Source organism: Geodermatophilus sp. SYSU D01180 (assembly GCF_054050415.1).
This window is the reverse complement of sequence record NZ_JBJGZH010000009.1, coordinates 109900-164813: the sequence shown is the minus strand read 5'-3', so window position 1 is coordinate 164813 and position 54914 is coordinate 109900. Positions and strand designations below refer to the sequence as shown.

Annotated in this window: 64 protein-coding genes and 1 tRNA gene (2 of these 65 only partly in view); 6 read left to right on the top strand and 59 right to left on the bottom strand. The window is 72.1% G+C overall.

Annotated features, from left to right (window positions below; translation table 11 throughout):
• Positions 1-310, bottom strand: partial view of a formate dehydrogenase accessory sulfurtransferase FdhD gene (gene fdhD / locus ACI8AA_RS11100; RefSeq protein ID WP_457044474.1) — the 5' end (the start) only. The gene continues 518 nt to the left of window position 1, outside the view; only the first 310 of its 828 coding nucleotides appear in the window; it begins with the start codon at positions 308-310; its stop codon lies beyond the left edge, outside the window.
• 41 nt (positions 311-351) lie between these two features.
• Between fdhD and mobA the strand changes: the two genes are divergently transcribed.
• Positions 352-942 carry a molybdenum cofactor guanylyltransferase gene (mobA, locus tag ACI8AA_RS11095; RefSeq protein WP_457044473.1) on the top strand — a complete coding sequence of 197 codons (591 nt, stop codon included), beginning with the start codon at positions 352-354 and terminating at the stop codon, positions 940-942.
• Positions 943-974: 32 nt separating this feature from the next.
• Positions 975-1637 (top strand): NAD(P)H-binding protein, encoded by a 663-nt coding sequence (locus tag ACI8AA_RS11090; protein WP_457044472.1) that lies wholly within the window; start codon positions 975-977, stop codon positions 1635-1637.
• A 76-nt stretch (positions 1638-1713) separates the two neighbouring features.
• On the opposite strand, the gene truA is transcribed toward ACI8AA_RS11090, so the two are convergent.
• The 37 genes from truA to rpsL all read right to left on the bottom strand — a co-directional run bounded on the left by truA (position 1714) and on the right by rpsL (position 24854).
• Positions 1714-2496: a tRNA pseudouridine(38-40) synthase TruA gene (truA, locus tag ACI8AA_RS11085; RefSeq protein ID WP_457044485.1), complete on the bottom strand. Its 783-nt coding sequence runs from the start codon at positions 2494-2496 to the stop codon at positions 1714-1716.
• Positions 2497-2569: 73 nt separating this feature from the next.
• Positions 2570-2947 (bottom strand): hypothetical protein, encoded by a 378-nt coding sequence (locus ACI8AA_RS11080; RefSeq protein WP_456929487.1) that lies wholly within the window; start codon positions 2945-2947, stop codon positions 2570-2572.
• Positions 2944-3579, bottom strand: a complete 636-nt coding sequence (gene rplQ, locus ACI8AA_RS11075) for a 50S ribosomal protein L17 (protein ID WP_457044471.1) — start codon at positions 3577-3579, stop codon at positions 2944-2946. Before rplQ ends, ACI8AA_RS11080 begins: the two co-directional genes overlap by 4 nt.
• Positions 3580-3728: 149 nt before the next feature.
• A complete protein-coding gene (locus ACI8AA_RS11070) occupies positions 3729-4805 on the bottom strand; it encodes a DNA-directed RNA polymerase subunit alpha (RefSeq protein WP_457044470.1) in 1077 nt (358 codons plus the stop codon).
• Positions 4806-4925: 120 nt separating this feature from the next.
• On the bottom strand, positions 4926-5552 hold the full coding sequence (gene rpsD, locus ACI8AA_RS11065; RefSeq protein ID WP_456929490.1) for a 30S ribosomal protein S4: 627 nt from the start codon (positions 5550-5552) through the stop codon (positions 4926-4928).
• Between the two features lie 35 nt (positions 5553-5587).
• Complete coding sequence (rpsK, locus tag ACI8AA_RS11060) at positions 5588-5995, bottom strand: 30S ribosomal protein S11 (protein WP_012950456.1); 408 nt, start codon at positions 5993-5995, stop codon at positions 5588-5590.
• 100 nt (positions 5996-6095) lie between these two features.
• Complete coding sequence (rpsM, locus tag ACI8AA_RS11055) at positions 6096-6476, bottom strand: 30S ribosomal protein S13 (RefSeq protein WP_456548794.1); 381 nt, start codon at positions 6474-6476, stop codon at positions 6096-6098.
• Between the two features lie 15 nt (positions 6477-6491).
• Entirely contained in the window at positions 6492-6605 is a 114-nt protein-coding gene (gene rpmJ, locus ACI8AA_RS11050) for a 50S ribosomal protein L36 (RefSeq protein ID WP_012950458.1), read from the bottom strand.
• A gap of 73 nt (positions 6606-6678) precedes the next feature.
• Positions 6679-6900 (bottom strand): translation initiation factor IF-1, encoded by a 222-nt coding sequence (infA, locus tag ACI8AA_RS11045; protein ID WP_012950459.1) that lies wholly within the window; start codon positions 6898-6900, stop codon positions 6679-6681.
• Between the two features lie 306 nt (positions 6901-7206).
• Positions 7207-8010 (bottom strand): type I methionyl aminopeptidase, encoded by an 804-nt coding sequence (gene map, locus ACI8AA_RS11040; RefSeq protein WP_457044469.1) that lies wholly within the window; start codon positions 8008-8010, stop codon positions 7207-7209.
• Positions 8011-8080: 70 nt separating this feature from the next.
• Positions 8081-8689 (bottom strand): adenylate kinase, encoded by a 609-nt coding sequence (locus ACI8AA_RS11035; RefSeq protein WP_457044468.1) that lies wholly within the window; start codon positions 8687-8689, stop codon positions 8081-8083.
• The gene (gene secY, locus ACI8AA_RS11030; RefSeq protein WP_457044467.1) at positions 8689-9999 is read right to left on the bottom strand and encodes a preprotein translocase subunit SecY; all 1311 of its coding nucleotides are present in this window, start codon (positions 9997-9999) and stop codon (positions 8689-8691) included. Before secY ends, ACI8AA_RS11035 begins: the two co-directional genes overlap by 1 nt.
• 194 nt (positions 10000-10193) lie before the next feature.
• Positions 10194-10637, bottom strand: coding sequence for a 50S ribosomal protein L15 (gene rplO / locus ACI8AA_RS11025; protein ID WP_456937828.1), 444 nt, complete (start codon positions 10635-10637; stop codon positions 10194-10196).
• 13 nt (positions 10638-10650) lie between these two features.
• Entirely contained in the window at positions 10651-10830 is a 180-nt protein-coding gene (rpmD, locus tag ACI8AA_RS11020; RefSeq protein ID WP_387987725.1) for a 50S ribosomal protein L30, read from the bottom strand.
• Between the two features lies 1 nt (position 10831).
• Positions 10832-11446 (bottom strand): 30S ribosomal protein S5, encoded by a 615-nt coding sequence (rpsE, locus tag ACI8AA_RS11015; protein ID WP_387987727.1) that lies wholly within the window; start codon positions 11444-11446, stop codon positions 10832-10834.
• Between the two features lie 40 nt (positions 11447-11486).
• The gene (rplR, locus tag ACI8AA_RS11010) at positions 11487-11894 is read right to left on the bottom strand and encodes a 50S ribosomal protein L18 (protein WP_387987729.1); all 408 of its coding nucleotides are present in this window, start codon (positions 11892-11894) and stop codon (positions 11487-11489) included.
• Positions 11894-12433 carry a 50S ribosomal protein L6 gene (gene rplF / locus ACI8AA_RS11005; protein WP_457044466.1) on the bottom strand — a complete coding sequence of 180 codons (540 nt, stop codon included), beginning with the start codon at positions 12431-12433 and terminating at the stop codon, positions 11894-11896. Before rplF ends, rplR begins: the two co-directional genes overlap by 1 nt.
• A gap of 14 nt (positions 12434-12447) precedes the next feature.
• Positions 12448-12852, bottom strand: coding sequence for a 30S ribosomal protein S8 (rpsH, locus tag ACI8AA_RS11000; protein WP_456901390.1), 405 nt, complete (start codon positions 12850-12852; stop codon positions 12448-12450).
• Positions 12853-12974: 122 nt separating this feature from the next.
• Positions 12975-13160 (bottom strand): type Z 30S ribosomal protein S14, encoded by a 186-nt coding sequence (locus tag ACI8AA_RS10995; RefSeq protein ID WP_012950469.1) that lies wholly within the window; start codon positions 13158-13160, stop codon positions 12975-12977.
• 22 nt (positions 13161-13182) lie between these two features.
• The gene (rplE, locus tag ACI8AA_RS10990) at positions 13183-13767 is read right to left on the bottom strand and encodes a 50S ribosomal protein L5 (protein ID WP_387987736.1); all 585 of its coding nucleotides are present in this window, start codon (positions 13765-13767) and stop codon (positions 13183-13185) included.
• A 2-nt stretch (positions 13768-13769) separates the two neighbouring features.
• Positions 13770-14123 (bottom strand): 50S ribosomal protein L24, encoded by a 354-nt coding sequence (gene rplX, locus ACI8AA_RS10985; RefSeq protein WP_457044465.1) that lies wholly within the window; start codon positions 14121-14123, stop codon positions 13770-13772.
• A gap of 2 nt (positions 14124-14125) precedes the next feature.
• A complete protein-coding gene (gene rplN / locus ACI8AA_RS10980; RefSeq protein WP_387987738.1) occupies positions 14126-14494 on the bottom strand; it encodes a 50S ribosomal protein L14 in 369 nt (122 codons plus the stop codon).
• 220 nt (positions 14495-14714) lie between these two features.
• Positions 14715-15014: a 30S ribosomal protein S17 gene (gene rpsQ, locus ACI8AA_RS10975; protein ID WP_369202793.1), complete on the bottom strand. Its 300-nt coding sequence runs from the start codon at positions 15012-15014 to the stop codon at positions 14715-14717.
• A complete protein-coding gene (gene rpmC / locus ACI8AA_RS10970; protein WP_387987741.1) occupies positions 15011-15244 on the bottom strand; it encodes a 50S ribosomal protein L29 in 234 nt (77 codons plus the stop codon). Before rpmC ends, rpsQ begins: the two co-directional genes overlap by 4 nt.
• Complete coding sequence (gene rplP, locus ACI8AA_RS10965) at positions 15244-15660, bottom strand: 50S ribosomal protein L16 (protein ID WP_387987743.1); 417 nt, start codon at positions 15658-15660, stop codon at positions 15244-15246. The genes rpmC and rplP overlap by 1 nt, the downstream gene beginning before the upstream one ends.
• Before the next feature lie 3 nt (positions 15661-15663).
• On the bottom strand, positions 15664-16572 hold the full coding sequence (gene rpsC / locus ACI8AA_RS10960; RefSeq protein ID WP_457044464.1) for a 30S ribosomal protein S3: 909 nt from the start codon (positions 16570-16572) through the stop codon (positions 15664-15666).
• Positions 16572-17051 carry a 50S ribosomal protein L22 gene (rplV, locus tag ACI8AA_RS10955; protein WP_456940081.1) on the bottom strand — a complete coding sequence of 160 codons (480 nt, stop codon included), beginning with the start codon at positions 17049-17051 and terminating at the stop codon, positions 16572-16574. The genes rpsC and rplV overlap by 1 nt, the downstream gene beginning before the upstream one ends.
• Positions 17052-17077: 26 nt before the next feature.
• Positions 17078-17359: a 30S ribosomal protein S19 gene (gene rpsS / locus ACI8AA_RS10950; RefSeq protein WP_073421347.1), complete on the bottom strand. Its 282-nt coding sequence runs from the start codon at positions 17357-17359 to the stop codon at positions 17078-17080.
• A 23-nt stretch (positions 17360-17382) separates the two neighbouring features.
• Positions 17383-18216: a 50S ribosomal protein L2 gene (gene rplB, locus ACI8AA_RS10945; protein ID WP_073421345.1), complete on the bottom strand. Its 834-nt coding sequence runs from the start codon at positions 18214-18216 to the stop codon at positions 17383-17385.
• Positions 18217-18257: 41 nt separating this feature from the next.
• Complete coding sequence (rplW, locus tag ACI8AA_RS10940; protein ID WP_100497379.1) at positions 18258-18560, bottom strand: 50S ribosomal protein L23; 303 nt, start codon at positions 18558-18560, stop codon at positions 18258-18260.
• Positions 18557-19366, bottom strand: coding sequence for a 50S ribosomal protein L4 (rplD, locus tag ACI8AA_RS10935; RefSeq protein WP_457044463.1), 810 nt, complete (start codon positions 19364-19366; stop codon positions 18557-18559). The genes rplW and rplD overlap by 4 nt, the downstream gene beginning before the upstream one ends.
• Complete coding sequence (rplC, locus tag ACI8AA_RS10930) at positions 19363-20028, bottom strand: 50S ribosomal protein L3 (protein WP_456929502.1); 666 nt, start codon at positions 20026-20028, stop codon at positions 19363-19365. The genes rplD and rplC overlap by 4 nt, the downstream gene beginning before the upstream one ends.
• Positions 20029-20044: 16 nt before the next feature.
• Positions 20045-20350, bottom strand: coding sequence for a 30S ribosomal protein S10 (gene rpsJ / locus ACI8AA_RS10925; protein WP_014742859.1), 306 nt, complete (start codon positions 20348-20350; stop codon positions 20045-20047).
• A gap of 169 nt (positions 20351-20519) precedes the next feature.
• On the bottom strand, positions 20520-21713 hold the full coding sequence (tuf, locus tag ACI8AA_RS10920; RefSeq protein ID WP_456893474.1) for an elongation factor Tu: 1194 nt from the start codon (positions 21711-21713) through the stop codon (positions 20520-20522).
• A gap of 90 nt (positions 21714-21803) precedes the next feature.
• Entirely contained in the window at positions 21804-23903 is a 2100-nt protein-coding gene (fusA, locus tag ACI8AA_RS10915; protein ID WP_457044462.1) for an elongation factor G, read from the bottom strand.
• A 104-nt stretch (positions 23904-24007) separates the two neighbouring features.
• Complete coding sequence (rpsG, locus tag ACI8AA_RS10910) at positions 24008-24478, bottom strand: 30S ribosomal protein S7 (RefSeq protein WP_075013303.1); 471 nt, start codon at positions 24476-24478, stop codon at positions 24008-24010.
• Position 24479: 1 nt separating this feature from the next.
• Positions 24480-24854, bottom strand: coding sequence for a 30S ribosomal protein S12 (gene rpsL / locus ACI8AA_RS10905; RefSeq protein ID WP_012950487.1), 375 nt, complete (start codon positions 24852-24854; stop codon positions 24480-24482).
• A 613-nt stretch (positions 24855-25467) separates the two neighbouring features.
• Here rpsL and ACI8AA_RS10900 point away from each other — a divergent pair.
• The 3 genes from ACI8AA_RS10900 (at position 25468) to ACI8AA_RS10890 (ending at position 27931) form a co-directional block, all read left to right on the top strand.
• A complete protein-coding gene (locus tag ACI8AA_RS10900) occupies positions 25468-26433 on the top strand; it encodes a hypothetical protein (RefSeq protein WP_457044461.1) in 966 nt (321 codons plus the stop codon).
• Positions 26434-26579: 146 nt separating this feature from the next.
• Positions 26580-26810, top strand: coding sequence for a hypothetical protein (locus tag ACI8AA_RS10895; protein WP_387987762.1), 231 nt, complete (start codon positions 26580-26582; stop codon positions 26808-26810).
• Between the two features lie 77 nt (positions 26811-26887).
• Complete coding sequence (locus tag ACI8AA_RS10890) at positions 26888-27931, top strand: LLM class F420-dependent oxidoreductase (RefSeq protein ID WP_457044460.1); 1044 nt, start codon at positions 26888-26890, stop codon at positions 27929-27931.
• Positions 27932-28026: 95 nt separating this feature from the next.
• On the opposite strand, the gene ACI8AA_RS10885 is transcribed toward ACI8AA_RS10890, so the two are convergent.
• The 20 genes from ACI8AA_RS10885 to ACI8AA_RS10790 form a co-directional block, all read right to left on the bottom strand.
• On the bottom strand, positions 28027-31932 hold the full coding sequence (locus ACI8AA_RS10885) for a DNA-directed RNA polymerase subunit beta' (RefSeq protein ID WP_457044459.1): 3906 nt from the start codon (positions 31930-31932) through the stop codon (positions 28027-28029).
• A gap of 96 nt (positions 31933-32028) precedes the next feature.
• Positions 32029-35538: a DNA-directed RNA polymerase subunit beta gene (gene rpoB / locus ACI8AA_RS10880; protein ID WP_457044458.1), complete on the bottom strand. Its 3510-nt coding sequence runs from the start codon at positions 35536-35538 to the stop codon at positions 32029-32031.
• A 385-nt stretch (positions 35539-35923) separates the two neighbouring features.
• Complete coding sequence (locus tag ACI8AA_RS10875; protein WP_457044457.1) at positions 35924-36865, bottom strand: hypothetical protein; 942 nt, start codon at positions 36863-36865, stop codon at positions 35924-35926.
• Between the two features lie 4 nt (positions 36866-36869).
• Positions 36870-37565, bottom strand: coding sequence for a hypothetical protein (locus ACI8AA_RS10870; RefSeq protein WP_457044456.1), 696 nt, complete (start codon positions 37563-37565; stop codon positions 36870-36872).
• Between the two features lie 58 nt (positions 37566-37623).
• Entirely contained in the window at positions 37624-38898 is a 1275-nt protein-coding gene (locus ACI8AA_RS10865; RefSeq protein ID WP_457044455.1) for an MCE family protein, read from the bottom strand.
• The gene (locus ACI8AA_RS10860; RefSeq protein WP_457044454.1) at positions 38895-40163 is read right to left on the bottom strand and encodes an MCE family protein; all 1269 of its coding nucleotides are present in this window, start codon (positions 40161-40163) and stop codon (positions 38895-38897) included. Before ACI8AA_RS10860 ends, ACI8AA_RS10865 begins: the two co-directional genes overlap by 4 nt.
• Positions 40160-41401, bottom strand: a complete 1242-nt coding sequence (locus tag ACI8AA_RS10855) for an MCE family protein (RefSeq protein WP_457044453.1) — start codon at positions 41399-41401, stop codon at positions 40160-40162. Before ACI8AA_RS10855 ends, ACI8AA_RS10860 begins: the two co-directional genes overlap by 4 nt.
• Positions 41398-42432 carry an MCE family protein gene (locus ACI8AA_RS10850; protein WP_457044452.1) on the bottom strand — a complete coding sequence of 345 codons (1035 nt, stop codon included), beginning with the start codon at positions 42430-42432 and terminating at the stop codon, positions 41398-41400. Before ACI8AA_RS10850 ends, ACI8AA_RS10855 begins: the two co-directional genes overlap by 4 nt.
• Positions 42432-43469, bottom strand: a complete 1038-nt coding sequence (locus tag ACI8AA_RS10845; RefSeq protein WP_457044451.1) for an MCE family protein — start codon at positions 43467-43469, stop codon at positions 42432-42434. Before ACI8AA_RS10845 ends, ACI8AA_RS10850 begins: the two co-directional genes overlap by 1 nt.
• Positions 43466-44866 (bottom strand): MCE family protein, encoded by a 1401-nt coding sequence (locus ACI8AA_RS10840; RefSeq protein ID WP_457044450.1) that lies wholly within the window; start codon positions 44864-44866, stop codon positions 43466-43468. The genes ACI8AA_RS10845 and ACI8AA_RS10840 overlap by 4 nt, the downstream gene beginning before the upstream one ends.
• Positions 44867-44873: 7 nt before the next feature.
• On the bottom strand, positions 44874-45743 hold the full coding sequence (locus ACI8AA_RS10835; RefSeq protein ID WP_457044449.1) for an MlaE family ABC transporter permease: 870 nt from the start codon (positions 45741-45743) through the stop codon (positions 44874-44876).
• A 4-nt stretch (positions 45744-45747) separates the two neighbouring features.
• Entirely contained in the window at positions 45748-46563 is an 816-nt protein-coding gene (locus ACI8AA_RS10830) for an MlaE family ABC transporter permease (RefSeq protein ID WP_457044448.1), read from the bottom strand.
• Positions 46560-47690 (bottom strand): ABC transporter ATP-binding protein, encoded by a 1131-nt coding sequence (locus tag ACI8AA_RS10825; RefSeq protein WP_457044447.1) that lies wholly within the window; start codon positions 47688-47690, stop codon positions 46560-46562. The genes ACI8AA_RS10830 and ACI8AA_RS10825 overlap by 4 nt, the downstream gene beginning before the upstream one ends.
• Before the next feature lie 280 nt (positions 47691-47970).
• Positions 47971-48366, bottom strand: a complete 396-nt coding sequence (gene rplL, locus ACI8AA_RS10820) for a 50S ribosomal protein L7/L12 (RefSeq protein WP_456929520.1) — start codon at positions 48364-48366, stop codon at positions 47971-47973.
• A 17-nt stretch (positions 48367-48383) separates the two neighbouring features.
• Entirely contained in the window at positions 48384-48986 is a 603-nt protein-coding gene (gene rplJ, locus ACI8AA_RS10815) for a 50S ribosomal protein L10 (protein ID WP_457044446.1), read from the bottom strand.
• 331 nt (positions 48987-49317) lie between these two features.
• Positions 49318-50037: a 50S ribosomal protein L1 gene (gene rplA, locus ACI8AA_RS10810; protein ID WP_457044445.1), complete on the bottom strand. Its 720-nt coding sequence runs from the start codon at positions 50035-50037 to the stop codon at positions 49318-49320.
• A 131-nt stretch (positions 50038-50168) separates the two neighbouring features.
• Positions 50169-50600 carry a 50S ribosomal protein L11 gene (gene rplK, locus ACI8AA_RS10805; RefSeq protein WP_387987792.1) on the bottom strand — a complete coding sequence of 144 codons (432 nt, stop codon included), beginning with the start codon at positions 50598-50600 and terminating at the stop codon, positions 50169-50171.
• Positions 50601-50687: 87 nt separating this feature from the next.
• Complete coding sequence (nusG, locus tag ACI8AA_RS10800) at positions 50688-51593, bottom strand: transcription termination/antitermination protein NusG (protein WP_457044444.1); 906 nt, start codon at positions 51591-51593, stop codon at positions 50688-50690.
• Positions 51594-51635: 42 nt separating this feature from the next.
• A complete protein-coding gene (gene secE / locus ACI8AA_RS10795) occupies positions 51636-52181 on the bottom strand; it encodes a preprotein translocase subunit SecE (RefSeq protein WP_457044443.1) in 546 nt (181 codons plus the stop codon).
• 141 nt (positions 52182-52322) lie between these two features.
• Positions 52323-52395 (bottom strand) — tRNA-Trp (locus tag ACI8AA_RS10790).
• Positions 52396-52674: 279 nt separating this feature from the next.
• Here ACI8AA_RS10790 and ACI8AA_RS10785 point away from each other — a divergent pair.
• Positions 52675-53907, top strand: coding sequence for a pyridoxal phosphate-dependent aminotransferase (locus ACI8AA_RS10785; protein WP_457044442.1), 1233 nt, complete (start codon positions 52675-52677; stop codon positions 53905-53907).
• A 1-nt stretch (position 53908) separates the two neighbouring features.
• Here ACI8AA_RS10785 and ACI8AA_RS10780 read toward each other — a convergent pair whose 3' ends face one another.
• Positions 53909-54914, bottom strand: partial view of a M1 family aminopeptidase gene (locus ACI8AA_RS10780; RefSeq protein ID WP_457044441.1) — the 3' portion only. The gene runs 449 nt beyond the window's last position; only the last 1006 of its 1455 coding nucleotides appear in the window; its start codon lies beyond the right edge, outside the window; the stop codon is at positions 53909-53911.

Sequence of the window (54914 nt, the reverse complement as noted above, 5' to 3'; positions counted from 1 at the left end):
CGGTGTCCGGCGGCTCGACGCCCGGCGCCAGGTCGATGTCGACGACGTTGTAGGTGTTGCGGCCCTCGGCGTCGACCGAGTCGCAGTAGCGCAGCCCGGCGACGTCCTCGACGCCGCCGATGACGCCCTCGGTGGCCAGGAAGCCGTGCACCAGGTCGAAGTCCGCGCCGGGCGTGCGCATGGTGACCGCCAGCGGCGACCCGGCCAGCCGGATCTCCAGGGGCTCCTCGGCGGCCACCGTGTCGGGCCGGGTGGTGCGCACGGGGCCCCGGATGCGCAGCACGGGGGTGCGGCTGGTGACTCGTCCCACGAACGGGGACGGTACCCACGCGCGGCCCCTACGGTCGGACCGTGACCGCGCCGGACCCGCTCCCGCCCTACGCGGCGGTGGTCCTGGCCGGCGGCCGCGCGGCCCGGCTGGGCGGACAGGCCAAGCCGCAGCTCGAGGTGGGCGGCCGCACGATGCTCGAGGCCGTCCTCGCCGCGGTCCCCGACGCCGCGCCGCGTGTCGTCGTCGGGCCGCCGCAGCCGGTCCCCAGGGGCGTCCGCGTGGTCCGGGAGCGCCCGCCCGGGGGTGGACCCGTCGCGGCGGTGCGCGCGGGCCTCGCCGTCGTCGACACCGACGTGGTCGCCGTCCTCGCCGGCGACCTGCCGTTCGTCACCCCGGGGCTGCTCCGCGACCTGCGCTCCCGGCTGACCGCCGACGGCGTCCTGGTCGTCGACGACGCCGGCCGCGACCAGTACCTGCTCGGCGTCTGGCGGACCGCGGCCCTCCGGGCGGCCGTGGCCGGTGCGGACGGGCCGGTGCCGGTCCGCCGGGTGGTCGGGCGGCTGGCGGTCACCCGGTGGTCCCCGCCCCGCGAGCCGGGCAGCCCGCCGCCGTGGACCGACTGCGACACCCCCGCCGACCTCGCCCGGGCCCGCAGGGACGCCGGCGGGTGACCGCCCCGGCCGCCGGGTGGTAGGACGGCGGCATGCGCGTCGTCATCGCCGGTGCCCACGGTCAGGTCGCCCGCCGCCTCGGCCGGCTGCTCTCCGGACGTGGGGACACCGTCGTCGGCATCGTCCGCAACCCCGGGCACACCGCCGACCTCGAGGCCGACGGCGTGACCCCCGCGGTGCTGGACCTGGAGTCCGCCTCGGTCGACGACGTCGCGGCGGTCGTCCGCGGCGCCGACGCCGTCGTGTTCGCGGCGGGCGCCGGCCCGGGCAGCGGCGCGGAGCGCAAGCACACCGTCGACCACGGCGCCGCCGTGCTGCTGGCCGACGCCGCCGAGCGCGCCGGCGTCCGCCCCTACCTGCTGGTGTCCTCGATGGGCGTCGAGCAGGCCCGGCAGGGGACGCCGAAGGGCATGGACCCGGTGTTCGCCGTCTACCTGCAGGCCAAGCTGCGCGCCGAGGACGTCATCCTGCCGCGCACCGCGCTGGACACCGTGATCGTGCGGCCCGGCCGGCTCACCGACGAGCCCGGCACCGGCCGGGTCACCCTCGCCCACGGGGTCGGGTACGGCGAGGTCCCCCGCGACGACGTCGCCGCGGTCCTGCTGGCCTTCCTCGACTCGAGCAAGACGAACGAGGTCGTGGAGCTGGTGTCCGGCGACACCCCGATCGCCGAGGCCGTGGGCGCGTTGCCGTGATCTTCGAGTTCCGGCTCTTCGGCCCCCTCCAGGGCGTCCCCGAGCGTCCGAGGGGACCCAGGAGGGGGTCCTTCCACTAGTCGCGGCGCGCGCGGGTGACGAGTGCCCGGGCGGCGAGGTCGGCGTCGGCCGGGTAGTCCACCCGCACCAGCGTGAGCCCCCCGGGCGGCGCGACGACGACCTCACTCGCGCGCTCCCGGCGGTCGAGCAGGCCGGCGGGCCACTCCGGCGTCCGGCGCCCCTCCCCGACCGCGACCAGCGAGCCGACGAGGCTGCGCACCATCGAGTGGCAGAAGGCGTCCGCGGACGCGCTGACGGTCACCACGTCGCCGTCGCGGGCCACGGCCAGCTCCAGCAGCGTGCGGACGGTCGTGGCGCCCTCCCGGCGGCGGCAGAAGGCGGCGAAGTCGTGCTCACCGGTCATCAGGCGGGCGGCGGCGTCCATCGCGGCGGCGTCGAGCCGGCGGGGCCAGCCGACCGTGTCCGCGCGGCGCAGCGGTGGCGGCCCGGCGTCGCTGTCGGTGAGCCGGTAGACGTAGTGCCGAGCCAGGGCGCCGAAGCGGGCGTCGAACCCGGGCGGCGCCTCCGTCACGGCGGGGACGGCCACGTCCGGCGGGAGGAGGCCGCGCAGCCGGCGGACGAGGCGCTCGCGCTGCTCCTCCCAGGCGGCGCGCGGGGCGTCGGCGTGCGCGACCTGGCCGGTGGCGTGCACGCCGGCGTCGGTGCGGCCGGCCACGGTCAGCTCGACCGGCGCGCGCAGCACGGTGGCCAGCGCGGCCTCCAGTTCGCCCTGCACGGTGCGCCGGCCGGGCTGGCGGGCCCAGCCGGAGAAGTCCGTCCCGTCGTAGGCGACGGACAGCCGGAGACGGACGAGCCCGCCCCCGGGATCGGGAGCGGGCTCGTCGCGGTGGTGCTCGGTGTTCAGCAGCGCGTCACTTCGGGTCGGGCGCGGACTCGCCGCCGGGGGCGTGGGTGCCCGCGGTCGCGGCGTCCCCGATCTCGGCGGCCTCGATCTCGGCGGCCGCCGCGGCGGCCACGTCCGGGGACAGCGCCGGGTCCTCGACCACGGCCAGGTTCTCGGCCTTGGGCTCGGGGGTCACGTCGCCGTCGTCCTGGCGCTCGCCGTCCGGGTTGTAGAGGTCGGTGACGACCTCCTGCGCCTCGGCGTCGACCTCACCGGAGGTCACGGCCGGCGAGGTGTCGCCACCGGGACCGGTGGTCTCCCCCTCGAAGGTCGCGCCCTGGTCGCCGCCGCCGGCGGAGACCCCGGCCGCGCCGGCGTCGCCGCCCTGGCCCGGCTGCTCGGTCACTTGGAGCCGTCCGCGTCCTCGGCCGGGGCCTCGGCGTCAGCGGCCACGGCGGTGTCGTCGGCGTCGGTCGCCTCGGCGTCGGCAGCCTCGACCTCGGTCGCGTCGGCGTCGGTGGCCTCGGCGGTCCCGGCGGCCGCGGTGGTGTCCTCGTCGGCCGCGGCGGTCTCGACGGCGTCCGCGGTGACCTCACCGGAGGCGGCGGCCGCGCCGGCGCCGGCGGCGAAGCGGGTGCCGCGGGCGCGCTCGGCCTCACCGACGGCCTGCTGGGCCACGGTCAGCGCCTCGACGAGCTCGATGACGGCCATGGGGGCGTTGTCGCCCTTGCGGGGACCGACCTTGGTGATGCGGGTGTAGCCGCCGGGCCGGTTCTCGAAGCGCGGGCCGATCTCGGCGAACAGGTGGTGGACGACGTCCTTGTCCCGGATGACCGTCATCACCTGGCGGCGCGCGTGCAGGTCACCGCGCTTGGCGAAGGTGACCAGCTTCTCGGCGAACGGGCGCAGCCGCTTCGCCTTCGCCTCGGTGGTGGTGATCCGCCCGTGCTCGAACAGCGACGTGGCCAGGTTCGCCAGCATCAGCCGCTCGTGGGAGGCGGACCCGCCGAGACGGGGGCCCTTGGTGGGGGTGGGCATGTCGGTCCTTCCTCAGGCGGCCGGGCGGGCGTGTGCCGGCTGCATCCAGGTGGTGCTGTCGTCGCTGTGTCAGTGTGGCGGACCCGCCTCAGCCGGGCCCACGCGGTCCGGCCGGGCGGCGGTCGTCCCGCCGCCCGGCCGGTGCAGCGTCAGAGCTGCTCGGTCTCCTGGTAGGAGCCCTCGTCGTACTGGACCTGCCCGTACTCGGTGCCGTACTCGCCGTGGCCCTGGTAGGCGTCGGTCTCGTAGCCCTCGTCGTAGCTCTCGACCGACGTCGGGATGAACCCGGGCGGGCTGTCCTTGAGCGCCAGGCCCATGGCCGCCAGCTTCATCTTGACCTCGTCGATCGACTTGGCCCCGAAGTTGCGGATGTCGAGCAGGTCGGCCTCCGAGCGGGTGACCAGCTCGCCGACGGTGTGCACGCCCTCGCGCTTGAGGCAGTTGTAGGACCGGACCGTGAGGTCCATGTCCTCGATCGGCATCGAGAAGTTCGCGATGTCGGCGGCCTCGGCCGGGCTGGGCCCGACCTCGATGCCCTCGGCGTCGACGTTCAGCTCGCGCAGCAGGCCGAACAGCTCGACCAGCGTGGAGCCGGCGGAGGCGATGGCGTCGCGCGGCGCGATCGACGGCTTGGTCTCGACGTCGACGACGAGGCGGTCGAAGTCGGTGCGCTGCTCGACGCGGGTGGCCTCGACGGCGTAGGTGACCTTGAGGACCGGCGAGTAGATCGAGTCGACCGGGATGCGGCCGATCTCCTGGCCGGGCTGCTTGTTCTGCGGCGCCGGGACGTACCCGCGGCCCCGCTCGACGACCAGCTCGATCTCGAGGCGGCCCTTGCCGTTGAGGGTGGCGATGTGCAGGTTGGGGTTGTGCACCTCGACACCGGCCGGGGGCGCGATGTCGGCGGCGGTGACCTCACCGGGGCCCTGCTTGCGCAGGTACATGGTCACCGGCTCGTCGGAGTCGGAGCTGACGACCAGGCCCTTGAGGTTGAGGATGATCTCGGTGACGTCCTCCTTGACCCCGGGCACGGTGGTGAACTCGTGCAGGGTGCCCTCGATCCGGATGCTGGTGACGGCAGCGCCGGGGATCGAGGACAGGAGGGTGCGCCGCAGCGAGTTGCCGAGGGTGTAGCCGAAGCCGGGCTCGAGCGGCTCGATGACGAACCGCGAGCGCTGCTCGGTGAGGGTCTCCTCGGTCAGCGTCGGACGCTGTGCGATGAGCATCGTGTGTTCTCCCTTGGGTCCTCCGGCGCCCGCCATATGACGCCGTGAGGGGGTGGTGCGGGCCCCGGCGGACATCGGTCCGCCCGCCGGGGCCGGGTGGTGCTGTGGTGCTGCGAGCCCTTACTTGGAGTAGAGCTCGACGATCAGCTGCTCCTGCACCGGGGTGTCGATCACCTGGCGGGCCGGGACGCTGTGCACGACGGCGCGCAGCTGGCCGCTGATGACCTCCAGCCACGGCGGCACGGGGCGCTCGCCGGCGCGGGCCTGGGCGATCTCGAAGGGCACCATCCGCCGCGACTTCTCGGCGACCTCGATGATGTCGTTCGCGCTGACCCGGTAGGACGGGATGTCGACCTTGCGGCCGTTCACCCGGATGTGGCCGTGCTTGACCAGCTGGCGGGCCATGTCGCGGCTCTCGCCCCAGCCGGCCCGGTACACGACGTTGTCCAGGCGGGACTCCAGGATCTGCAGCAGGACCTCACCGGTCTTGCCGGTCTTGCGGTTGGCCTCCTCGTAGTAGCCGCGGAACTGCTTCTCGAGGACGCCGTAGATGCGGCGGGCCTTCTGCTTCTCGCGCAGCTGCAGGAGGTACTCGCTGTCCTTGCTGCGGCCCCGGCCGTGCTCGCCCGGCGGGTAGGGCCGGATCTCGATCGGGCACTTCGGGGACTCGCACTTGCTGCCCTTGAGGAACAGCTTCATCTTCTCGCGCCGGCAGAGGCGGCAGTCGGCTCCGGCGTAACGGGCCACGTCAGGTACTCCTCGTTCTTCTCGTCAGTGGCCGGTCAGACCCGGCGGCGCTTCTTCGGGCGGCAGCCGTTGTGCGGCTGCGGCGTCACGTCCTGGATTTGCCCCACCTCGAGGCCGGTGGCCTGCAGCGAGCGGATCGCGGTCTCGCGGCCCGAGCCCGGGCCCTTCACGAAGACGTCGACCTTGCGCATGCCGTGCTCCTGGGCCTTGCGCGCGGCGTTCTCGGCGGCCATCTGGGCGGCGAACGGCGTCGACTTGCGCGAGCCCTTGAAGCCGACGTGGCCGGCGGAGGCCCAGCTGATCACGTTGCCGGTCGGGTCGGTGATCGACACGATCGTGTTGTTGAACGTGCTCTTGATGTGAGCGGCGCCGTGGGCGACGTTCTTCTTCTCCTTGCGGCGGACCTTCTTGGCACCAGCCGCGGCGCGAGCCCTGGGAGGCATGTCTCTCCGGTTTCCTTCTGAGCGTTCAGTGGCCAGATGAGCACGAGGGGCGCACCGTCGCTCCCGCCCTCACGGGTCGTGCGACAGCGCGCCTCACGGCTTACTTCTTGCCGGCCTTCTTCTTGCCGGCGATGGTCTTGCGCGGGCCCTTGCTGGAGCGCGCGTTGGTGCGGGTGCGCTGACCGTGCACGGGCAGGCCGCGCCGGTGGCGCAGGCCCTGGTAGCAGCCGATCTCCACCTTGCGGCGGATGTCGGCGGCCACCTCGCGGCGGAGGTCACCCTCGACGCGGAAGTGCTCGTCGATGTAGTCGCGCAGCTTGAGCAGGTCCTCGTCGGAGAGGTCCTTGGCCCGCAGGTCGGGGCTCACGCCGGTCGCCGCGAGGGTCTCCTTGGCGTGGGTCTTGCCGATCCCGTAGATGTAGGTGAGCGCGATCTCCATCCGCTTCTCGCGGGGCAGGTCGACGCCGGCCAGTCGTGCCATGTCTCAGGTACTCCCTCAGCCCTGCCGCTGCTTGTGGCGGGCGTTGTCGCAGATGACCATGACCCGGCCGTGCCGGCGGATCACCTTGCACTTGTCGCAGATCTTCTTCACCGACGGCTGGACCTTCACCGGTGCCGCCCCTCATTCCTGTCGATCGATGGCCGCCCACGCGGCACCCGGAGGTGCCCCGCGCCGGCGGCGGTCACTTGTAGCGGTAGACGATGCGACCGCGGGTCAGGTCGTAGGGCGAGAGCTCCACGACGACGCGGTCCTCGGGCAGGATGCGGATGTAGTGCTGGCGCATCTTGCCGCTGATGTGGGCGAGCACCCGGTGCCCGTTCTGCAGCTCGACCCGGAACATCGCGTTGGGCAGCGGCTCCACGACGCGACCCTCGACCTCGATGGCCCCGTCCTTCTTCGCCATGCCCGACACGGCCTCCCTGACTCGGTGGTGCTGGTTGGTGTGGTGCTGGAGTCGCATGCGACCGCGGCGGATGCCGGCCGGGTCGTACGCGGTGGTTGCAGACCAGGTGGTGCAGGCGCTCCCGCGAGGGCGTCCCGGGTCGTGCGGCCACAGCACGACGACAGGACGGCGCGAACGCCGTCGTTCACTGTACCCCGCTGCAGCGGGGCGCTCCAACCCGGCCTCCGTCACAACGGAACGCCCCGGGTGGCCCCCTCGCACGGCCCGCCACGGGCTCGCGAGTGGTGGGGGCGAGGGGGTCCTCGCTCAGGTGCGCGGGGTGATCCCGAAGGGGGCCAGCCCCGCCACGCCGCCGTCCTCCGCCGTGAGGACCCAGGGCCCCTCCGGGGTGATGGCGACGGTGTGCTCGAAGTGGGCGGCCCGGGAGCCGTCCTTGGTGACCACGGTCCAGCCGTCCTCGAGCTCGGCGGTGGCGGGGTCGCCCACGGTCACCATGGGCTCGATCGCCAGCGCCAGGCCGGGGACCAGCCGCGGGCCGCGGCCGGGCCGGCCGTAGTTGAGGACGTGCGGGTCCTGGTGCATCTCGGTGCCGATGCCGTGCCCGCCGTAGTGGTCGACGATCCCGTACGGGTGCGCCTCGGCGGTGATCGCCTGCTCGACCGCGGCACTGATGTCGGTCAGCCGGCCACCGGCCACGGCCCTCGCGAGGCCGGCCCACATGGACCGCTCGGTGACGGCGATGAGCGCGGCGTCCTCGGCCGACGGCGGCCCGACGGTCACGGTGACCGCCGAGTCGCCGTGCCAGCCGTCGAGGATGGCGCCGCAGTCGATGGAGATGTTGTCGCCCTCGGCGAGGGTGCGCTCCGAGTTCGGGATGCCGTGCACGACCTCGTCGTTGATCGACGCGCAGATGCTGCCGGTGAAGCCGTGGTAGCCCAGGAACGACGGGATCGCCCCGGACGAGCGGATGACGTCCTCGGCGATCGCGTCGAGCTCCGCGGTGGTCACGCCCGGGCGGACGGCCGCGCGGACGGCGGCGATCGCCTTGGCGACGACGAGGCCGGCACCGCGCATCAGCTCGATCTCGTGCGGTGTCTTGATCTGGATCATGCGTCCACTCCACTTCGCCAGCAGCGGGAGGCGGGCCAGGATCCCGGCCGACATCGGCGGCGCCGTCCCCTCAGCTGTCGCTCGGCTGCCCGGGCTGCACGGGCCGGCCCAGGGCGGTCATCACCCGGGCAGTGACCTCCTCGATGGTGCCGATCGCGTCGATCTGCGACAGCAACCCCTCGCCGTCGTAGAACCCGGACAGCGGGGCGGTCTGTTCCCGGTAGACCTCGAGGCGGTGCCGCACGGTCTCGGGCCTGTCGTCGTCGCGCTGCACCCACTCGCCGTCGACGAGCATCCGGCGGCCGGAGAGCCGGCGCACCAGCTCCTCCTCCTCGACGACCAGCTCGACGACGCGGTCCAGCCCGTGCCCGAGCTCCTCGAGGGAGCCGCGCAGCTGCTCCGCCTGGGCGATCGTGCGGGGGAAGCCGTCGAGCAGGAACCCGGCCTTCGCGTCGGGCTCGGCGAGCCGGTCCTTGACCATCGCGACGGTGATCTCGTCGGGGACGAGGTCGCCGGCGTCCATGAAGACCTTGGCCTTGCGGCCGAGCTGCGTCTGACCGCTGACGTTGGCGCGGAAGATGTCGCCCGTCGAGATGGCGGGCACCCCCAGCTGGCCGGCGATGATCTGGGCCTGGGTCCCCTTGCCGGCTCCCGGCGGACCCAGCAGCACGATGCGCACTACTTCAGGAACCCTTCGTAGTTGCGCTGGTTGAGCTGCGTCTCGATCTGCTTCACGGTCTCCAAGCCCACTCCCACCATGATCAGCACTGCGGTCCCGCCGAACGGGAAGTTCTGGTTCGCCCCCTGCTGCGTGATCGACAGGAAGAAGTTCGGCAGCACCGCGACGATCCCGAGGTAGATCGACCCGGGCAGGGTGATCCGGGACAGCACGTACTGCAGGTACTCCGCCGTCGGCCGGCCCGGGCGGATGCCGGGGATGAAGCCGCCGTAGCGCTTCATGTCGTCGGCCCGCTCCTCCGGGTTGAAGGTGATCGACACGTAGAAGTACGTGAAGAACACGATCAGGCCGAAGTACAGCGCGACGTGCACCGGGCTGCTCTGGTCGATGACGTAGTTCTCGAAGAACTGCCGGACCGGCCCGGTCTCGTCGCCCTGGAGCTGGGTGATCAGCTGCGGGAGGTAGAGCAGCGACGAGGCGAAGATGACCGGGATGACGCCGGCCTGGTTCACCTTGAGCGGGAGGTAGGTCGAGGTGCCGCCGTACATGCGGCGGCCGACCATGCGCTTGGCGTACTGGACCGGGATCCGTCGCTGCGCCTGCTCGACGTAGACGACGGCCCCGATGATCAGCAGGGCGAAGGCGCAGACGACGGTGAAGACGACGCCGCCGCGGGTCTGCAGGATCGAGCCGCCCTCGGCGGGGATGCGGGCAGCGATCGAGGTGAAGATCAGCACGGACATGCCGTTGCCGATCCCCTTCTCGGTGAGCAGCTCGCCGAGCCACATGATCACCGCGGTGCCGGCGGTCAGCGCGATCACGAGCACGACCGTCGTCCAGATGCTGTCCGACGGGATGATGTCCTGCTGGCAGCCGGGGAACAGCTGGCCGCTGCGGGCCAGGGCGATGATGCCGGTGCTCTGCAGGACGGCCAGGGCGATCGTCAGGTAGCGGGTGTACTGGGTCAGCTTCTGCTGGCCCGACTGCCCTTCCTTCTTCAGCTGCTCGAACCGCGGGATCACCACGACCAGCAGCTGCACGATGATGCTGGCGGTGATGTACGGCATGATCCCCAGCGCGAAGATCGACAGCCGGAGCAGCGCCCCGCCGGAGAACAGGTTCACCAGCGAGTAGACGTCGCGCTGGCTGCCCGCCTGCGCCTGCTCGAGACAGCTGTTGATCGCCTCGACGGAGACCCCCGGGCCGGGCACCGAGGCGCCCAGCCGGTACACGGCGATGATCGCCAGGGAGAACAGCAACTTGCGCCGGAGGTCTGGCGTCCGGAACGCCGCGGCGAACGCCTGCAGCACGTGCCCTCCCCTTCTCGGTCGGACGAGGTTAGCAACGGTCGGGGTCGCGCCGGTCACAGCCCTCCCCCACCGGGTGTCCCCGGCGCGGCCTCCTGGCCGGCGCGCGGGGCCCGGGCGGGCCCGTCCCTCCGGAGGGCCCGGAACAGCAGACGACCCCCGGGGCTGGTCGTGCGGCCCCGGGGGTCGTCCCCTGCTCAGATGCGGGTGGTGCTGCCCCCGGCCGCGGCGATCTTCTCGGCGGCGGAGGCCGAGAAGGCGTGCGCGTGCACGGTGACCTGGACGCCGCCCAGCTCACCGGTGCCGAGGACCTTCACCGGCTGGCCGCGACGGACCGCGCCGGCGTCGGCGAGCGTGTCGGGGTCGACGTGCCCGCCCTGCGGGAACAGGGACGCGATCCGGTCGAGGTTGACGACCTGGAAGACGACCTTGTTCCGGTTCTTGAAGCCGGACATCTTGGGCAGCCGCATGTGCAGCGGCGTCTGGCCGCCCTCGAAGCGCGCGGAGGTGTTGCCGCGCGCCCCGGTGCCCTTGGTGCCGCGACCGGCGGTCTTGCCCTTGGAGCCCTCACCCCGGCCGACGCGCGTCTTGGGGGTGTGGGCGCCCGGGGCCGGACGCAGGTGGTGGACCTTGAGAGTCATGACGAGTCCCTGCTCAGATCTCTTCGACGGCGACGAGGTGCGTCACCGTGGCGACCATCCCGCGGATCTCGGGACGGTCCTCCTGCACGACCGTGTCGTTGATCCGCTTGAGGCCCAGGGACCGCAGCGTCTGCCGCTGGTTGGGCTTCGTGCCGATCGCCGACCGGACCTGGGTCACCTTCAGCTGCGCCATGTCAGACCCCCTGGCCCGCACGCGCCCGCAGCATGGCGGCCGGGGCGACGTCCTCGAGGGGCAGCCCGCGGCGGGCGGCGATCTCCTCGGGGCGGACGAGCTCCTTCAGCGCCTGCATGGTGGCGTGCACGATGTTGATCGGGTTCGACGAGCCGAGGCTCTTCGAGAGCACGTCGTGGATGCCGGCGCACTCGAGGACGGCGCGCACCGGGCCGCCGGCGATGACACCGGTACCGGGGCTGGCCGGCTTGAGCAGCACGACACCGGCAGCGGCCTCACCCTGCACCGGGTGCGGGATGGTGCTGGCGATGCGCGGCACCTTGTAGAAGTGCTTCTTGGCCTCCTCGACGCCCTTGGCGATCGCCGCGGGCACCTCCTTGGCCTTGCCGTAGCCGACGCCCACGGTGCCGTCACCGTCGCCGACGATCACCAGGGCGGTGAAGCTGAAGCGCCGACCACCCTTGACGACCTTCGACACGCGGTTGATGGCCACCACGCGCTCGATGTAGTTGCTCTTCTCGGCAGGCGCGCCGCCGGGCCCCCGCCCGCCGTCACGACGGTCGCGGCGGTCGTTGCCGCCGCCGGCGCCGCCGCCGCGTCGCTGTGGTCCTGGCATCAGACGTCCCTCTCGATCTGCTTGTTGGCGGTGCTGCTCATCAGAAGTCCAGCCCGCCCTCACGCGCGCCGTCGGCCAGCGCGGCGATGCGGCCCTGGTAGCGGTTGCCCCCGCGGTCGAACACGACCTTGGTGATGCCGGCGGCCTGGGCGCGCTCGGCGACCAGGGCGCCCACCCGGCGGGCCAGGGCGGACTTGTCGCCCTCGGCGCCGCGCAGGCTGGCGTCGAGCGTCGAGGCGCTCACCAGCGTACGGCCGGCGGTGTCGTCCACGACCTGCACGTGGATGTGCCGCGTGCTGCGGTTGACCACCATGCGCGGGCGGTCCGGCGTGCCGGAGACCCGCTTGCGGAGCCGGTTGTGGCGGCGCAACCGCGAGACGCGGCGCGCGGTGCTGATGTCGGTGCCGACGGGCGTGTGCACCCGAGCGGCCTTCTCGGTCTGTGCCATCACTTACCCGTCTTCCCGACCTTGCGCTTGACGACCTCGCCCTGGTAGCGCACGCCCTTGCCCTTGTACGGGTCGGGCTTGCGGAGGCCGCGGATGTTGGCGGCCACCTGGCCGACCTGCTGCTTGTCGATGCCGGTCACCCGCAGGCGGGTGGGCGACTCGACGGTGAAGGTGATGCCCTCCGGGGCACGCACCGGCACCGGGTGGCTGTAGCCGAGCGCGAACTCCAGGTCCGTGCCGCGGGCCTGGACGCGGTAGCCGACGCCGACGATCTCGAGGGTCTTCGTGTAGCCCTCGGTGACGCCGGTGATCATGTTGGCGATCAGGGTGCGGGACAGGCCGTGCAGCGCCCGGCTCTCGCGCTCGTCGTTGGGCCGCTGGACGCTCAGCGTGCCGTCCTCGCCGCGGGCGACCGTGATGGGCGCCGCGACGGTGTGGGACAGGGTGCCCTTGGGGCCCTTCACGCTGACCGTCTGGCCGTCGATGGTGACGTCCACGCCACCGGGCACGGGAACCGGCAGTCGTCCGATCCGTGACATCTCGCTCGCTCCTCTTACCAGACGTAGGCGAGGACTTCCCCGCCCACGCCCTTCTTGGTCGCCTGCCGGTCGGTCAGCAGCCCGGTCGAGGTGGAGATGATGGCCACCCCGAGGCCGCCCAGGACCTTCGGCAGGGCGTTCGACTTCGCGTAGACCCGCAGGCCCGGCTTGGACACCCGGCGCACCCCGGCGATGCTGCGCTCGCGGTTGGGGCCGAACTTCAGGTCGATCACCAGCTCCTTGCGGGTGGCGCCGTCCTTCTCGACGTCCTCCACGCGCCAGCCGGCGATGTAGCCCTCCTGCTGGAGGATCTCGGCGATGTGCGTCTTGAGCTTCGACGACGGCATGCGCGTCGAGTCGTGGTAGGCCGTGTTCGCGTTGCGCAGCCGCGTGAGCATGTCCGCGATCGGGTCGGTCATCGTCATGGGTGTCGTGCCTCTCTCGCCGCGGTTCCTCACGCGTCCCTCGCGTGGGCCTCTCGGCGACCGGTGGTGCTGGGGACCCGCCCCGCGCGGTCAGCGCGCGGGGCGGGGACTGCGGACTACCAGCTGGACTTGCTCACGCCCGGCAGCTCGCCGGCGTGCGCCATCTCCCGCAGGCAGATCCGGCACAGGCCGAACTTGCGGAAGACCGAGTGCGGACGACCGCACCGCTGGCAGCGGGTGTAGCCGCGGACCGCGAACTTGGGCTTGCGGGCCGCCTTGTTGATCAGCGCCTTCTTGGCCATCTGTCTGTCTCCTCGGCCCGGCTCAGCGGATGGTGGTGACGACGGGCTGGCCGGCGAACGGGAAGCCCAGGAGGCGGAGCAGCTCGCGACCCTCCTCGTCGTTCGTGGCGGTGGTGACGAGCGTGATGTCCATGCCGCGCGGACGGTCGATCTTGTCGACGTCGATCTCGCGGAACATCGACTGCTCGGTCAGCCCGAACGTGTAGTTGCCGTGCCCGTCGAACTGCTTGGCGTTCAGGCCGCGGAAGTCGCGGATGCGGGGCAGCGCCAGCGCCAGGAGCCGGTCGAGGAACTCCCACATGCGGTCGCCGCGGAGGGTGACCTTGGCGCCGATGGGCATGCCCTCGCGCAGCTTGAACTGGGCGATGGACTTGCGGGCCCGGACGACGGCCGGACGCTGGCCGGTGATGGCGGTGAGGTCGCGGACCGCGCCGTCCATCAGCTTCGCGTCGCGGGTCGCCTCGCCGACGCCCATGTTGACGACGATCTTCGTCAGCCGCGGGATCTGCATGACGTTCTCGAAGCCGAACTCCTCCTGGAGGGCCGGCACGATCGACTCGCGGTAGTGCGCCAGCAGGCGCGGGAGCTCACGGGTGGGTGCAGTCATCGTCAGAGGTCCTTACCGGTGCGCCGCGACACCCGGATGTTGCGGCCTTCCTCGTCCTGGCGGTAACCGACCCGGGTCGGCGTCCCCTCGGAGTCGATCACCATCACGTTGCTGACGTGGATGGGAGCCTCCTGGGTGACGATGCCGCCCTGCTGCGCGCCCCGCTGGTTCGAGCTGATGCGGGTGTGCTTCTTGACGCGGCCGACGCCCTCGACGAGGACCTTCTGCAGCTTGGGGTAGGCGGCGATCACGCGACCCTTGGCGCCCTTGTCCTTGCCGGACAGGACCACCACGGTGTCGCCCTTCTTCACCTTCATGCCCGGCGTCTTGGCCGGCGTGGTCTTCTTGGCAGCCATGGTCAGAGCACCTCCGGGGCGAGCGAGATGATCCGCATGAAGCGCTTGTCGCGCAGCTCGCGGCCGACGGGACCGAAGATGCGCGTGCCGCGCGGGTCCCCGCTGTCGCGGATGATCACCGCGGCGTTCTCGTCGAAGCGGATGTAGGAGCCGTCGGGACGACGACGCTCCTTCCGCGTGCGGACCACGACGGCCTTGACGACGTCGCCGCGCTTGACGCCGGCACCGGGCAGCGCGTCCTTGACGGTCGCCACGATGACGTCGCCGATGCCGGCGTAGCGCCGCCCGGACCCGCCGAGCACCCGGATGCAGAGGATCTCCTTCGCACCGGTGTTGTCGGCGACCCGGAGCCGCGACTCCTGCTGGATCACGTCCTACTCCCAATCTCAGTGGTGACAGCCGGGCCGGAACGGTGAACCGGCTGTCCGGTACCCACGCGCGGACGCACCGGCGACTGATGCCGCCGGTGCGTCCGACACGGGTACCGGGATGTGGCGCTCACCCGGAGGGGCGCCAGTCGTCCAGGGTACCCGGTCCCGCGACCCGCCCCGGAGGGCGTGGGTCACAGGGCCTGCGGACCCCCGACGGGTGTTACTTGGCCTTCTCGAGGACCTCGACCAGCCGCCACCGCTTGGTGGCCGACAGCGGCCGGGTCTCCATGATCTGCACGCGGTCACCGATGCCGGCGACCCCCTGCTCGTCGTGGGCCTTCAGTTTGCTGGTGCGCCGGAGGACCTTGCCGTAGAGGCCGTGCTTCACGCGGTCCTCGACCTCGACGACGATGGTCTTGTCCATCTTGTCGCTGACCACGAGGCCCTCGCGGACCTTGCGGTAGCCGCGGCCGGCCAGGCCGGGGCCGCTGGCGACAGCGGTGTTCTCGGGCTCGCTCATGCCACACCCTCGTTCGGGGCGACCGAGAGACCCAGCTCGCGCTCGCGCATGATCGTGTAGATCCGGGCGATGTCGCGGCGGACGGTCTGCAGTCGCCGGTTGTTGTCCAGCTGGCCGGTGGCCACCTGGAACCGCAGGTTGAACAGCTCTTCCTTGTGCTCACGCAGCCGCGTGGCGAGCTCCTCGGCCGAGAGCTCGCGCAGCTCCGGGGCGGTCAGACCGGCGGCCATCACACCTCTCCTTCACGCGTGATGAAGCGAGCCTTCATGGGCAGCTTGTGGATGGCGCGGCGCATGGCCTCGCGGGCCACCGACTCCGGGACACCCGACAGCTCGAACATGACGCGGCCCGGCTTGACGTTGGCGACCCACCACTCCGGGGAGCCCTTGCCGGAACCCATGCGGGTCTCGGCCGGCTTCTTGGTGAGCGGGCGGTCCGGGTAGATCGTGATCCAGACCTTGCCGCCACGGCGGATGTGCCGGGTCATGGCGATACGGGCGGACTCGATCTGCCGGTTGGTGACGTACGCCGGCTCGAGGGCCTGGATGGCGTACTCACCGAAGTTGATCGCCGTGCCGCCCTTGGCCCGGCCGGAGCGGTCCGGGTGGTGCTGCTTGCGGTGCTTGACGCGCCGGGGGATCAGCACGTGTCAGCCCTCCGTGTTCTCGGTCGCGGTCGTCTCGGCCGCGGCGGTCGCCTCGGGGCCGGCGGCCTCGGCGACGGTCTGCTCGGGCGCGACCTCACCCGAGGTCACGGCCACGGTGCTGTCGGCGGCGGTGTCCGGACCGGTCGACGTCTCGGCGGCGGCGCGGCCGGCCTCGGTGCCACCGGCGGTGGTGCCGCTGGAGCCCGACCGGCGGGGGCGCTGCGGGCGCTCCCGGCGCTGCTGCCGGGCGGCGAGGGCCTCGAGGGCCTCCCGCTCGGCACGCGAGCCGCTGACGTCGCCCTTGTAGATCCACACCTTCACGCCGATGCGGCCGAAGGTGGTGCGGGCCTCGTACAGGCCGTAGTCGATGTTCGCCCGGAGGGTGTGCAGCGGCACCCGACCCTCGCGGTAGAACTCCGACCGGCTCATCTCGGTGCCGCCCAGGCGCCCGGAGCACTGCACCCGGATGCCCTTGACCTGCGGGCTGCGCTGGGCCGACTGCATGGCCTTGCGCATGGCGCGGCGGAAGCTGACGCGGCTGGACAGCTGCTCGGCCACGGCCTGGGCCACGAGCTGGGCGTCGGCCTCGGGGTTCTTGACCTCGAGGATGTTCAGCTGCACCTGCTTGCCGGTGAGCTTCTCCAGCTCGCCGCGGATGCGGTCGGCCTCGGCGCCGCGGCGGCCGATGACGATGCCCGGCCGGGCGGTGTGGATGTCGACCCGGACCCGGTCGCGGGTGCGCTCGATCTCCACCTTCGAGATGCCGGCGCGCTCCATGCCCTTGGTCATGAGCTTGCGGATGGCCACGTCTTCCTTGACGTAGTCCTTGTACAGCTTGTCGGCGTACCACCGGGACTTGTAGTCGGTGGTGATGCCGAGGCGGAACCCGTGCGGGTTGACCTTCTGACCCACTAGCGGGTCCCTCCCCTCGTGTTGGAGCGCTGCTGCGTGCCCTGCTGCTGCGTCGCCGGGCCGGACTGGCCGGTGCGGCGGCGGGCGGTGCGGGACTTGCCGGCGAGCTCGGCGCTGGAGCCGACCTCGCTCACCTCGACGGTGATGTGGCTGGTCCGCTTGTTGATGCGGTAGGCGCGGCCCTGGGCGCGCGGCCGGATCCGCTTCATGGTCGGGCCCTCGTCGACGTAGGCGGCGCTGACGACGAGCGCGGCCGGGTCCAGCCGCAGGTTGTGCTCGGCGTTGGCGACGGCGCTGGCGACGACCTTGGCCACCGGCTCGCTGGCCGCCTGCGGGGCGAACCGCAGGAGGGCCAGGGCCTCGTCGGTGGGCAGGTAGCGGATGAGGTCCACCACCCGGCGTGCCTTCATGGGGGTGACGCGGACGCCGCGGGCGACGGCCCGGGCGACCTGCGTCTCCTCTCCCAGCTGGGAAGTCATCTCAAGTCTCTCTCTCGGGACCGGGCTCAGCCGCGCCGCGACCGGCGGTCGTCCTTGACGTGACCGCGGAAGGTCCGGGTCGGAGCGAACTCGCCGAGCTTGTGCCCGACCATCGCCTCGGTCACGAAGACCGGGACGTGCTTGCGACCGTCGTGCACGGCGATGGTGTGGCCGAGCATGTCCGGGATGATCGTCGAGCGGCGGGACCAGGTCCGGATGACCGTCTTGGTGCCCTTCTCGTTCTGCACGTCCACCTTCTTGAGCAGGTGGTCGTCGACGAACGGGCCCTTCTTCAGGCTGCGTGGCATGTCTGTCGGACTCCTCTACCCGCTCAGCGCTTCTTGTTGGTGCGCCGGCGGCGCACGATCAGGGCGTCACTGGCCTTGCGCTTGCGCGTGCGGCCCTCCGGCTTGCCCTTCGGGTTCACCGGGTGGCGACCACCGGAGGTCTTGCCCTCACCACCACCGTGCGGGTGGTCCACCGGGTTCATGGCGACACCGCGGACGGTCGGGCGCTTGCCCTTCCACCGCATGCGGCCGGCCTTGCCCCAGTTGATGTTCGACTGCTCGGCGTTGCCCACCTCGCCGACGGTGGCGCGGCAGCGCACGTCGACGTTGCGGATCTCGCCCGAGGGCATGCGCAGCTGGGCGAAGCGGCCCTCGCGCGCGACCAGCTGGACGCTGGTGCCGGCGGAGCGGGCGATCTTCGCGCCGCCGCCCGGCCGCAGCTCGATCGCGTGCACGACCGTGCCGACGGGGATGTTGCGCAGCGGCAGGTTGTTGCCCGGCTTGATGTCGGCCGCGGGGCCGCACTCCACCGTGTCGCCCTGCTTCAGGCGGGCCGGCGCGATGATGTAGCGCTTCTCGCCGTCGGCGAAGTGCAGCAGCGCGATGCGCGAGGTGCGGTTGGGGTCGTACTCGATGTGCGCGACCTTCGCCGGCACGCCGTCCTTGTCCGCCCGACGGAAGTCGATGACGCGGTAGGCGCGCTTGTGGCCGCCGCCCTGGTGGCGGGCGGTGACCTTCCCGTGGACGTTGCGCCCGCCACGACCGTGCAGCGGCCGGACCAGCGACTTCTCGGGGTGGTCGCGGGTGACCTCGGCGAAGTCGGCGACGCTGGAGCCGCGGCGGCCCGGCGTCGTCGGCTTGTACTTGCGGATAGCCATTGCTGACTCAGTCCTCTATCTCTGGTCCGGCAGTCCCGGGCTCAGGCGCCCGGGCCCCCGAAGATCTCGATCCGGTCGCCGGGCGCCAGCGAGACGATGGCCCGCTTGGTGTCCTTGCGCTTGCCGAGCTTGTTGCCCCGGCTGCGCTTGCGCTTGCCCTGGCGGTTGATGGTGTTCACGCCGAGGACCTTCACGTTGAAGACCTGCTCGACCGCGATCTTGATCTGCGTCTTGTTGGCCTCGGGCAGCACCACGAACGTGTACTGGTTCTCGTCCAGCAGCCCGTAGCTCTTCTCCGAGATGACCGGCGACAGCAGGACGTCCCGGGGGTCGCGGACGCTCACGCCTTCTCCTCGGTGGTGTCGGTGGCCTCGTTCTGCTCGAGGTCCAGGTCGGTCGTGCCCTCAGCCGGCTGGATGGACGGGATGGCGCCGGGGATGTCCGGCGTCGTCAGGTCCGGCTTGGTCAGCGAGGTGCCGCCGTTGCCGCCGTGCGGGCCGGCCACGAACTCGGCGAGCGCGGTCTCGGTGAAGACCACCTCGTCGCTGACCAGGACGTCGTAGGTGTTGAGCTGGCCGGCCTCGATCAGGTGCACGCGCGGCTCGTTGCGCAGGCTCACCCAGTTGAGGACGTCGTCGCGGTCGAGGACCACGAGCACCCGCTTGGCGCCGGTGACGGCGTTCAGGGTGGCGATGGCCGCCTTGGTCTTCGGGGCGTCCCCGTCGACGAAGGTGGTGACGACGTGCACGCGGCCGTCGCGCGCCCGGTCGGAGAGGGCGCCGCGCAGGGCGGCGGCCTTCATCTTCTTGGGCGTGCGCTGCGAGTAGTCGCGCGGCTGGGGGCCGTGGACCGTGCCACCGCCGGTGAACTGCGGCGCGCGGATCGAGCCCTGGCGGGCGCGGCCGGTGCCCTTCTGGCGGTAGGGCTTGACGCCACCGCCGCTGACGGCGCCACGCGTCTTCGTCGCGTGGGTGCCCTGGCGGGCCGCGGCCAGCTGGGCGACGACGACCTGGTGCATGAGCGCGACGTTCGCGTTCGCGTCGAACAGGTCACCGGGCAGCGTGACGCTGCCGGAGGTCTCCCCCGCCGGCGTGCGGACGTCGACCTGGCGGTCGGCGCGCGCGGCCTCGGTCGCGGTCGACTGGGTCACTGGTTGTCACTCCCCACGGGACCGCCCTTGACGGCCGAGCGGACGAGCAGGAGCCCGCCCTTCGGGCCGGGGACGGCGCCCTTGATCAGGATGAGGCCGCGCTCGGTGTCGACCTTGTGGACGACGAGCGAGAGGGTCGTGGTCTTCACCGCGCCCATGCGCCCGGCCATCTTCAGGCCCTTGAACACGCGGCCGGGGGTGGAGGCGCCGCCGATGGAGCCGGGCGACCGGTGCTTGCGCTGGGTGCCGTGCGCCGCGCCGAGGCCCTTGAAGCCGTGGCGCTTCATGACGCCGGCGGTGCCCTTGCCCTTGCTGGTGCCGATGACGTCGACCTTGGCCACGCCGTCGAAGACCTCAGCGGTCAGCTCCTGGCCGACCGTGTACTGGCCGGCGTCCTCGGTGCGGAGCTCGACCAGGTGGCGGCGCGGCGTCACGCCGGCCTTGGCAAAGTGGCCACCCTCGGGCTTGTTCACCTTGCGGGGGTCGATCTCGCCGAAGCCGAGCTGGACGGCCGAGTAGCCGTCGACCTCGGGGGTGCGCACCTGCGTCACCACGTTCGGGCCCGCCTTAACGACGGTCACCGGCACGATGCGGTTGTTCTCGTCGAAGACCTGGGTCATCCCCAGCTTCTCGCCGAGGAGCCCGCGGAACGTACTCGCCATGACTGGACTCGGTCCCTTACTGGATGTTCACGTCGACCGAGGCCGGCAGGTCGATGCGCATGAGCGCGTCGACCGTCTTCGGCGTCGGATCGAGGATGTCGATGAGCCGCTTGTGCGTGCGCATCTCGAAGTGCTCGCGCGAGTCCTTGTACTTGTGCGGCGAGCGGATGACGCAGTACACGTTCTTCTCCGTCGGCAGCGGCACCGGGCCGACGACGCGCGCACCGGTCTTGGTGACCGTGTCGACGATGCGCCGCGCCGAGGCGTCGATGGCCTCGTGGTCGTAGGCCTTCAGCCTGATGCGGATCTTCTGTCCCGCCATCGCTGTCTCTCGCTCCTGCCGATCGCTGTTCTGCTAGCTGGGGAACGCCGGGTGCGTCCGGAACTCATCCGGTGCGGCCCCAGCGGGGAGGGTGGCGGTGCACACACGCAGCTCGCCCACCCGGGGACGGGCGGCGGCGCAGGGGTGCGCCGCCGCCCGTCAGGGGGTACTACTTGATGATCTTGGTGACGCGACCGGCGCCGACGGTGCGGCCACCCTCACGGATGGCGAACCGCAGGCCCTCCTCCATGGCGATCGGCTGGATCAGCTCGACCGTCATCTCGGTGTTGTCGCCCGGCATGACCATCTCGGTGCCGGCCGGCAGGGTCACGACGCCGGTGACGTCGGTCGTCCGGAAGTAGAACTGCGGACGGTAGTTGTTGAAGAACGGCGTGTGACGACCACCCTCGTCCTTCGAGAGGATGTAGACCGAACCCTCGAAGTTGGTGTGCGGGGTGATCGAGCCGGGCTTCACGACGACCTGGCCGCGCTCCACGTCCTCGCGCTTGATGCCGCGCAGCAGCAGACCGACGTTGTCGCCGGCCTGGCCCTGGTCGAGCAGCTTGCGGAACATCTCGACGCCGGTGACGGTGGTCTTGGTCGACGACGGACGGATGCCGACGATCTCGACCTCCTCCGACACCTTGACGATGCCGCGCTCCACGCGACCGGTGACGACGGTGCCGCGGCCGGTGATGGTGAAGACGTCCTCGACCGGCATGAGGAAGGGCTTGTCGATCTCACGCTGCGGCTCGGGGATCGCCGTGTCGACGGCGTCCATGAGCTCCATGAGCTTGTTGCCCCACTCGGCGTCGCCCTCGAGGGCCTTCAGCGCCGAGACGCGGACCACGGGGACGTCGTCACCCGGGAACTCGTACTCGGACAGCAGCTCGCGGACCTCCAGCTCGACGAGCTCGAGGATCTCCTCGTCGTCGACCATGTCGGCCTTGTTCAGCGCCACGACGATGTAGGGGACGCCGACCTGGCGGGCCAGGAGGACGTGCTCCTTGGTCTGCGGCATCGGGCCGTCGGTCGCGGCGACCACCAGGATGGCGCCGTCCATCTGCGCCGCACCGGTGATCATGTTCTTGATGTAGTCGGCGTGCCCGGGGCAGTCGACGTGCGCGTAGTGACGGTTCTCCGTCTGGTACTCGACGTGGGCGATCGAGATCGTGATGCCGCGGGCCTTCTCCTCGGGCGCCTTGTCGATCTGGTCGAAGGCCGACGCCTCGTTGAGGTCCGGGTACTTGTCGTGCAGCACCTTGGTGATCGCCGCGGTCAGCGTGGTCTTGCCGTGGTCGATGTGCCCGATGGTGCCGATGTTGACGTGCGGCTTGGTCCGCTCGAACTTGGCCTTGGCCACTGGGTTCCTCTCCTCGTGGTCTCGCGTAGTGCGCGAACTCTGGGGTGGGCTTGCTGGAAGTGCCGGCCGGGACGTGCCCCGGCCGGCGGGTCACTCGCCGGTGGCCTTGGCGATGATCTCCTTGGCCACGTTCTGCGGGACCTCGGCGTACGAGTCGAACACCATGGTGTAGCTCGCCCGCCCCTGGGTGCGGCTGCGCAGGTCGCCCACGTAGCCGAACATCTCCGAGAGCGGGACCAGGGCCCGGACGACGCGGGCGCCGGAGCGCTCCTCCATCGCCTGGATCATCCCGCGCCGGGAGTTCAGGTCGCCGATGACGTCACCCATGTAGTCCTCGGGCGTGACGACCTCGACGGCCATCATCGGCTCGAGCAGGGCCGGGCTGGCCTTGCGGGCGGCCTCCTTGAAGACCATCGAGCCGGCGATCTTGAAGGCCATCTCCGAGGAGTCGACCTCGTGGTACTGGCCGTCGACGAGGATCGCCTTGACCCCGACCATCGGGTAGCCGGCGAGGATGCCGTACTGCATGGCGTCCTGCATGCCCTGGTCGACCGAGGGGATGTACTCCTTCGGGATGCGACCACCGGTGACGGCGTTGACGAACTCGTAGGTCGGGCCGTCGCCGCTGACCTCGAGCGGCTCGATGCTGACCTGCACCTTGGCGAACTGGCCGGACCCACCCGTCTGCTTCTTGTGGGTGTAGTCGACCTTCTCGACCGCCTTGCGGATGGTCTCGCGGTAGGCGACCTGCGGCTTGCCGACGTTGGCCTCGACGCGGAACTCGCGCCGCATGCGGTCGACCAGGATCTCCAGGTGGAGCTCGCCCATGCCGGAGATGACGGTCTGGCCGGTCTCGTCGTCGAGGCGGACCTGGAAGGTCGGGTCCTCCTCGGCCAGCTTCTGGATGGCGGTGCCGAGCTTCTCCTGGTCGCCCTTGGTCTTGGGCTCGATGGCGACCGAGATGACCGGGGCCGGGAAGGTCATCGACTCGAGGATCACCGGGTTCTGCGGGTCGCAGAGGGTGTCACCCGTGGTCGTCTGCTTCAGGCCGACGACGGCGACGATCTGGCCGGCGCCCACGCCCTCGCGCTCCTCGCGCTTGTTGGCGTGCATCTGGTAGATCTTGCCGATCCGCTCCTTGCGGTCCTTGGTGCTGTTGAGCACCGGGGACCCGGAGTTGAGCCGGCCCGAGTAGACCCGGACGTAGGTCAGCTTGCCGAGGTGCTGGTCCGTCTGGATCTTGAAGGCCAGCGCCGAGAACGGCTCGTCCTCGTCGGCGTGCCGCAGGACCTCGGTCTCGCCGTCGAGGGCGGTGCCCACGATGGCCTCGATGTCCAGCGGGCTGGGCAGGTAGTCGACGACGGCGTCGAGCAGGGGCTGCACGCCCTTGTTCTTGAACGCCGTGCCGGTGAGCACCGGGTTGATCTGCGCGGCGATGGTCGCCTTGCGGATGGCGGCCTTGAGCTGGTCGACGGGGATGTCCTCGCCGCCCAGGTAGGCCTCCATGATCGCGTCGTCGGTCTCGGCGATCGTCTCGAGCAGCTTGTCGCGGTACTCGGCGGCCTGGTCGGCGAGCTCGGCGGGGATCTCCTCGACGGCGTAGTCCTCGCCCATCTTGGTCTCACCGCGCCAGGTGAGCGCGCGCATCTGCACCAGGTCGACGACGCCGACGAAGTCGGCCTCGGCGCCGATGGGCAGCTGCAGCACGGCCGGGTTGGCGCCGAGCCGCTCGACCATCATGTCGACGCAGCGGAAGAAGTTCGCGCCGGTCCGGTCGAGCTTGTTGACGAAGCACATGCGCGGGACGCCGTACTTCTCCGCCTGCCGCCAGACCTGCTCGGTCTGCGGCTCCACGCCGGCGACACCGTCGTAGACGGCCACGGCACCGTCGAGCACGCGCAGGGACCGCTCCACCTCGACGGTGAAGTCGACGTGTCCCGGGGTGTCGATGATGTTGATGTCGTGGTCGTTCCAGGAGCACTTCGTCGCGGCGGACGTGATGGTGATGCCGCGCTCCTGCTCCTGCTCCATCCAGTCCATCGTGGCCGCGCCGTCGTGGACCTCACCGATCTTGTAGTTGATACCGGTGTAGAAGAGGATGCGCTCGGTCGTCGTGGTCTTGCCCGCGTCGATGTGCGCCATGATCCCGATGTTGCGGGTCCTGGCGAGCTGGGCCTGGGTGTCGGCCATTCCTCACTCCTCTTTGTCTCTGGTCCGCGTGCGGGTACCGGGGGTGGCCCGGCGTTCCCGCCGGCGGGTGCTGGTGGACGGGGGTGTCACCAGCGGGGGTGCGACTACCAGCGGTAGTGCGCGAAGGCCTTGTTCGACTCGGCCATCTTGTGGGTGTCCTCGCGGCGCTTGACCGCGGCACCGAGGCCGTTGCTGGCGTCGAGCAGCTCGTTCATGAGGCGCTCGGTCATCGTCTTCTCGCGGCGCGCCCGGCTGTACTGGATCAGCCAGCGCAGGCCCAGGGTGGTGCTGCGGGAGGCGCGGACCTCGACCGGGACCTGGTAGGTCGCGCCACCGACTCGGCGGCTGCGGACCTCGAGGGCCGGCTTGACGTTGTCCAGCGCGCGCTTGAGCGTCACCACCGGGTCGGTGTCGGTCTTGGCGCGGCAGCCCTCCAGGGCGCCGTAGACGATCGACTCGGCGACCGAGCGCTTGCCGTCGACGAGGACCTTGTTCACCAGCTGGGTGACCAGCGGCGACTGGTAGACCGGGTCGTTGACCAGCGGACGGCGCGGCGCGGGGCCCTTGCGCGGCATGTCAGCTCTTCTCCTTCTTCGCGCCGTACCGGCTGCGAGCCTGCTTGCGGTTGCGGACACCCTGGGTGTCGAGCGAGCCGCGGATGATCTTGTAACGCACACCCGGGAGGTCCTTCACGCGGCCGCCGCGCACGAGCACCATCGAGTGCTCCTGCAGGTTGTGGCCGACGCCCGGGATGTAGGCGGTCACCTCGATGCCACTGGTGAGGCGGACGCGAGCGACCTTGCGGAGCGCCGAGTTCGGCTTCTTCGGCGTCGTGGTGTACACGCGGGTGCACACGCCTCGACGCTGAGGGGAGCCCTTCAACGCCGGGGTCTTGGTCTTCTCGACCTTGTCCTCGCGGCCCTTGCGGACCAGCTGGTTGATCGTGGGCATGGGTGGCCTGGATCTCCTACCTGCGCTGGGTCGTGCTGTGGACGGTGCTGCTGTCGTGTCGCCGGTGCCGGTCCTGCCGGGGTCGTCCGCCCTGGTCGCGAGCCACTCACCGGTCCCCGCGGTCGGGCGTGTCGCCTTCCCCAGGACCGGCCGGCGGTCGTACCGGACAGGTCGCCCCCCGCGACTCGGCGCCGCCACCTCCGGACACCGTCCTCCGTGGACGGCCCACCGGGGCGGACCCGCGGCCTGGAGGCGGACCTCCGGACACCCAGGCGCACCGCGAACGGGAGCAGGCCCAGGGCACCCTGGGCACGGCTGACCACGATACCCGCGTGCTGGGAGGCGGTCAAAGCCGGGTCCCGGGAGCCGAGCGGGCAGGGTCTGCCTGCCACCCGGGCCCGTTCGACGGGGACAACGACGCGGTGACGCCGGCCATTCCCGGCGGCCGCGGGGACCGTGCCGCACGGCCCCGGGGGAGGTCGCACCATACCGCGACCGGGCTCGCGCACCGGGGGACGTCGACGCGCCTCCCGTCCCGCGGTGGGCGCGCGACTGTCAGCCCCTCCCCCTACCGTCGGTCCCAACGAGACCACTCACCGCTACGGAGGTCCTGGTGCTGATCGACACGGCGCGCGAGCTCAAGGCGCGGCTGTCCGCCCGCCTGGCCGAGGGCTTCCCCCTGGTCCGGGCCAGCGACCTCGGCGGCCGCGTGTGGACGCGGCCGGCCATCGGGCTGGCACCGGTCGCCCCGGGGCGGGTGCACCTCGCGATCCGGGTGGCGGCGGAGGACGACGCCCGGGTGCTGCTCACCGACCTCGACGCCGTGGTGCGCGCGGAGATCGACGTCCGGGTGACCGGGCCGATAGTGCCGCTGTCCTCCCCCACCCCCGCCGAGCTCCAACGGCGCACCCGGCCGCTGCACCCGGGGCTGTCGGTGGCCCACCCCGCCGTGACGGCCGGGACGCTGGGCGGCTTCGTCCGGGTGGACGGCCGGCTGGCGATCCTGTCCAACAACCACGTCCTGGCGGCCAGCGACGCCGGCGAGGTCGGCGACGCCGTGCTGCAGCCGGGGCCGGCCGACGGTGGTGTCCCGGCCGACCGGGTGGCCACGCTGACCGCCTTCGAGCGCTTCACCGAGGGCCGCAACAAGGTCGACGCCGCCGTCGCCGTCCTGGACGCCGGCGTCGAGGCCGAGCCCGGCCGGGTCCCCGGCGGCCCGCTGGCCGCCACCGTGGCCGACGGGCTGGAGGTGGAGCCCGACGAGGAGGTCGAGAAGGTCGGCCGCACCACCGGGCACACCCGCGGGCGGGTCACCGCCGTCGAGGTGGACGGGGTCGCCGTCCAGTACGACGACGGAGTGCACGTCTTCGACGACCAGATCGAGATCGAGGGCCTGTCGGGGCCCTTCTCCGCCGGCGGGGACAGCGGCTCGGTCATCTGGCGCAGCGCCGACCGCGTCCCGCTGGGCCTGCTGTTCGCAGGCAGCGACCAGGGCGGCAGCAACGGCGCCGGGCTGACCTTCGCCAACCCCCTGTCGACCGTGCTGGCCACCCTGGGGGCGGAGTGGGTCGCCTCCTGACCTCCTCCTGAGGCCGTCCCCCAGGTCAGGGGGATGTCGCTCCGGGCGGGAACGAGGCACCATGGGGAGGTGACCGAGCCCGCACGGCCGTCCGGGACCTCCCTCGTCCCGGGCACCCGGCGCGCGGGCGTCAGCGAGGAGACCTCGTGACCGACCGTGCCGCCGCCCGCGCCGCCAAGGGCGTCCTCGCCGACCAGCTCTCCGCCCAGCCGGGGGTCGTCGGCATCGGCCTGGCCCGGCGGGACAGCGGCTACGTCGTGAAGGTCGACGTCGCCGACGCCGACGCGGCGGGCCTGGTCCCCCGCGACGTCGACGGCGTCCGGGTCGTCACCGAGGTCGTCGGGGTGATCCGCCCGCTGCGCAGCCGCACCGCCTGAGCCCCCGGCCCGCCCGCGCGCACCCGCTACGGTCGCCGGAGGCGCCGACGCGGGCGCCGCCGACCAGAGGAGTGCAGGTGCGCATCGGCATCCAGGCCAGTTACGCGGGGGGTTTCCAGGAGACGGCGGCGGAGATCGTCGACCTCGAGGCCGCCGGGCTCGACCTCGCGATGTGCGCGGAGGTCTACACCTTCGACGCCGTCAGCCAGCTCGGGTACCTGGCGGCGGTCACGGAGCGGGTCGAGCTGATGAGCGCGATCCTCCCGGTCTACAGCCGGACGCCGGCCCTGACGGCCATGACCGCCGCTGGGCTGGACTTCGTCTCCGGCGGGCGGTTCACCCTCGGCCTGGGCGCCTCCGGCCCGCAGGTGATCGAGGGCTGGCACGGCGTCCCCTACGACGCTCCGCTGCAGCGCACCCGCGAGGTCGTGGAGATCTGCCGGCAGGTGTGGCGCCGCGAGCGGCTCGTGCACGAGGGGCCCAAGTACACGGTGCCGCTGCCGGCCGAGCAGGGCACCGGCCTGGGCAAGCCGCTGAAGCTGATCAACACCCCGGTGCGCGAGCGCATCCCGGTGATGCTCGCCGCGCTCGGCCCCAAGAACGTGGAGCTCGCCGCCGAGATCGCCGAGGTCTGGGAGCCGATCTGGTTCATGCCCGAGCGCGCTGACGACGTCTGGGGCGACTCGCTGCGTGCCGGGAAGGCCAAGCGGGACGCCGCGCTCGGGGACCTGCAGGTGATCTGCGGCGTCCCGGTGGCGATCGGCGAGGACGTCGACCACCTGCACGACCTGGTGCGGCCGCAGCTGGCCCTCTACGTCGGCGGCATGGGCGCCCGGGGCAAGAACTTCTACAACGACCTCGCCCGCCGCTACGGCTACGAGGAGGCCGCCACCACCGTCCAGGACCTCTACCTGGACGGGAAGAAGGACGAGGCTGCCGCGGCGCTGCCCGAGGAGTTCGTCCGCAAGGTGTCGCTGATCGGGCCGGAGTCGTACGTGGCCGAGCGGGTGGCCGCCTACGCGGAGGCCGGCGTCACCACCATCGCCCTGCAGCCCCTCGACGACAGCCGCGAGGGCCGGCTGCGCACGGTGGAGACCATGCGGAAGCTGGCCGACCGCTAGTCCGGCGTTGCGTCACGTGACGCGGCCGCTCCCCTGACGCGGAGAAGGGCCCCCAGGTCGGTGACCTGGGGGCCCTTCTCATGCACCACCGGGGATCAGCCCCGCCAGTCGTACTCCTCGAGGCGCACGGCCTCACCGGAGCCCGCCCCGAAGACGTCCGGGCTGTAGTACTGCCCGTCGTCGTACCCGGCCATCGTGTAGACGGCGGCGCGGGCCTCCTCGGTCGGCTCGACCGTGATGTTCCGGTAGCGGCTGATGCCCGTACCTGCCGGGATCAGCTTGCCGATGATCACGTTCTCCTTGAGGCCGAGGAGCGAGTCGCTCTTGCCCTGGATCGCGGCGTCGGTGAGCACCTTGGTCGTCTCCTGGAAGGAGGCGGCCGACAGCCACGACTCGGTCGCGAGCGAGGCCTTGGTGATGCCCATGAGCACCGGACGTGCCGAGGCCGGCTCGCCGCCCTCGGCGACGACGCGGCGGTTCTCGGTCTCGAACAGCGTCCGCTCGACCAGCGCACCGGGGAGGAACTCCGTGGCGCCCGAGTCGATGATGGTCACCCGCTTCAGCATCTGGCGGATGATCACCTCGATGTGCTTGTCGTGGATCGACACGCCCTGGCTGCGGTAGACCTCCTGGACCTCGCGGACCAGGTGCAGCTGCACCTCGCGCGGGCCCATGATCCGCAGCACCTCGTGCGGGTCCACCGCACCCTCGGTGAGCTGCTCGCCGACCTCGACGTGGGAGCCGTCCTCGACCCGCAGCCGCGACCGGCGCGACAGCTTGTCGTAGACGACCTCGTCGGAGCCGTCGTCCGGGGTGATCGTGAGCTTGCGGAACTGCTCGCCGTCCTCGATCCGGACGGAGCCGGCCAGCTCGGCGATCGGGGCCTTGCCCTTGGGGACGCGGGCCTCGAAGAGCTCCACGACACGCGGCAGACCGTGGGTGATGTCCTCACCCGCGACACCACCGGTGTGGAAGGTGCGCATCGTCAGCTGGGTGCCGGGCTCACCGATCGACTGGGCGGCGATGATGCCGACCGCCTCGCCGACGTCGACGAGCTTGCCGGTGGCCAGCGACCGGCCGTAGCAGGTCGCGCAGGTGCCCAGCAGGGACTCGCAGGTCAGGACGCAGCGGACCTTGACCTCGGCGACGCCGGCGTCGACCAGCTGGCCGATCAGCACGTCACCCAGGTCCTGGCCGGCCTGCGCGATCAGCGTGCCGTCCTCGGCCACCACGTCGGCGGCCAGGGAGCGGGCGTAGACGCTGGTCTCGACGTGCGCGTCCCGGGTCAGGACACCGTCGACGACGGTCGCGATCGGCATGACCACGCCGCGCTCGGTGCCGCAGTCCTCCTCGCGGATGATGACGTCCTGCGAGACGTCGACCAGCCGGCGGGTGAGGTACCCGGAGTCAGCGGTCCGCAGGGCGGTGTCGGCCAGACCCTTGCGCGCACCGTGGGTGGAGATGAAGTACTCCAGCACGGACAGACCCTCCCGGAAGTTGGCCTTGATCGGCCGCGGGATGATCTCGCCCTTCGGGTTGGCCACCAGGCCGCGCATGCCGGCGATCTGGCTGATCTGCATCATGTTGCCTCGGGCGCCCGAGTTGACCATGACCCAGACCGGGTTGGTGGTCGGGAAGTTGTCCACCATCGCCTGCGAGACCTCGGCCCGCGCGCGGGTCCAGATCTCGATCAGCTCGCCACGGCGCTCGGCGTCGGTGATGACACCGCGCTCGTACTGCCGCTCGATGCCGCGCGCCTCGGCCTCGTGCCGGTCGAGGATCTCCTGCTTGGCCGGCGGGGTGACGACGTCGTCGATGGCGATCGTGACGCCCGAGCGGGTCGCCCAGCGGAAGCCGGCCGACTTGAGGGCGTCCAGCGTCGCCGCGACCTGCACCTTGGGGTAGCGCTCGGCGAGGTCGTTGACGATCGCCCCGAGCTCCTTCTTCGGCACCTGGTAGTTGACGAAGCGGTAGTCCTCGGGCAGGGCCTCGTTGAACAGCACCCGGCCCAGGCTGGTCTCGACCAGCGCCGGGGCACCCGGGGTCCAGTCCTCGGGCTGGGTCCAGGCCTCGTTGACCTTGCCGTTGTCGACGCCGAACACCTCGTCGAGGCGGATCAGCGCGCGCTCCTGCAGGGCCAGGGCGCCCTTGTCGAACGCCATGATCGCCTCGGCCGTCGACCCGAAGGCCGCCGGACGGCCACCGTCGGCCTCGTGCCGGCTCGGCACCAGGGTGGTCAGGTGGTACAGGCCCAGCACCATGTCCTGGGTCGGCGCGGTGATCGGGCGACCGTCGGCCGGGCTCAGGATGTTGTTGCTGGACAGCATGAGGATGCGGGCCTCGGCCTGCGCCTCCGCCGACAGCGGCAGGTGGACCGCCATCTGGTCACCGTCGAAGTCGGCGTTGAAGGCCGTGCAGACCAGCGGGTGGATCTGGATGGCCTTGCCCTCGACCAGCTGCGGCTCGAAGGCCTGGATGCCCAGGCGGTGCAGCGTCGGCGCCCGGTTCAGCAGCACCGGGTGCTCGGTGATGACCTCCTCGAGCACGTCCCAGACGACGGGACGGGCGCGCTCGACCATGCGCTTGGCGGACTTGATGTTCTGCGCGTGGTTGAGGTCGACCAGCCGCTTCATGACGAAGGGCTTGAACAGCTCGAGCGCCATCTGCTTGGGCAGGCCGCACTGGTGCAGCTTCAGCTGCGGGCCGACGACGATGACCGAGCGGCCGGAGTAGTCGACGCGCTTGCCGAGCAGGTTCTGGCGGAACCGGCCCTGCTTGCCCTTGAGCAGGTCGCTCAGGGACTTCAGGGGGCGGTTGCCCGGGCCGGTGACCGGACGGCCGCGGCGGCCGTTGTCGAACAGCGCGTCCACGGACTCCTGGAGCATCCGCTTCTCGTTGTTCACGATGATCTCGGGCGCGCCGAGGTCGAGCAGCCGCTTGAGCCGGTTGTTCCGGTTGATGACCCGGCGGTACAGGTCGTTCATGTCGCTGGTGGCGAAGCGGCCACCGTCGAGCTGCACCATCGGGCGCAGGTCCGGCGGGATGACCGGGACGCAGTCCAGCACCATGCCCATGGGCGAGTTGCGGGTCTGCTGGAACGCCGCGACGACCTTGAGCCGCTTGAGGGCCCGCAGCTTGCGCTGGCCCTTGCCGCTGCGGATGGTCTCGCGCAGCGAGGCGGCCTCGGCGTCGAGGTCGAAGTCGGCCAGCAGCTTCTGCAGGGCCGCGGCACCCATGCCGCCCTCGAAGTACTCGCCGAACCGGTCGCGCAGCTCCCGGTACAGGCCCTCGTCGGCGATGAGCTGCTTGACCTCGAGCTTGCGGAAGGTGTCGAGCACCTCCTCGAGGCGGTCGATCTCCCGCTGGGCGCGGTCGCGCAGCTGGCGCATCTCGCGCTCGCCGCCCTCGCGCACCTTGCGGCGGACGTCGGACTTGGCGCCCTCCGCCTCGAGCTCGGCCAGGTCGGCCTCGAGCTTCTGCTGGCGGGCCTCGACGTCGGCGTCGCGCCGGCTCTCGAGGTTGTGCTTCTCGGCGCTGATCTCGGCCTCGATGGTCGGGAGGTCGCGGTGGCGCGCCTCGTCGTCGACCGAGGTGATCAGGTAGGCGGCGAAGTAGATGATCTTCTCGAGGTCCTTGGGCGCCAGGTCGAGCAGGTAGCCCAGGCGCGAGGGGACGCCCTTGAAGAACCAGATGTGGGTGACCGGCGCGGCCAGCTCGATGTGGCCCATCCGCTCGCGGCGGACCTTGGCCCGGGTCACCTCGACGCCGCAGCGCTCACAGATGATGCCCTTGAAGCGGACGCGCTTGTACTTGCCGCAGTAGCACTCCCAGTCCCGCGTGGGACCGAAGATCTTCTCGCAGAAGAGACCGTCCTTCTCCGGGCGCAGCGTCCGGTAGTTGATGGTCTCGGGCTTCTTCACCTCACCGTGCGACCACTGGCGGATGTCGTCGCCGGTGGCCAGACCGATGCGGAGCTCGTCGAAGAAGTTGACGTCGAGCACTGAGTGGACCCCTTTCCCGGGGCTCGTTACTGCACTTCTAGTCGTTGGCTGGGGACGCCGGCCGGCCCGTCACGCAGAGGGCCGGCCGGCGGCCGATCACACGTCCTCGACGCTGGAGGGCTCGCGGCGGGACAGGTCGATGCCCAGCTCCTCCGCGGCCCGGAACACCTCGTCGTCGGTGTCGCGCAGCTCGATCGCCTGCCCGTCGCCGGACAGCACCTCGACGTTGAGGCACAGCGACTGCAGCTCCTTGAGCAACACCTTGAACGACTCGGGGATGCCCGGCTCGGGGATGTTCTCGCCCTTGACGATGGCCTCGTAGACCTTGACGCGGCCCAGGATGTCGTCGGACTTGATGGTCAGCAGCTCCTGCAGCGCGTAGGCCGCGCCGTAGGCCTGCATCGCCCAGCACTCCATCTCACCGAAGCGCTGGCCACCGAACTGCGCCTTACCACCCAGCGGCTGCTGCGTGATCATCGAGTAGGGGCCGGTCGACCGGGCGTGGATCTTGTCGTCGACCAGGTGCAGCAGCTTCAGGATGTAGACGTAGCCCACCGAGATCGCCTCGGGGAACGGCTCCCCGGAGCGGCCGTCGAACAGCCGCGCCTTGCCGGTCTCCTGCACCATCCGGTTGCCGTCGCGGTTGGGGATCGTCGAGCCGAGCAGGCCGATGATCTCCTCCTCGCGGGCACCGTCGAACACCGGCGTCGCGGTCCGGGTGCCCGGCTCCGCCTGGCGCGCCTGCTCGGGCAGGTTGGCCGCCCACTCCGGGGTGCCCTCGACCTGCCAGCCGGACTTGGCGATCCACCCGAGGTGGGTCTCCAGGACCTGGCCGACGTTCATCCGGCCCGGGACGCCGAGCGGGTTGAGGACGATGTCCACCGGGGTGCCGTCCTCGAGGAACGGCATGTCCTCCTGCGGCAGGATCTTCGCGATGACGCCCTTGTTGCCGTGGCGCCCCGCGAGCTTGTCGCCGTCGGAGATCTTGCGCATCTGGGCGACGTAGACGCGGATCAGCTCGTTGACGCCGGCGGGCAGCTCGTCGCCGTCCTCGCGGGAGAACACGCGGACGCCGATGACCTTGCCGGACTCGCCGTGCTTGACCTTCAGCGACGTGTCGCGGACCTCGCGGGCCTTCTCACCGAAGATCGCCCGCAGCAGCCGCTCCTCGGGGGTCAGCTCGGTCTCGCCCTTGGGCGTGACCTTGCCGACGAGGATGTCGCCGGGGACGACCTCGGCACCGATGCGGATGATGCCGCGCTCGTCGAGGTCGGCGAGGACCTCCTCGGAGACGTTCGGGATGTCCCGGGTGATCTCCTCGGCACCGAGCTTGGTGTCGCGGGCGTCGACCTCGAACTCCTCGATGTGGATCGAGGACAGGACGTCGTCCTGCACGAGGCGCTGCGACAGGATGATCGCGTCCTCGTAGTTGTGGCCCTCCCACGGCATGAAGGCGACGAGCAGGTTCTTGCCCAGCGCCATCTCGCCCTGGTCGGTGCACGGCCCGTCGGCGATGACCTGGCCGACCTCGACCCGCTGGCCCTCGTCGACGACGGGGGTCTGGTTGATCGAGGTGCCCTGGTTCGAGCGGCGGAACTTCAGCAGCCGGTAGGTCTGCCGGGTGCCGTCGTCGGCCATGACGGTGACGTAGTCGGCGGTCGAGTCCTCGACCACACCGGCCTTCTCCGCCACGACGACGTCGCCGGCGTCGACGGCGGCCCGCAGCTCCATGCCGGTGCCGACCAGCGGCGCCTCGCTGCGCAGCAGCGGGACGGCCTGGCGCTGCATGTTCGCGCCCATGAGCGCGCGGTTGGCGTCGTCGTGCTCGAGGAACGGGATCATCGCCGTCGCGACCGAGGTCATCTGCCGCGGCGAGACGTCCATGTAGTCGACCTGCTCGGGCGACAGGTAGTCGACCTCACCGCCCTTGGTGCGGACCAGGACCCGCTCCTCGGCGAACCGGCCCTGGGCGTCCAGCGGCGAGTTGGCCTGGGCGACGACGAAGCGGTCCTCCTCGTCGGCGGTCAGGTAGTCGATGTGGTCGGTGACCACGCCGTTCTCGACCCGGCGGTACGGGGTCTCGATGAAGCCGAACGCGTTGACCCGGCCGTAGGCCGACAGCGAGCCGATCAGGCCGATGTTCGGGCCTTCCGGGGTCTCGATCGGGCACATCCGGCCGTAGTGGCTCGGGTGCACGTCGCGGACCTCCATGCCGGCCCGCTCACGGGACAGACCACCCGGGCCCAGCGCCGACAGGCGGCGCTTGTGGGTCAGGCCCGCGAGCGGGTTGGTCTGGTCCATGAACTGGGACAGCTGGCTGGTGCCGAAGAACTCCTTGATGGAGGCGACGACCGGCCGGATGTTGATCAGGGTCTGCGGCGTGATCGCCTCGACGTCCTGGGTGGTCATCCGCTCGCGGACGACGCGCTCCATGCGGGAGAGGCCGACCCGGATCTGGTTCTGGATCAGCTCGCCGACGGTGCGCAGGCGGCGGTTGCCGAAGTGGTCGATGTCGTCGACGCCGTGGTCGGGCTCGCCGGCGTGCAGCCGCACGACGTACTCGATGGTGGCGACGATGTCGTCCTCGGTCAGCGTCAGGGTGCCCTGCGGGACCTCGACGCCGAGCTTCTTGTTCACCTTGTAGCGGCCGACCTTCGCCAGGTCGTAGCGCTTCGGGTTGAAGAAGAGGTTCTCCAGCAGCGCCTGGGCGCTCTCCCGCGTCGGCGGCTCGCCCGGCCGCAGCTTGCGGTAGATGTCGAGCAGGGCCTCGTCCTGCCCGGCGATGTGGTCCTTCTCCAGGGTGGCGAGGACGGTGGGCGACCACTGGAAGTGCTCGCGGATGCGGTCCTCGGTCCAGCCCAGCGCCTTGAGCAGCACGGTGACCGGCTGGCGGCGCTTGCGGTCGATGCGGACGCCGACGGTGTCGCGCTTGTCGACGTCGAACTCCAGCCACGCACCACGGCTGGGGATGACCTTGGCGCTGAAGACGTCCTTGTCGGAGGTCTTGTCCAGGGTCTTGTCGAAGTAGACCCCGGGGCTGCGCACGAGCTGCGAGACGACCACGCGCTCGGTCCCGTTGATGACGAACGTGCCCTTGTTCGTCATGATCGGGAAGTCGCCCATGAACACCGTCTGGCTCTTGATCTCGCCGGTGGTGTTGTTCATGAACTCGGCGGTGACGAACAGCGGCGCCGCGTAGGTCATGTCCTTGTCCTTGCACTCCTCGAGGGACGCCTTGACGTCCTCGAAGCGCGGGTTGGAGAAGGACAGCGACATCGAGCCGCTGAAGTCCTCGATCGGGGAGATCTCCTCGAGGATCTCGGCCAGGCCGCCGACGGCGGTCGCCTGCTCCTCGGGCGAGAGGGTGGCGCGCCACTCGGGGCTGCCAACCAGCCAGTCGAAGGACGCGGTCTGCAGGGCGAGCAGATCCGGCACCTCGAGGGGCTCGGAGATCTTCGCGAACGAGACGCGCCGCGGCGCGCCGGGGATCTTCTGCTGGTCGGCCTCTCCGGTGCGGGGGCCGGCCTGGGGAGTCTGGTTCTGCTGGCCGAAGCCGCCGGACTCGGTCGTGCTGGGGGAGATGCTGGTGGGGCGAGAGCCTGCCAAGATGCGTCCTTCCAAGGACCTCACGACGTGCGGGCGGTGGGTGCGGGTTCGTCCTGGGTCGTCGTCGGTGATGGCGGGGCTGTCCGCGGCGTCCGGCCCGCTGGGGGAACGGGTGTCGCCCAGGTGCCGGGAGGGGATCCCGGGCAGCCCAGGTGACCCGTCTCGGCGGGCAGGCAGTCAGGGGGCAGCGCAACAGAGAACCCTACCCCTGCTCGCGCACGCTGTCCACGTCGGGGGGTGGGGGGCGAGCCCCGCCACACTCCCGGGAAGGACGGCGTCCGGCAGACCGGGTGGCGTTCCGCGTCGCCATGATGCCAGCCCGGGGGCCCCGTTGTCTCCGCCACGCCGCGCGGAGCGCGGGCCGGCCCGGGCCGGCGGCCCCGTCTCAGCTGGTCGTGAGCAGGGTCAGGTCGCTGATCTTCCAGTCGCCGTCGACCCGCGCCAGCTGCACCTGGACGGTCTGGGTGCACGACTGCGCGCCCTCCGGGGTGACCGTGCACTCCGACCCCTCGGGGGCTGGTTGGGTGCCGCTGTTCACCGACTCGACGACGTACTGGCCGAAGACGACGACGGTCGCGCTGTCCTGGTCGTCGGAGACCTGCTGCAGGCCGACGTCGAGCACCTCGTACCGCGTGGTGGCCGACACCTGCTCGTAGGTGTCGACGATCCCGCCCTGCGAGAGGTCCTGCTCGTACTGGTCGCGCAGGTCGCCGGTCAGGACGTCGAGCTTGCGCTGCACGCTGCCCTCGGAGTCCCGGTAGTCGTAGGCGTAGAGGGCCTGCACGTCCTCGCGCGCCGCGGCGAACACCGACGGCGAGACGGACGCGGGGTCCAGCCGCTGCCAGGCCAGGACGCCGACCAGCCCGGCGGCGAGCACGCACAGCACCGCGAGGACCGCCACCAGCGGCAGCCGGCGACGACGGCGCGGCGCCGGCCCGGCGGCGGCGCGAGTGTGCGCCGGGCGCTCGGCGCGGGCGCGGCGGGAGCCGTGCCGGGCGGGGGTCTCCTCGGCGGCGGTCCCGGTGCTGCCGGTCCCGTCCGGAGCGGGCGCCGGGGCCTCGGCCAGCGAGACGGCCGCGGCGTCGCCGCCCACCTGTCCGGGCCGGGCCCGGCGCCGGCCGGTGGCGGTCTCCGCGGCCGGCGCCGCCTCGGGGACGGGCACCTCGGTGACGGGCACCTCGGTGACGGGGACCTGCGGTGCCGCCTGGGCGCGGGGCTCCTCCCGGTCCCGGCGGCTGCCGGCCACCCGGGGGCGCGGGGACGGGCGGGGGCGGTCCGCGCGCGGGCGGGGCGTGGGGCGGGGGCGCTCCCCCGGGGTCTCGCTCACGCCGTCACCTCCCCGAGATCCCGGACAGCAGCCAGCGGCCGTCCTCGCGCACGAGCTCCACCTGGATGCGGTAGCGCAGCATCTGGGCCTGCGGGCCGGCGGTGCTCCGCTGCGTCGACTGGATGACCAGCAGCACGGTGCCCGAGTCCTCGTCGGCGCTGACCACGCCCGCGCCGACGACCTCGGTCTGCACGACCGCCTGGGCGTCGACCAGCTCCTGCCGCCGGTCCTGCAGCTGGGCGAGCGACTCGTCGCGCAGGTCGCCGGTGGCCACGCGGCGGACCTGCGCGATGTCGTCGTCGATGGTGACCGCGTCGAAGGAGGTCAGGTCGACGATCCCCGAGCGGGCCGCCTGCAGCACCTGCACGTAGCTGTCGGTGCGCACCGGCGACTCGTCCTCGCGGCTCAGCCACAGCCACCCGGCCGCGCCGAGCAGCAGGACCAGCAGCACCGCGAGCACGGGCACCAGCGGGACCGACAGCCGGCGGCGGGCGCGCGGTGCGGCGTCGTCGTCGGCGTCGTCAGCGGCGTCGTCGTCGCCGGGGCCGGCGGTGTCGCCGTCGCCGGCCACCGCGTCCTCGGGAGCGGCGTGGCGGGCCCGCCGTCGGCCGCGGCGGCCGGCCGGCGCGTCCCCGGCGGCGGAGGGATCGGCGGCGGCCTCGTCGGGGGCCGTCCCGGTGTCCTGCCCGGCGCGCGTCACCGCGTCCTCCTCTCGTCCCGTGCTGTGTCGAGTGCTCTGCGTGATGAGCATGACGTACTCAGCCCGCCGTCCGTGCGAAGGGGAGGGCACCGAGCAGGCCGCCGAGCACGTCGTCGACCACCGACGCCACCGGTGCGCCGGCACCGGCCTGACCCTGCGGGCCGGGCGAGCCGACGCCGCCGTCGCGGCCGATGTTCTGCTCGCCGCGGATGTTGGAGCCCGACTCGTCCACCCCGTCGCCCGGGCTCGGGTCGGCGCCGTTGACGACGTCGCAGCCGATCGGGTCGACGTCCAGCCCGGCCACGGACGCGGGGCTCGACAGCTGCCCGGTGGAGACGTAGCCGCTGGTGCAGGCCCGCGGGTCGTTGCTGTTGAGGACGAGGCCGAAGTGGGCGCGCATCGTGCCGCCGTCGTCGCGGACGACGCTGAACCCGCCGCTGACCGCGTCGGGGTAGGTGACGAGCATCTGCTCGACGCCGTCGAGCCGGGGGATGGTGACGCCGTTGAGGACGTCGACGTGGCGCACCAGGGAGCCCAGGCCGGGCCCGGCGTCGTCGACGAGGTCCTGCAGCGCCGCCCCGGCGTCGGGCGCGTTGACGACCAGGCCGCGCAGGTCGGGGTCGATGTCGACCAGCGTGTCGCTGACCGCGCGCAGGTCCTCGGCCCACTGCTCGATCGCCGAGCGGCTCTCGGCCTGCGTCTGCAGCACGGTCTGCCCGTCGGTGATCAGCTGCAGCGTCTGCGGCAGCGACTCCTCGGCGCGGGCCAGCAGCAGGTCGCCGTTGTCGATGAGCCGGGTCAGGTCGTCGCCGGCGCCGGCGAAGGCGCGGCCGAGCTCGTCGACGACGACGCGCAGGTCCTCGGGGTCGATCGAGGTGACCAGCCGGTCCACGTTGAGCAGCAGCTGCTCGACCGGGATCGGGATGGCCGTGCGCGATTGCGGGATGACCGCGCCGTCGGCCAGGTACGGCCCGTCGGCGGTGGCCGGGCGCAGGTCCACGTACTGCTCGCCGACGGCGCTGCGGGTGGCCACGACGGCGTCGGTGTCGGCGGGGATCGGGTCGGCGTCGGGGTCGGGGTCGATGGTCAGCATGACCCGGACGCCGTCGTCGGTGAGCTGCATGTCGGTGACCCGGCCGACGGCGACGCCCCGGTAGGTGACCTCGGCGTTGACGAAGATGCCGCCGGAGTCGGCGAAGTCGGCGGCGACGTCGTAGCCGCTGCCGAGCAGCACCCGGTCCAGGCCCACGTAGTTGAAGCCGACGTAGGAGATGCCCAGCAGCGCGACCGCGGTGAACGCGAGCAGCTGCAGCTTGACCTTGCGGGTGATCACGGCGTTCCTCCCGTCGGGATGCCCGGCATCCCGGGCAGGCCGGCCGGCGCGCCGCCGGTGCCGTCCCCGAGGACGGTGCCGGCCAGCCCGCCCAGCCCGGGGGCGAGCGACTGCGCCGGCGACGACGACCCGGTGCCGGTGCCGCCGGCGTTGCCCGGCGGGGTGCCGGCGGTGCCGCAGGTGCCGCCGACCAGGTCCTGCGGGTCGAGGGTCTCCAGGCCGCCGGTGACCGGGTCGACGACGTAGCGGCACAGCAGCTCGCGCAGGTCGAGGTTCAGGTTGGCGGTCATGTTGGTGAACAGGCCGTAGCCGCCGGTCCGCGCGTCGGGCCGGTACTGCAGCGCCGAGAGCGAGCTGGCCGGGAACGGGTAGGTGAGCAGCAGGTCCAGCGATTCGGCGAGGTCGGGCCCCGCGGCGGCCAGCTGGGTGAGGATCGGCTGCAGCAGCTGCAGGTCGGCCACGGTGTCCGCGCCGGCCTGGTCGATCACGCGGGTGCCGACGTCGCCGAGGCGGGACAGGCTGTCGAGCATCGAGACGAGCAGGTCGCGCTGCTCGGTGACGACGTCGAGGCCCGGGCCGATGGTGTCCAGCGCCGTCTCGATGGTCTCCGTGCGGGCGGCGAGGGACTCGGCCAGCGCGTCCACGCTGTCCAGCGCCCGGCCGATCTCGTCGCGCTGCTGGTCGAGGCTGGCGATGAACGTGTCGAGCTGGGTGAGGGTGGCGCGGACGGCGTCCTCGCGGCCCTCGAGCGCGTCGCCCAGCTCCCGGCTGATCGTCTGCAGCTGCGCCAGCCCGCCGCCGTTGAGCACCAGCGACAGCGCGCCGAGGAGCTCCTCCACCTCGACGTTGCGGTTGGTGCGGTCCAGGCCGATCAGCGCGCCGTCGGTGAGCTCGCCGGTGGGCGTCTCGGTGCCCGGGGCGGCCAGCTCCACGTACTTCTCCCCGAGCAGCGAGGACTGCTGGATCATCGCGACCGCGTTGGCCGGCAGGTCGACGTCGCCGTTGATCTCGACGGTGACCAGGGCGGTCCAGTCCTCTCCCAGCGACACGTCCTCCACCCGGCCGACCGGCACGTCGGCGACGCGGACGCCGGCCTGCGGGACGAGGTCCAGGACGTCGAGGAACTGGATCTGCACCGTGTACGGGTCGTCGCCCACGTCGGCGCCACCGGGCAGGTCGAGGGAGTAGGCGCCGCGGAAGCCGCACCCGGCCAGCAGCAGCACCCCGGCGCCCAGCGCGGCGACCCGCCGGACCGGCCCGGTCACTGCTGCGCCCCCGGCACCGGCGGCAGGCCGACCAGCGGGGTGCCGCCGGCCTGCGGGGCGGCGCTGCGGCCGAACAGCGTGCCGAGCAGCTCCTGCAGGTCGGGCACGCCGTTGCCGTTGAGGTCGTCGAGCTGACCGTCGTTGCCGGGGTCGCCCGACAGCAGCCGCAGGCAGATCTGCTCGGTCGGCGGCAGCTGCAGGAACGCGGTCAGGTCGGTGAGGCTCACCCCGGCGATCTGCAGCCGGCCGGCCTGGGCCAGCAGCTGGCAGACCACGACCTCCGGGTTGGCCGACCCCAGCGAGTTGTCGCGGGTGTCGAGCGTGCCGTAGTCGGGGTTGTAGGCGTGCGCGACGTTGCCCAGCGTCGCGGGGGCGACGTCGAGCACCTCGGCCAGCGCCTGCCGCTGCTGGACCAGGGTGAGGGTGACGTCGGCCAGCCGGTCGACGTTCGTCGTCAGCAGGGCGGTGTTGGTCTGCACGAACGTCGCGATCTCCCCCAGCGCCTGGGACAGCAGCCGCACCGCGGCGGCGAGGTCCTCGCGCTCGCCCTCCAGCTGGGCGGCGACGGCGGCCATGGTGGTGTTGAACTGGCCGACCTGGGTGTCGATCGTGGCCAGCGCCGAGGTGAACGCCTGCAGGTTCTCCACCGACCCGAACAGGTCGTCGCGGTTCTCCGACAGCGTCTGCACCGCGGTCGAGAACCCGGTCAGCGTCCGGTTGAGCGCGTCGCCGTTGCCCTCGAGGTTGTCCGCGCCGGTGGCCAGCAGGTCCTGCAGTGCGCCGTCGGCGTTGGCGCCGGTCGGGCCGAGGGCGGCCGAGAGCTCGTCGAGGGCGCCGTAGACCGCGTCCAGCTCGACCGGCGTGGCCGTGCGCGACAGGTCCAGCTCGGCGCCGTCCTCCATCGTCGGGCCGCCGTCGTAGGCCGGGGAGAACTGCACGTACCGGTCGCTGACCAGCGACGGCGCGAGGATGACCGCGTCGGCGTCGGCCGGGATGTCGTACTCGTCGTCGACGAGCATGTCGACGCGCACCCGGTCGCCCATCGGGACGACGTCGGTGATCTCGCCGACGTCGATGCCGAGGACCCGCACGTCCCCGCCCGGGTACACGCCCACGGCCTGGCCGAAGTACGCGGTGACCCGGATCTGGCCGGCCGGCCGCAGGATCGTCCAGCCCAGGGCGGCCACGAGGACCACCGCGGCTGCCAGCGCCACGCCGCGCTGCAGGGTCCCGCTCACTGCCCCTCCTCGCACGACACCAGGCCGCCGGGGACCTGCGCCGCGCCCCCGCAGAGCACCGACCCGACGGCGCCGGGCAGCAGGTTCTCCACGAAGCTGTCGAACCAGCGGCCGTTGCCCAGGGTGTTGGTGAAGACCCGGACGAAGGGCGCCAGGTTGGCGACGGTCTCCCCGAGGGCCTGGCGGTTGCGCGACAGGATGTCCGTGACGGCCGCCAGCTGCTGCAGCGCCGGGGTGAGGGCCTCGCGGTTGTCCGCCACCAGGCCGGTCAGCTGCTGGGCCAGCGTCTGGGTGTTGGTGAGGATCGAGTCGATCAGCGCCCGGCGCTCCTGCACCTCGGTGAGCAGGGTGTTGGAGTCCAGGATCAGCTGGGTGAACTCGCCGTTGCGATCGGCCAGGACCTGGGTCACGTCCCGGGTGGCCGACAGCAGCTCGCGCAGCTGGGCGTCCCGCGAGGCGATGGTGTCCGACAGCCGGGCCAGCCCGTCCAGGGAGGTGCGGACCTCGTCGGGGGTGTCGGCGAAGGTCTCCGACAGCACCTCGAAGGAGCTCGCCAGCTGGGCGGTGTCGATGTCGTCGACGGTGGTGGACAGGTCCGCGAAGGCCTCGACGACGTCGTAGGGCGAGGCGGTGCGCTGCAGCGGGATGCGCTGGTCGGGGTCCAGCGGCGTCGCGCCGCGCGGGACCAGCGCCAGGTACTTCGCGCCGAGCACCGTCTCGATCTTGATGGCCGCCTCGGACCGGTCCCCGACGAACGCGTCGCGGACGCGGAACTCGACGGTGACCGCGCCGTCCTCCAGCGCCAGGCTCTCGACCTGGCCGACCTTGACGCCGGCGACGCGCACCGGGTCGTCGGGCCGCAGGCCGGCGGCCTCGGAGAACTGGGCGCGGTAGACGGTGCCGCCGCCGATGAGCGGCAGCGACCGGGCGTTGAAGGCCAGCAGCACCAGCAGCGCGATCAGCGAGAGGCTGACCGCCCCGATGACGACCGGGTTCCGGTCGCGGAACGGCTTGGCCGGACGGCGGGCCATCAGCACCCCCTCGCGCCGGAGGACAGCCCGCCTGCGGGGATGGTGCTCGGCTCGCTCGCGCCGGGCAGGGTGACCGTGCCGGACGCCCCGCACATGTAGAAGTTGAACCAGCTGCCGTTGACGGCGGTCCGCGTGATCAGGTCGATCTTGGTCGGGGCGAGCTGCAGGAAGTCCTCCAGGACGTCGCCGGTGTCGGCGAGGTTGCCGGCCAGGTCGCCGAGGCCCTCGATGTCCGCGGCCAGCGGGGCGCGGGCGTCCTCGAGCAGCCCGGCGGTGCTCACCGCCAGGCCGTCGATGGTCTGCAGCGAGTCGAAGATCGCGTCGCGGTCCTCGCTCAGCCCGGAGACGAACTGCTGCAGCGAGACGACCAGGGACGACAGCTGCTCGTCCCGGGCGGCGACCGTGCCCATCACCGAGGTCAGGTTGTCGATGACGCTGCCGATGACGGCGTCCTTGTCCGCGAGCGAGGAGGTCAGCGAGCCGACGTGGCCGAGCAGGCTCTCCACGGTGCCGCCCTCGCCCTGGAACACCTGGATGATCTCGAAGGACAGCCGGTTGACGTCCTGCGGCGACAGGGCCTGGAACAGCGGCTGGAACCCGCCGAACAGCGTGGTGAGGTCCAGCGCGGGCTTCGTCTGGGCCAGCGGGATGGTGTCGCCCTCATCGAGGGTGCGCCCGGCCGACCCCTCCCCCTCGGTCAGCGCGACGTACCGCTGGCCGACGAGGTTGCGGTAGCGGATGGTCGCCAGCACCGAGGTGGGCAGCGGGACGTCGGCGTCGACCGCGACGGTCACCTCGGCCACCGGCCGGTCGGTCTGGTCGGACAGGCCGATGGCGGTCACCTGGCCCACCCGGACGCCGGCGATGCGCACCTCGTCGCCCTCCACCAGGCCGGCGACGTCGGCGAACTGCGCCCGGTACTCCAGCGGCTCGCCGTATCCGGCGTTGGTGATGGTGCTGACCAGGACGTAGCTGGCGAGCACGGTGACCAGGGCGAAGACGGCCAGCTTGGTCAGCGGCGCGGCGAGGCCCCTCATCGCAGCGCCACCTGGGTCCCCCGCAGCAGCGGCGCCATCGTGGAGGCGGCCAGGTCGGAGACCTCGCGGGGGTCCACGCCGGTCTGGTAGCCGAGGATGCTGCGCACGAAGTCGAGTTCCGCCGTCGACCCGGCCAGCTGCCCCGGCATCGAGTTCCCGAAGGCGGACAGGTCGGTGGTGACGTTGCCGTCGGGCTCCCCGGCGCCGGCGGGGACGTCCTCGGGTCCGCGGCCGCCCAGGCAGTTGGGGTTTCCGCTGTACGGGTTGTCCACCGAGTCGACGCCGTCCACCGGCGGCACCGGGCAGTAGTACTCGCCCCGGTCGGCTGCCGCGATGATCGCGTCGATGTCGTCCAGGCCCTGGCAGTCGGGCCCGGACCGGTCGAGGTAGGCCGGCTGGTCGCCGGGCTGGTACGGGTTGCGCGGCGGCAGCGTCACGGTGATGTCCAGGTTCAGCGCGGGGTCGCCGTCGCCGCCGAAGGCCTCGGTGATCATCGGCTTGAAGCGGGCCAGGCCGTCGAGCAGGCAGGGGTACTCCGGTGAGTACTCGGCGAACAGGCCGAGCACCGGCCGCGAGGTGGCGGCCAGCGAGATGAGGTCCTGCTCGTTGGTCTCCAGGAAGCCGGCCGCCGTCGCCGAGGAGGCGCCGACGACGGTGAACGTGCGCCGCAGCTGCTCGGACTGGTCCACCAGCGTCCGCGACGTCACCGCCAGGTCGTCCAGCACCGCGAGCAGGTCGTCGGCGGCGGAGGTGTAGGTGTCGGCGACGTCGGCCAGCCCGCTGATGTCGGCCTGCAGCTCGGGCAGCACGGTGTTGAGCTCGCCGACGTAGCTGCCGATCGAGGCGAGGTTCTCCCCCAGCTGGTCGCCGCGGCCGCGCAGCGCCGAGGCCACCGCGCCGAGGGTGTAGCTGAGGTCCTGCGGCTGCACCGCCCGCAGCAGCGGCAGCAGGTCGTCGATGACCCGCTGCAGCTCGACGGCGTTCTCGGTGCGGTCCTGGCCGATCTCGTCGCCGTCGGCCAGCCGCTCCCCCGAGGGCCGCTCGGGCACCACGAGGGACACGTAGCGCTCGCCGAACAGCGTCTTGGGCAGCAGCCGGGCGGTGACGTCGGCGGGGATCCGGTCCAGGAACTCGGGCCGGATGGCGAGCTCGATCGTCGCGCCCTCGGCGCCGGCGTCGACCGAGCGCACCTCGCCGACGATCACCCCGCGCACCTTGACGTCGGAGGCCTCCTGCAACTGGTTGCCCACGGTGTCGGCGTGCAGCACCACGCGCGCGGTGTCGGTGAACGCCTTGGTGTAGAGCGCCACGGTCAGCGCCAGCAGCATCACCAGGACGACGAGGAACGCCACGCCCTGCAGCCGCCGGCGCACCACCGCGCCCCTGCCCCCGCTCATCGCCCGCTCACCCCGCGATCCGGACGGTCGTCGTCGAACCCCAGATGGCCAGCGACAGGAACAGGTCGATGACCATGACCGCCACGATCGAGAAGCGCACCGCCCGGCCCACGGCGAGGCCGACGCCGGCCGGGCCGCCGCTGGCCCGGTAGCCGTAGTAGCAGTGGCTCAGGATGATCACGACGGCGAAGACGAGCACCTTGACGAACGACCACAGCACGTCCTGCGGCGGCAGGAAGAGGTTGAAGTAGTGGTCGTAGGTGCCGGCCGACTGCGCGTACGCCTCGGTGGTGATGGTCCGGGTGGCGAAGTAGCTGCTCAGCAGGCCGATGACGTAGAGCGGGACGACCGCGACGAACCCCGCGACGATGCGGGTGGTCACCAGGAACGGCAGCGAGGGGACGCCCATGACCTCGAGGGCGTCGATCTCCTCGTTGATCCGCATGGCGCCGATCTGGGCGGTGAAGCCGCAGCCGACGGTGGCCGACAGCGCCAGCCCGGCGACCAGCGGGGCGATCTCCCGGGTGTTGAAGTACGCCGAGAGGAAGCCGGTGAACGCCGAGGTGCCGAGCTGGTCCAGCGCCGCGTAGCCCTGCAGGCCGACCTCGGTGCCGGTGAAGAACGACAGGAACGCGATGACGCCGACCGTGCCGCCGATGACCGCCAGCGCGCCGGTGCCGAAGGTGACCTCGGCGAGCAGCCGGAACGTCTCGCGCTTGTAGCGGCGCAGCGTGCGCGGCGTCCAGCCCAGGGCCCGGCCGTAGAAGGACAGCTGGTCGCCGAGGTCCTCGAGGGTGTCCATCGGGCGGCCGTAGACGCCGCGGACCAGCCGGCGCGTGCCGACGCGGACCCGGTCGACCGGGGAGAGCAGTGCCATCGGGTCACTGCCCCTTCGGCGGGACGAGCTGGAAGTAGATCGCCGTCATCACGAAGTTCACGGCGAACAGCAGCAGGAAGGTGATGACCACCGACTGGTTCACCGCGTCGCCGACGCCCTTGGGCCCGCCGCCGGCGCGCAGCCCCTTGTACGAGGCGACGATCCCGGCGATCAGCCCGAACACGAGGGCCTTGATCTCACCGGACCAGAAGTCCTCGACCTGCGCGAGCGCGCCGAACGACGCCAGGTAGGCGCCCGGGGTGCCGCCCTGCAGGACGACGTTGAAGAAGTAGCCGCCGGCCACGCCCACGACGCTGACCAGGCCGTTGAGCAGGGTGGCGACCAGCATCGCGGCCAGGACCCGGGGGACGACGAGGCGCTGGATCGGGTTGATCCCGAGCACCTCCATGGCGTCGATCTCGTCGCGGATCTTGCGGGCGCCGAGGTCCGCGCAGATGGCCGAGCCGCCGGCGCCGGCGATGAGCAGCGCGGTGACGATCGGGCTGGCCTCGCGCAGCACGGCCAGCACCGACGCCGAGCCGGTGAAGGACTGGGCGCCGAGCTGGCGGGTCAGCGAGCCCAGCTGCAGGGCGATGACCGCGCCGAAGGGGATCGCGACCAGCGCCGTCGGCAGGATGGTGACGCTGGCGACGAACCAGGTCTGCTGCACGAACTCGCGCAGCTGGAAGGGCCGTCTGGGCAGCGCGCGGAAGGTGTCGAGCGCGAAGGCGAACAGCGTGCCGCTGGCCCGCAGCGGCCGGACCGGGGAGAGCTTCCCGTCGAGCAGGCCCGGCGCCTCCGGCTTCCCGGTGGCCGTCACCGGCCGTCCCGTGGGCCGGGCAGGGAGCCGCCGGCCGCCGTCGCGCCGACGATCTGCGAGGTGTCCCAGTGCCGGCCGGTGGCGTCGGTCGTCGGCGCGAACACGCCGGCGTCGACCTGGGCGAGCAGGTCCTCGGGCAGGGAGGCGCGGATGGCCGTGGCGGTGGCCGGGTCGAACTGGTGCAGCATGCGGGCCACGCGCTCCTGGCGGCGGCGCTGGGCGCGCCGCTCGGGCAGGCCCGGGGAGGGGTCCAGCTGCGGCGGGACGGCGTCGCCGCCGACGGCGCCCTTGGGCCCGACGCCGTTGTGCCGGTCGCCGCCGCGGGCCTGCAGGGCGGCCATCTCGGCCTCGACCTGCGCGACGTCCTTCTCCTCGCTCATGCCGATCGGGCCCTCGCGGCGGCCGTTGAGGAACTGCTGGACCACCGGCTCCTGCGAGGTGAGCAGCTGCTCACGCGGGCCGAACATGGCCAGGTGCTTGCGGTAGAGCAGGCCGAGGTTGTCGGGCACGGTGCGGGCGGTGCCGATGTCGTGCGTGACGATGAGGAAGGTGGCGTCGATCTGCGCGTTGAGGTCGACGATCAGCTGGTTGAGGTAGGCGACGCGGACCGGGTCCAGCCCCGAGTCCGGCTCGTCGAACAGGATGATCTCGGGGTCGAGCACCAGCGCGCGGGCGAGGCCGGCGCGCTTGCGCATGCCGCCGGAGATCTCGCCGGGCAGCTTCCCCTCGGCGCCCTGCAGGCCGACCATGTCCATCTTCTCGAGGACGATGCGGCGGACCTCGGACTCGCTCTTCCGCGTGTGCTCGCGCAGCGGGAAGGCGATGTTGTCGAAGAGGTTCATCGAGCCGAACAGCGCGCCGTCCTGGAACAGGACACCGAACAACTTGCGGACCTCGTACAGCTTGGCCTCGCCGCACCGGACGATGTCGGTGTCGGTGATGACGATCGAGCCGCGCTCGGGCTTGAGCAGCCCGACCAGCGACTTGAGGAAGACCGACTTGCCGGTGCCCGAGGGGCCCAGCAGCACGGAGATCTCCCCCGGCGGCAGCGTGAGGGTGACGTCGCTCCAGATGTTCTGGCTGCCGAAGGACTTGGTCAGCCCCTCGACCTGGACCGCGACGCCCACCGTCGACCTCCTCGCCCGTGTCCGGGGCCCGCGCGCGGCGGGAGCCCCGGGACCGCGTCCCGGCGCGGCCCCCCGTGCGCCGGGGACACCGCCTCCTCGTACTCACGGGTAACGAGGACCGGAGGGGGAGGTTACGTGGATCACTCGTTCGACGTGACACCGGTCGCTGTCACACCACCCCACCGAGGGGGCGGACGCGACAGGGGCCGCCCTCCCGGAGGAGAGCGGCCCCTGTGGCGTGCTGGGTGGTGCTGGTCCCCGGCTCAGGCCGGGGACGGCGTCACTTGATGGTGACGGTGGCGCCGGCGCCCTCGAGAGCGGCCTTGGCCTTCTCGGCGGCGTCCTTGGCGACCTTCTCCAGGACCGGCTTCGGCGCGCCGTCGACCAGGTCCTTGGCCTCCTTGAGGCCGAGCGAGGTCAGGCCGCGCACCTCCTTGATGACCTGGATCTTCTTGTCGCCGGCGGCCTCGAGGATGACGTCGAACTCGTCCTGCTCCTCGGCGGCGGGGGCACCGCCGTCACCGGCACCACCGGCGGCCGGGGCGGCCGCGACGGCGACGGGGGCAGCCGCGGTGACCTCGAAGGTCTCCTCGAACTGCTTCACGAAGTCGGACAGCTCGAGCAGCGTCATCTCCTTGAACGCGTCGAGCAGCTCCGCGGTGGACAGCTTGGCCATGATCTCTCCTTCTGGGGTCAGTCGGTGCTGGCCGCGGTGTCCGCGGCGTCAGCGGAGTCGGTGGTGGTGTCGGCAGCAGCGGTGTCGGCGGCAGCGGAGTCGCCCTCGGCGGGCTTCTTCTCCTGCAGCGCGGCGGCCAGGCGGGCGACCTGGGACAGCGGGGCCTGGAACAGCCCGGCGGCCTTGGTGAGGTTGCCCTTCATCGCGCCGGCCAGCTTGGCCAGCAGCACCTCGCGCGGCTCGACGTCGGCGAGAGCGGTGACCTCGGCGGGGCCGACGGTGCGGCCCTCGACGACGCCGCCCTTGACGACGAGCAGCGGGTTGGCGCGCGCGAAGTCGCGGATGGCCTTGGCGGCCTCGACGACGTCGCCCTCGATGAAGGCGATCGCGGTCGGGCCGTTGAGCAGCGGGGCCAGGTCGGTGTGGCCGACCGAGTCCGCCGCCCGCTTCGTCAGGGTGTTCTTGACGACGGCGTAGCTGCTGCCCGCACCGAGGGAACGCCGCAGCTGGGTCAGCTGCGACACGGTCAGCCCGCGGTACTCGGTGAGCACGGCCGCGCTGGACTTCTGGAACCGCTCGGTGATCTCGTCGATCACAGCGGCCTTCGCCTGCGTGGGCATGGGCCTCCTCTCGTCGGACGGGTGACCACCCGTGCGTCGTACGAGAGCGCGCGAACGGGGCCCGGAGACGAGGAACGCCCCGGCGCAGGGCGCACGGGGCGAGGGACGCGGGCACGGGGCGCCGCGGCGATCGAACCGTCCTCCTGCGCGGGCCGCCCGGGGGTCCGGGACCTTCGATCGCACGCGGGCGTGCGACGACCAGCGGTCGTGGGGGGAACGCCGACCAGCATACGCGACGTCGGGCCGGAGGCGGCGGCCGGTGCCCGGAACGCCAGGAGGCCCCGCCGCACGAGGTGCGCGGCGGGGCCTCCGGGACGGTCTCAGCAGGAGCTCACGCCGTGGGCTCGTCCACCGTCAGGTTGCGGGTGCGGTTCGGGTCGACCGGGATGCCCGGGCCCATCGTGGTGGAGATGGTGACCTTCTTCAGGTACCGGCCCTTGGCCGCGGCCGGCTTGGCGCGCAGCACCTCGTCCAGCGCCGCGGCGTAGTTCTCGACCAGCTTGGCCTCGTCGAAGGAGGTCTTGCCGATCACCAGATGCAGGTTGGCCTGCTTGTCGACGCGGAAGTTGATCTTCCCGCCCTTGATGTCCGCGACGGCCTTGGTGACGTCGGGGGTCACGGTGCCGGTCTTCGGGTTCGGCATCAGGCCGCGGGGGCCGAGGATGCGGGCGATCCGGCCGACCTTGGCCATCTGGTCGGGCGTGGCGATCGCGGCGTCGAAGTCCAGGAAGCCCTCCTGGATGCGCGCGATCAGGTCGTCCGAGCCGACGACGTCGGCGCCGGCGGCCTCGGCCTCGGCGGCCTTGTCACCGGTCGCGAAGACGATGACGCGGGCGGTCTTGCCGGTGCCGTGCGGCAGGTTGACCGTGCCGCGGACCATCTGGTCGGCCTTGCGCGGGTCGACGCCCAGCCGCATGGCCACCTCGACGGTGGCGTCGTAGGTGGTCGGCGAGGTCTGCTTCGCCAGCTCCGCCGCCTGCAGCGGGCTGTACAGGCTCTCGCGGTCGACCTTGGCGGCCGCCTCGAGGTACTTCTTGCCGTGCTTCGCCATGGTGGTTCCTCTCCCCCGCCGCGGGTGCGGGGATCTCGTGGTGTGCGGGCCTGGCGCAGGCCCTCCCACAGGTGCGCGGGGCTCGGGCGAGCCCCGGGTGGTGCAACGCCGCCGGTCGCCGGCGGCTTCCGTCAGCCGGTGACGGTGATGCCCATCGACCGGGCGGTGCCGGCGATGATCCGCTCGGCCTCGTCCAGCGAGTTGGCGTTGAGGTCGGGCATCTTGGTCTGTGCGATCTCGCGGACCTGGTCGCGGGTGACCGTGGCGACCTTGGTCTTGTGCGGCTCGCCCGAGCCCTTCTCGACGCCCGCGGCCTTGAGCAGCATGCGGGCGGCCGGCGGGGTCTTGGTGACGAAGGTGAACGAGCGGTCCTCGTACACCGAGATCTCGACCGGGACCACGTTGCCGCGCTGCGACTCCGTGGCGGCGTTGTACGCCTTGCAGAACTCCATGATGTTGACGCCGTGCTGGCCGAGCGCCGGACCCACGGGCGGCGCGGGGGTGGCCGCACCGGCGTTGATCTGGAGCTTGATGACCGCGGTCAACCGCTTCCTGGGGGGCATGACTTCCTTCTTCGTGACGGGATGGAACGGCCCCGTCGCAGGGCCCCGCGCGAGTTTACGAGCGAAGGGGGGCGACGGGGTCCTTCGTCAGATCTTGGCGACCTGGGTGAACGACAGCTCGACCGGCGTCTCCCGGCCGAAGATGGAGACCAGCACCTGCAGCTTCTGCTGCTCGGCGTTGATCTCGTTGATGGTCGCCGGGAGGGTGGCGAACGGGCCGTCCATGACGGTCACCGACTCGCCGATCTCGAAGTCGACGACGGCGGTCGGCGCGGACGCCGCCGCGGGCGAGGCCGCCTCGGTCGCCTTCGCCGCCTGCGGCGGGGCGTCGGGCACCAGCAGGTTGACGACCTCGTCGATGCTCAGCGGCGAGGGCCGCGAGGTGGCGCCGACGAAGCCGGTGACGCCGGGGGTGTTGCGGACCGCGCCCCAGGACTCGTCGTTGAGGTCCATCCGGACGAGCAGGTAGCCGGGCAGCTTCTTCCGGTTGACCTGGGTGCGCTTGCCGTTCTTGATCTCGGTGACCTCCTCGGTGGGCACCTCGATCTGGAAGATGTAGTCCTCCATGTCCAGCGACTGGATGCGGGACTCGAGGTTGGTCTTCACCTTGTTCTCGTAGCCCGCGTAGGAGTGGATGACGTACCAGTCGCCGAACTGGGTCCGCAGGGTCCGCTTGAGCGTCTCGCGCGGGTCCTCGTCCGCGGCCTCCGCCTCGGCCAGGGCCTCGGTGACGACCGGGTCGTGGTCGGGGGCCGGCGCGGCCAGCGGGTCGCCGACCAGGCTGTCGCGACCGCCGCCCTCGACCGCGGGGGTCACGTCGGCGACACCGGTGGCGGTGTCCTGGTCGGCGGTGTCGACCGAGCCCTCGGCGGAGCCGGCCTCGTCCGCGCCGGTCTCGAGGTCGACGCTGCCGCGGACGTCCATCCGCTGGTCGTCGAGGTCGATGGCCTCGACGTCGCTGTCGGTGTCGAAGGGCTCGCGGGGGTCGGTCACGGGGTCTCTTCCTTGTCGGGTGCGGTCAGGCGCAGGGGGCGGTCAGCCGAAGACGGCGAGCACGCCCTGCGCGAAGAGGACGTCGAGGCCCGCGACGAGCGCCACCATGAACGCCACGAAGAGGATGACGACGGTCGTGTAGGTGATCAGCTCCCGGCGGCCGGGCCAGATGACCTTGCGGAGCTCGGCGACGACCTCGCGCAGGAACCGGCGCAGGCTGCGCTTCTGCCGGACCTCCTCGGCCCGCGCCCGCTGCGCGGCGGCCCGGGACCGGGTGCCGGAGCCCTCGGCGGCGCGGCCGGCGGGACGGCTGCCGGCGGCCTCCTCGCGGGCGGGGCGCCGGGTGCGCGGGGCGGCCGGCTCGCCGTCCTCGTCGTCGCCGGCGGTGATCCGGCCGCCGCGGCGGCGGGCCGGGGCGCTGACGACCTTGTCCTCCTCGGCCTCGGCCTCGGCGGCGACCTCGTCCTCGGCGGCCTCCAGCTCGGCGGCGTCCTCGACGCCCGGGGCCTCGCGGTCGAGCTGCTCGTCGGACAGCTCGGCGTCGGAGGCGGTACGGGGGTCCTCCCCGCGGCCCGGCTTCTCGCTCACTGCGCCTCGCTCGCGTCGTGGTTGGTGGCCGCTGCTGTCGGGCCGTCTGGTGTGGTGCTCGCCGGCCGGGGACCGCGTCCGGGAGCCGGTGCGCGGTCGTGCCGGGTCGTGCTGCCCGCCGGCACGGGCCGGCGGCACGGGCAGGGGTGACAGGACTTGAACCTGCAGCCTGCGGTTTTGGAGACCGCTGCTCTGCCAATTGAGCTACACCCCTAGGCGCCCGGGGCCGGTGACCCCGGGCTGCCCCGGGACGGTCGGGCCTCGCCCTCGGCGCGCCGGTCCCGGGAGGATCCGGGGCACGCCGGTGGCGGGGTCGAACGCCCCAGGGTTGCCAGTGTACGGGACCGCGGGACCGGTCCGTGAGCGCGCTCCGGGGGACCTCCCGCGCAGGAGCACCGGGGGTGGTGCCGCCGGCGGGGGTCGCGCACGTCGTGCCGCGGGGGGACCGGGAACTGGCGGGCCCCGGCGGCGTGGCGCCTGACACGATGGACCCATGACCGCCGTCTCCCCGTCGGAGTCCGCCCTCTCCCCCGCCGAGCGCCGCGTCTCGCGGCGCATCGGGTCCATCGCCGAGTCCGCCACGCTCGCGGTGGACGCGAAGGCCAAGGCGCTCAAGGCGGCGGGCAAGCCGGTCATCGGCTTCGGCGCCGGTGAGCCGGACTTCCCGACGCCGGACTACGTCGTCGAGGCGGCGATCGCCGCGGCCCGGCAGCCGGCGATGCACCGGTACACGCCGGCCGGCGGCCTGCCCGCGCTCAAGGAGGCGATCGTCGCCAAGACGGCGCGCGACTCGGGCCTGGCCGTCACGCCGGCGCAGGTGCTGGTGACCAACGGCGGCAAGCAGGCCGTGTACGAGGCGTTCGCCACGATGCTCGACCCCGGCGACGAGGTGCTGGTGCCCGCGCCCTACTGGACCACCTACCCGGAGGCGATCCGGCTGGCCGGCGGCGTGCCGGTGCCCGTCGTCGCCGACGAGGACAGCGGCTACCTCGTCTCCGTCGAGCAGCTCGAGGCCGCGCGCACCGAGCGCACCAAGGTGCTGCTGTTCGTCTCGCCGTCCAACCCGACCGGCGCGGTCTACCCGCCCGACCAGGTGGAGGCCATCGGCCGCTGGGCCCTGGAGGCCGGGCTGTGGGTGCTCACCGACGAGATCTACGAGCACCTGACCTACGGCGGGGTCACCGCGCCGTCGATGCCGGTCGTGGTGCCCGGGCTCGCCGATCGCTGCGTCGTCGTCAACGGGGTGGCCAAGACCTACGCGATGACCGGCTGGCGGGTCGGCTGGATCGTCGGCCCGGCCGACGTCGTCAAGGCCGCGACCAACCTGCAGTCGCACGCCACCTCGAACGTCGCCAACGTGTCCCAGGCGGCGGCGGTGGCCGCGCTGACCGGCGACCTGTCGGCGGTGGACGCGATGCGGACGGCGTTCGACCGGCGCCGCAAGACGATCGTGTCGATGCTGCGGGAGATCCCCGGCATCACCTGCCCCGAGCCGCAGGGCGCCTTCTACGTGTACCCGTCGGTGAAGGGCCTGCTGGGCCGGCCGATCAACGGCCGCACGGCGTCGAGCAGCGCGGAGTTCGCCGAGATCGTGCTGGAGGAGGCCGAGGTCGCCGTCGTCCCCGGGGAGGCCTTCGGCACGCCGGGCTACGTGCGGATGTCCTACGCGCTCGGTGACGACGACCTGGCCGAGGGCGTCGGCCGGCTGCAGCGCCTGCTCGGCTGACTCAGTCCGGCAGGTCGTCCTCGTCGAGGGCGCCGGCCGCCACCAGCACCTCGGTGGCGGCCGGGAGGTCGGCCAGCGCCAGCGCGAGGTCGGCGGGCGTGGCGATCGTCCACGCGTTGAGCTGCACGTAGCAGCGCAGCGCGGCGTCGAACTCCGTGGCGCCGGCGGCCTGCCGGGCGGCGACCAGCGCGGCGCCGCCCTTGCCGTAGACGACGTCGAAGTAGCTGCCGGTGTCGGAGAACTCGTCCATCGCCGCGCCGACGTCGCCCGGTGCGGCCAGCGTCGCGTCGAGCTGCTCCTGCGGCACGTCGCCGTCGCTCTCGGCGTAGGTGGCGAAGGCCTCGTCGAGCCAGGGGTCGCGGAACTGCGAGTCGCCGACCATCCCGTAGAACCACATGTGCGCGACCTCGTGCTCGAGCACGACCCGGCTGGCGCCGGCGAGCAGGATCGAGCTGGGGTACTCGATGCCGCCACCCTGGTCGGGCAGCAGCGGCACGGTGAGGGTGTCGTACGGGAAGGGGCCGAACCGGTCGGCGAGGGCGGTCACGTCCTCGCTGGTCCAGTCGGCGAGCTCGCCCGGGCCGGTCCGCGAGTCCGGCAGCACGCCGGTGGTGATCTCGACGCCGTTCGGCGAGGTGAGGGTGGCGGTCCGGAACTCCCCGGCGGCGACGCTGACGTCGCGGGCGACCGGCTCGTGCGCGGTCCAGGTGCGCCGGCCGTCCTCGGGCTCGGAGGGCTCGTCCTGGTCACCGGTCATGAGGACGACGAGGTCCTCGGGCGCCGAGACGCTGATCGTGGTGTCGGCGACCGGGCTGGTGGCGGTCTCGCCGAGGATGCCGACGAACGGGTCGCGGGCCCAGCCCACGCCGGGCTCCCAGGCCAGCAGCGGGAAGCCGCTGGCCCACCAGGACACGTCCTCGGCCGCGCCCAGCCGCTCGAAGCCGCTGCCGCCGAGGGAGACGGTGAAGTCCAGCTCCACCTCGGTGGACTCGCCGGCGTCGAGCTCG

Excerpts from the sequence above, each read along its gene's own strand:
- ACI8AA_RS11090 (WP_457044472.1), top strand. The coding sequence starts at position 975 with ATGCGCGTCGTCATCGCCGGTGCCCACGGTCAGGTCGCCCGCCGCCTC.
- rplQ (WP_457044471.1), bottom strand. The coding sequence starts at position 3,579 with ATGCCCACCCCCACCAAGGGCCCCCGTCTCGGCGGGTCCGCCTCCCAC.
- ACI8AA_RS11070 (WP_457044470.1), bottom strand. The coding sequence starts at position 4,805 with ATGCTCATCGCACAGCGTCCGACGCTGACCGAGGAGACCCTCACCGAG.
- rpsK (WP_012950456.1), bottom strand. The coding sequence starts at position 5,995 with ATGCCTCCCAGGGCTCGCGCCGCGGCTGGTGCCAAGAAGGTCCGCCGC.
- rpsM (WP_456548794.1), bottom strand. The coding sequence starts at position 6,476 with ATGGCACGACTGGCCGGCGTCGACCTGCCCCGCGAGAAGCGGATGGAG.
- infA (WP_012950459.1), bottom strand. The coding sequence starts at position 6,900 with ATGGCGAAGAAGGACGGGGCCATCGAGGTCGAGGGTCGCGTCGTGGAG.
- map (WP_457044469.1), bottom strand. The coding sequence starts at position 8,010 with ATGATCCAGATCAAGACACCGCACGAGATCGAGCTGATGCGCGGTGCC.
- rplO (WP_456937828.1), bottom strand. The coding sequence starts at position 10,637 with ATGACTCTCAAGGTCCACCACCTGCGTCCGGCCCCGGGCGCCCACACC.
- rpmD (WP_387987725.1), bottom strand. The coding sequence starts at position 10,830 with ATGGCGCAGCTGAAGGTGACCCAGGTCCGGTCGGCGATCGGCACGAAG.
- rpsE (WP_387987727.1), bottom strand. The coding sequence starts at position 11,446 with ATGCCAGGACCACAGCGACGCGGCGGCGGCGCCGGCGGCGGCAACGAC.
- rplR (WP_387987729.1), bottom strand. The coding sequence starts at position 11,894 with ATGGCACAGACCGAGAAGGCCGCTCGGGTGCACACGCCCGTCGGCACC.
- rplF (WP_457044466.1), bottom strand. The coding sequence starts at position 12,433 with ATGTCACGGATCGGACGACTGCCGGTTCCCGTGCCCGGTGGCGTGGAC.
- rpsH (WP_456901390.1), bottom strand. The coding sequence starts at position 12,852 with ATGACCGACCCGATCGCGGACATGCTCACGCGGCTGCGCAACGCGAAC.
- ACI8AA_RS10995 (WP_012950469.1), bottom strand. The coding sequence starts at position 13,160 with ATGGCCAAGAAGGCGCTGATCAACAAGGCGGCCCGCAAGCCCAAGTTC.
- rplE (WP_387987736.1), bottom strand. The coding sequence starts at position 13,767 with ATGACTGCACCCACCCGTGAGCTCCCGCGCCTGCTGGCGCACTACCGC.
- rplX (WP_457044465.1), bottom strand. The coding sequence starts at position 14,123 with ATGGCTGCCAAGAAGACCACGCCGGCCAAGACGCCGGGCATGAAGGTG.
- rpsQ (WP_369202793.1), bottom strand. The coding sequence starts at position 15,014 with ATGAGCGAGCCCGAGAACACCGCTGTCGCCAGCGGCCCCGGCCTGGCC.
- rpmC (WP_387987741.1), bottom strand. The coding sequence starts at position 15,244 with ATGGCCGCCGGTCTGACCGCCCCGGAGCTGCGCGAGCTCTCGGCCGAG.
- rplV (WP_456940081.1), bottom strand. The coding sequence starts at position 17,051 with ATGACTTCCCAGCTGGGAGAGGAGACGCAGGTCGCCCGGGCCGTCGCC.
- rpsS (WP_073421347.1), bottom strand. The coding sequence starts at position 17,359 with ATGCCACGCAGCCTGAAGAAGGGCCCGTTCGTCGACGACCACCTGCTC.
- rplB (WP_073421345.1), bottom strand. The coding sequence starts at position 18,216 with ATGGCTATCCGCAAGTACAAGCCGACGACGCCGGGCCGCCGCGGCTCC.
- rplC (WP_456929502.1), bottom strand. The coding sequence starts at position 20,028 with ATGGCGAGTACGTTCCGCGGGCTCCTCGGCGAGAAGCTGGGGATGACC.
- rpsJ (WP_014742859.1), bottom strand. The coding sequence starts at position 20,350 with ATGGCGGGACAGAAGATCCGCATCAGGCTGAAGGCCTACGACCACGAG.
- fusA (WP_457044462.1), bottom strand. The coding sequence starts at position 23,903 with ATGGCCGACACCCAGGCCCAGCTCGCCAGGACCCGCAACATCGGGATC.
- rpsG (WP_075013303.1), bottom strand. The coding sequence starts at position 24,478 with ATGCCGCGCAAGGGCCCCGCGCCGCGCCGTCCGCTGGTCAACGACCCG.
- rpsL (WP_012950487.1), bottom strand. The coding sequence starts at position 24,854 with ATGCCCACGATCAACCAGCTGGTCCGCAAGGGCCGCGAGGACAAGGTC.
- ACI8AA_RS10850 (WP_457044452.1), bottom strand. The coding sequence starts at position 42,432 with ATGGCCCGCCGTCCGGCCAAGCCGTTCCGCGACCGGAACCCGGTCGTC.
- ACI8AA_RS10845 (WP_457044451.1), bottom strand. The coding sequence starts at position 43,469 with ATGAGGGGCCTCGCCGCGCCGCTGACCAAGCTGGCCGTCTTCGCCCTG.
- ACI8AA_RS10840 (WP_457044450.1), bottom strand. The coding sequence starts at position 44,866 with ATGAGCGGGGGCAGGGGCGCGGTGGTGCGCCGGCGGCTGCAGGGCGTG.
- ACI8AA_RS10835 (WP_457044449.1), bottom strand. The coding sequence starts at position 45,743 with ATGGCACTGCTCTCCCCGGTCGACCGGGTCCGCGTCGGCACGCGCCGG.
- rplL (WP_456929520.1), bottom strand. The coding sequence starts at position 48,366 with ATGGCCAAGCTGTCCACCGCGGAGCTGCTCGACGCGTTCAAGGAGATG.
- rplJ (WP_457044446.1), bottom strand. The coding sequence starts at position 48,986 with ATGCCCACGCAGGCGAAGGCCGCTGTGATCGACGAGATCACCGAGCGG.
- rplA (WP_457044445.1), bottom strand. The coding sequence starts at position 50,037 with ATGGCGAAGCACGGCAAGAAGTACCTCGAGGCGGCCGCCAAGGTCGAC.
- rplK (WP_387987792.1), bottom strand. The coding sequence starts at position 50,600 with ATGCCCCCCAGGAAGCGGTTGACCGCGGTCATCAAGCTCCAGATCAAC.
- ACI8AA_RS10785 (WP_457044442.1), top strand. The coding sequence starts at position 52,675 with ATGACCGCCGTCTCCCCGTCGGAGTCCGCCCTCTCCCCCGCCGAGCGC.